The sequence below is a fragment of the Sphingomonas sp. GlSt437 genome (genome assembly GCF_048015635.2).
Classification (GTDB): domain Bacteria; phylum Pseudomonadota; class Alphaproteobacteria; order Sphingomonadales; family Sphingomonadaceae; genus Sphingomonas.
The window spans coordinates 168204-222708 of sequence record NZ_JBPGYA010000001.1 but is presented as its reverse complement, the minus strand read 5'-3'; the positions used below and the strand labels follow the sequence as shown (position 1 = coordinate 222708).

At 66.4% G+C, this 54505-nt stretch carries 62 protein-coding genes (1 of these 62 running past the window's edge); 52 read left to right on the top strand and 10 right to left on the bottom strand.

What is annotated here, in order from left to right; translation table 11 throughout:
- Positions 1-676: the 3' portion of a metal-dependent hydrolase family protein gene (locus ACLB0R_RS01155; protein WP_416641409.1), read on the top strand. Its footprint begins 605 nt before the window's first position; 676 of the gene's 1281 nt are visible here — the last part of the coding sequence; its start codon lies beyond the left edge, outside the window; it ends in the stop codon at positions 674-676.
- Positions 677-717: 41 nt separating this feature from the next.
- Here the strand turns inward: ACLB0R_RS01155 and ACLB0R_RS01150 are convergent, their stop codons facing one another.
- The gene (locus tag ACLB0R_RS01150; RefSeq protein WP_416641408.1) at positions 718-1206 is read right to left on the bottom strand and encodes a bactofilin family protein; all 489 of its coding nucleotides are present in this window, start codon (positions 1204-1206) and stop codon (positions 718-720) included.
- Between the two features lie 119 nt (positions 1207-1325).
- Positions 1326-2480, bottom strand: a complete 1155-nt coding sequence (locus ACLB0R_RS01145) for a hypothetical protein (RefSeq protein ID WP_416641406.1) — start codon at positions 2478-2480, stop codon at positions 1326-1328.
- A gap of 293 nt (positions 2481-2773) precedes the next feature.
- Between ACLB0R_RS01145 and rpsL the strand changes: the two genes are divergently transcribed.
- From rpsL to ACLB0R_RS00990, 31 genes are all read left to right on the top strand, one after another.
- Positions 2774-3145: a 30S ribosomal protein S12 gene (gene rpsL, locus ACLB0R_RS01140; RefSeq protein WP_022687071.1), complete on the top strand. Its 372-nt coding sequence runs from the start codon at positions 2774-2776 to the stop codon at positions 3143-3145.
- A 53-nt stretch (positions 3146-3198) separates the two neighbouring features.
- Positions 3199-3669, top strand: a complete 471-nt coding sequence (rpsG, locus tag ACLB0R_RS01135; protein WP_416641404.1) for a 30S ribosomal protein S7 — start codon at positions 3199-3201, stop codon at positions 3667-3669.
- Between the two features lie 60 nt (positions 3670-3729).
- A complete protein-coding gene (locus ACLB0R_RS01130) occupies positions 3730-3963 on the top strand; it encodes a hypothetical protein (protein WP_416641403.1) in 234 nt (77 codons plus the stop codon).
- A gap of 38 nt (positions 3964-4001) precedes the next feature.
- Positions 4002-6095, top strand: a complete 2094-nt coding sequence (gene fusA / locus ACLB0R_RS01125; protein ID WP_416641402.1) for an elongation factor G — start codon at positions 4002-4004, stop codon at positions 6093-6095.
- Positions 6096-6340: 245 nt separating this feature from the next.
- The gene (gene tuf / locus ACLB0R_RS01120) at positions 6341-7531 is read left to right on the top strand and encodes an elongation factor Tu (RefSeq protein ID WP_416641400.1); all 1191 of its coding nucleotides are present in this window, start codon (positions 6341-6343) and stop codon (positions 7529-7531) included.
- Positions 7532-7667: 136 nt separating this feature from the next.
- Complete coding sequence (gene rpsJ, locus ACLB0R_RS01115; protein WP_007406109.1) at positions 7668-7976, top strand: 30S ribosomal protein S10; 309 nt, start codon at positions 7668-7670, stop codon at positions 7974-7976.
- A 244-nt stretch (positions 7977-8220) separates the two neighbouring features.
- Positions 8221-8979, top strand: coding sequence for a 50S ribosomal protein L3 (gene rplC / locus ACLB0R_RS01110; RefSeq protein WP_416641396.1), 759 nt, complete (start codon positions 8221-8223; stop codon positions 8977-8979).
- Between the two features lie 3 nt (positions 8980-8982).
- Positions 8983-9609 carry a 50S ribosomal protein L4 gene (gene rplD, locus ACLB0R_RS01105; RefSeq protein ID WP_416641395.1) on the top strand — a complete coding sequence of 209 codons (627 nt, stop codon included), beginning with the start codon at positions 8983-8985 and terminating at the stop codon, positions 9607-9609.
- The gene (locus ACLB0R_RS01100) at positions 9602-9922 is read left to right on the top strand and encodes a 50S ribosomal protein L23 (protein ID WP_416641393.1); all 321 of its coding nucleotides are present in this window, start codon (positions 9602-9604) and stop codon (positions 9920-9922) included. Before rplD ends, ACLB0R_RS01100 begins: the two co-directional genes overlap by 8 nt.
- The gene (rplB, locus tag ACLB0R_RS01095; protein ID WP_416641391.1) at positions 9922-10758 is read left to right on the top strand and encodes a 50S ribosomal protein L2; all 837 of its coding nucleotides are present in this window, start codon (positions 9922-9924) and stop codon (positions 10756-10758) included. The genes ACLB0R_RS01100 and rplB overlap by 1 nt, the downstream gene beginning before the upstream one ends.
- A 3-nt stretch (positions 10759-10761) precedes the next feature.
- Positions 10762-11037, top strand: coding sequence for a 30S ribosomal protein S19 (rpsS, locus tag ACLB0R_RS01090; protein WP_416641389.1), 276 nt, complete (start codon positions 10762-10764; stop codon positions 11035-11037).
- Positions 11037-11417 carry a 50S ribosomal protein L22 gene (gene rplV, locus ACLB0R_RS01085; protein WP_416641387.1) on the top strand — a complete coding sequence of 127 codons (381 nt, stop codon included), beginning with the start codon at positions 11037-11039 and terminating at the stop codon, positions 11415-11417. Before rpsS ends, rplV begins: the two co-directional genes overlap by 1 nt.
- A gap of 3 nt (positions 11418-11420) precedes the next feature.
- Positions 11421-12131 carry a 30S ribosomal protein S3 gene (rpsC, locus tag ACLB0R_RS01080; RefSeq protein ID WP_416641386.1) on the top strand — a complete coding sequence of 237 codons (711 nt, stop codon included), beginning with the start codon at positions 11421-11423 and terminating at the stop codon, positions 12129-12131.
- A gap of 5 nt (positions 12132-12136) precedes the next feature.
- Positions 12137-12568 (top strand): 50S ribosomal protein L16, encoded by a 432-nt coding sequence (rplP, locus tag ACLB0R_RS01075; RefSeq protein ID WP_416641384.1) that lies wholly within the window; start codon positions 12137-12139, stop codon positions 12566-12568.
- Positions 12569-12573: 5 nt separating this feature from the next.
- A complete protein-coding gene (rpmC, locus tag ACLB0R_RS01070) occupies positions 12574-12777 on the top strand; it encodes a 50S ribosomal protein L29 (RefSeq protein WP_416641382.1) in 204 nt (67 codons plus the stop codon).
- 10 nt (positions 12778-12787) lie between these two features.
- A complete protein-coding gene (rpsQ, locus tag ACLB0R_RS01065) occupies positions 12788-13060 on the top strand; it encodes a 30S ribosomal protein S17 (RefSeq protein WP_416641381.1) in 273 nt (90 codons plus the stop codon).
- Positions 13061-13204: 144 nt separating this feature from the next.
- On the top strand, positions 13205-13573 hold the full coding sequence (gene rplN, locus ACLB0R_RS01060; RefSeq protein WP_416641380.1) for a 50S ribosomal protein L14: 369 nt from the start codon (positions 13205-13207) through the stop codon (positions 13571-13573).
- Positions 13573-13893 (top strand): 50S ribosomal protein L24, encoded by a 321-nt coding sequence (rplX, locus tag ACLB0R_RS01055; protein ID WP_416641378.1) that lies wholly within the window; start codon positions 13573-13575, stop codon positions 13891-13893. Before rplN ends, rplX begins: the two co-directional genes overlap by 1 nt.
- Positions 13886-14464, top strand: coding sequence for a 50S ribosomal protein L5 (gene rplE / locus ACLB0R_RS01050; RefSeq protein ID WP_416641377.1), 579 nt, complete (start codon positions 13886-13888; stop codon positions 14462-14464). The genes rplX and rplE overlap by 8 nt, the downstream gene beginning before the upstream one ends.
- A 99-nt stretch (positions 14465-14563) precedes the next feature.
- Positions 14564-14869: a 30S ribosomal protein S14 gene (gene rpsN, locus ACLB0R_RS01045; protein ID WP_416641375.1), complete on the top strand. Its 306-nt coding sequence runs from the start codon at positions 14564-14566 to the stop codon at positions 14867-14869.
- Between the two features lie 10 nt (positions 14870-14879).
- On the top strand, positions 14880-15275 hold the full coding sequence (gene rpsH / locus ACLB0R_RS01040) for a 30S ribosomal protein S8 (protein ID WP_416641373.1): 396 nt from the start codon (positions 14880-14882) through the stop codon (positions 15273-15275).
- Positions 15275-15808: a 50S ribosomal protein L6 gene (rplF, locus tag ACLB0R_RS01035; protein ID WP_416641371.1), complete on the top strand. Its 534-nt coding sequence runs from the start codon at positions 15275-15277 to the stop codon at positions 15806-15808. Before rpsH ends, rplF begins: the two co-directional genes overlap by 1 nt.
- Complete coding sequence (gene rplR / locus ACLB0R_RS01030) at positions 15808-16164, top strand: 50S ribosomal protein L18 (RefSeq protein WP_416641369.1); 357 nt, start codon at positions 15808-15810, stop codon at positions 16162-16164. Before rplF ends, rplR begins: the two co-directional genes overlap by 1 nt.
- A gap of 3 nt (positions 16165-16167) precedes the next feature.
- On the top strand, positions 16168-16872 hold the full coding sequence (gene rpsE, locus ACLB0R_RS01025) for a 30S ribosomal protein S5 (RefSeq protein WP_416641367.1): 705 nt from the start codon (positions 16168-16170) through the stop codon (positions 16870-16872).
- A gap of 5 nt (positions 16873-16877) precedes the next feature.
- Complete coding sequence (gene rpmD, locus ACLB0R_RS01020; protein ID WP_416641365.1) at positions 16878-17054, top strand: 50S ribosomal protein L30; 177 nt, start codon at positions 16878-16880, stop codon at positions 17052-17054.
- A 171-nt stretch (positions 17055-17225) separates the two neighbouring features.
- On the top strand, positions 17226-18167 hold the full coding sequence (locus ACLB0R_RS01015) for a glycosyltransferase family 2 protein (RefSeq protein WP_416641364.1): 942 nt from the start codon (positions 17226-17228) through the stop codon (positions 18165-18167).
- Positions 18164-18736, top strand: a complete 573-nt coding sequence (locus ACLB0R_RS01010) for a putative colanic acid biosynthesis acetyltransferase (RefSeq protein WP_416641362.1) — start codon at positions 18164-18166, stop codon at positions 18734-18736. Before ACLB0R_RS01015 ends, ACLB0R_RS01010 begins: the two co-directional genes overlap by 4 nt.
- 99 nt (positions 18737-18835) lie before the next feature.
- The gene (gene rplO, locus ACLB0R_RS01005; RefSeq protein WP_416641361.1) at positions 18836-19369 is read left to right on the top strand and encodes a 50S ribosomal protein L15; all 534 of its coding nucleotides are present in this window, start codon (positions 18836-18838) and stop codon (positions 19367-19369) included.
- A gap of 162 nt (positions 19370-19531) precedes the next feature.
- On the top strand, positions 19532-20896 hold the full coding sequence (secY, locus tag ACLB0R_RS01000; protein ID WP_416641359.1) for a preprotein translocase subunit SecY: 1365 nt from the start codon (positions 19532-19534) through the stop codon (positions 20894-20896).
- Positions 20897-20934: 38 nt separating this feature from the next.
- Positions 20935-21585: an adenylate kinase gene (locus ACLB0R_RS00995; protein ID WP_416641357.1), complete on the top strand. Its 651-nt coding sequence runs from the start codon at positions 20935-20937 to the stop codon at positions 21583-21585.
- A gap of 77 nt (positions 21586-21662) precedes the next feature.
- Positions 21663-22229 carry an SRPBCC family protein gene (locus ACLB0R_RS00990; protein ID WP_416641356.1) on the top strand — a complete coding sequence of 189 codons (567 nt, stop codon included), beginning with the start codon at positions 21663-21665 and terminating at the stop codon, positions 22227-22229.
- Positions 22230-22387: 158 nt separating this feature from the next.
- On the opposite strand, the gene ACLB0R_RS00985 is transcribed toward ACLB0R_RS00990, so the two are convergent.
- The 3 genes from ACLB0R_RS00985 to ACLB0R_RS00975 all read right to left on the bottom strand — a co-directional run bounded on the left by ACLB0R_RS00985 (position 22388) and on the right by ACLB0R_RS00975 (position 25198).
- The gene (locus ACLB0R_RS00985; protein WP_416641354.1) at positions 22388-23689 is read right to left on the bottom strand and encodes a UDP-glucose dehydrogenase family protein; all 1302 of its coding nucleotides are present in this window, start codon (positions 23687-23689) and stop codon (positions 22388-22390) included.
- 65 nt (positions 23690-23754) lie between these two features.
- Positions 23755-24627, bottom strand: coding sequence for a UTP--glucose-1-phosphate uridylyltransferase GalU (gene galU, locus ACLB0R_RS00980; protein WP_416641352.1), 873 nt, complete (start codon positions 24625-24627; stop codon positions 23755-23757).
- Between the two features lie 103 nt (positions 24628-24730).
- A complete protein-coding gene (locus ACLB0R_RS00975) occupies positions 24731-25198 on the bottom strand; it encodes a nuclear transport factor 2 family protein (RefSeq protein ID WP_416641351.1) in 468 nt (155 codons plus the stop codon).
- Between the two features lie 200 nt (positions 25199-25398).
- Here ACLB0R_RS00975 and modA point away from each other — a divergent pair, with 200 nt between their 5' ends.
- Genes modA through ACLB0R_RS00960 form a run of 3 tightly spaced genes read left to right on the top strand, consistent with a single transcriptional unit; the run spans position 25399 to position 27479 of the window.
- Positions 25399-26181: a molybdate ABC transporter substrate-binding protein gene (gene modA / locus ACLB0R_RS00970; RefSeq protein WP_416641349.1), complete on the top strand. Its 783-nt coding sequence runs from the start codon at positions 25399-25401 to the stop codon at positions 26179-26181.
- Positions 26168-26866: a molybdate ABC transporter permease subunit gene (gene modB, locus ACLB0R_RS00965; protein ID WP_434953674.1), complete on the top strand. Its 699-nt coding sequence runs from the start codon at positions 26168-26170 to the stop codon at positions 26864-26866. The genes modA and modB overlap by 14 nt, the downstream gene beginning before the upstream one ends.
- Positions 26856-27479 carry an ATP-binding cassette domain-containing protein gene (locus ACLB0R_RS00960; RefSeq protein WP_416641347.1) on the top strand — a complete coding sequence of 208 codons (624 nt, stop codon included), beginning with the start codon at positions 26856-26858 and terminating at the stop codon, positions 27477-27479. The genes modB and ACLB0R_RS00960 overlap by 11 nt, the downstream gene beginning before the upstream one ends.
- 190 nt (positions 27480-27669) lie before the next feature.
- On the opposite strand, the gene ACLB0R_RS00955 is transcribed toward ACLB0R_RS00960, so the two are convergent.
- Positions 27670-28935, bottom strand: a complete 1266-nt coding sequence (locus tag ACLB0R_RS00955) for an MFS transporter (RefSeq protein ID WP_416641345.1) — start codon at positions 28933-28935, stop codon at positions 27670-27672.
- 129 nt (positions 28936-29064) lie between these two features.
- Between ACLB0R_RS00955 and ACLB0R_RS00950 the strand changes: the two genes are divergently transcribed.
- Both ACLB0R_RS00950 and ACLB0R_RS00945 read left to right on the top strand, forming a co-directional pair.
- On the top strand, positions 29065-29583 hold the full coding sequence (locus ACLB0R_RS00950) for a hypothetical protein (protein ID WP_416641344.1): 519 nt from the start codon (positions 29065-29067) through the stop codon (positions 29581-29583).
- A 680-nt stretch (positions 29584-30263) separates the two neighbouring features.
- Positions 30264-31811 carry an amidase gene (locus ACLB0R_RS00945; protein ID WP_434953673.1) on the top strand — a complete coding sequence of 516 codons (1548 nt, stop codon included), beginning with the start codon at positions 30264-30266 and terminating at the stop codon, positions 31809-31811.
- Between the two features lie 43 nt (positions 31812-31854).
- Here the strand turns inward: ACLB0R_RS00945 and ACLB0R_RS00940 are convergent, their stop codons facing one another.
- Positions 31855-32316, bottom strand: coding sequence for a DUF2721 domain-containing protein (locus ACLB0R_RS00940; RefSeq protein ID WP_416641341.1), 462 nt, complete (start codon positions 32314-32316; stop codon positions 31855-31857).
- 72 nt (positions 32317-32388) lie between these two features.
- Positions 32389-33333, bottom strand: a complete 945-nt coding sequence (locus tag ACLB0R_RS00935) for a LysR family transcriptional regulator (RefSeq protein ID WP_416641339.1) — start codon at positions 33331-33333, stop codon at positions 32389-32391.
- Positions 33334-33459: 126 nt separating this feature from the next.
- Here ACLB0R_RS00935 and ACLB0R_RS00930 point away from each other — a divergent pair, with 126 nt between their 5' ends.
- From ACLB0R_RS00930 to ACLB0R_RS00910, 5 genes are all read left to right on the top strand, one after another.
- Positions 33460-34023 carry a carboxymuconolactone decarboxylase family protein gene (locus ACLB0R_RS00930; protein WP_416641337.1) on the top strand — a complete coding sequence of 188 codons (564 nt, stop codon included), beginning with the start codon at positions 33460-33462 and terminating at the stop codon, positions 34021-34023.
- 127 nt (positions 34024-34150) lie between these two features.
- The gene (locus tag ACLB0R_RS00925; protein ID WP_416641336.1) at positions 34151-34612 is read left to right on the top strand and encodes a DUF4437 domain-containing protein; all 462 of its coding nucleotides are present in this window, start codon (positions 34151-34153) and stop codon (positions 34610-34612) included.
- A gap of 104 nt (positions 34613-34716) precedes the next feature.
- A complete protein-coding gene (locus ACLB0R_RS00920) occupies positions 34717-35352 on the top strand; it encodes an FMN-dependent NADH-azoreductase (protein WP_416641334.1) in 636 nt (211 codons plus the stop codon).
- 97 nt (positions 35353-35449) lie between these two features.
- Entirely contained in the window at positions 35450-36058 is a 609-nt protein-coding gene (locus tag ACLB0R_RS00915; RefSeq protein ID WP_416641332.1) for a pyridoxamine 5'-phosphate oxidase family protein, read from the top strand.
- Positions 36055-36519, top strand: a complete 465-nt coding sequence (locus ACLB0R_RS00910; RefSeq protein WP_416641330.1) for a DUF1348 family protein — start codon at positions 36055-36057, stop codon at positions 36517-36519. Before ACLB0R_RS00915 ends, ACLB0R_RS00910 begins: the two co-directional genes overlap by 4 nt.
- Before the next feature lie 6 nt (positions 36520-36525).
- Here ACLB0R_RS00910 and ACLB0R_RS00905 read toward each other — a convergent pair whose 3' ends face one another.
- Positions 36526-36849 (bottom strand): hypothetical protein, encoded by a 324-nt coding sequence (locus ACLB0R_RS00905; RefSeq protein WP_416641329.1) that lies wholly within the window; start codon positions 36847-36849, stop codon positions 36526-36528.
- A 24-nt stretch (positions 36850-36873) separates the two neighbouring features.
- Between ACLB0R_RS00905 and ACLB0R_RS00900 the strand changes: the two genes are divergently transcribed.
- From ACLB0R_RS00900 to ACLB0R_RS00860, 9 genes are all read left to right on the top strand, one after another.
- Positions 36874-37953 (top strand): serine hydrolase domain-containing protein, encoded by a 1080-nt coding sequence (locus ACLB0R_RS00900; RefSeq protein WP_416641327.1) that lies wholly within the window; start codon positions 36874-36876, stop codon positions 37951-37953.
- 123 nt (positions 37954-38076) lie between these two features.
- Positions 38077-39093 carry a YncE family protein gene (locus ACLB0R_RS00895; RefSeq protein WP_416641325.1) on the top strand — a complete coding sequence of 339 codons (1017 nt, stop codon included), beginning with the start codon at positions 38077-38079 and terminating at the stop codon, positions 39091-39093.
- A gap of 13 nt (positions 39094-39106) precedes the next feature.
- Positions 39107-40507: a TolC family protein gene (locus tag ACLB0R_RS00890; RefSeq protein ID WP_416641324.1), complete on the top strand. Its 1401-nt coding sequence runs from the start codon at positions 39107-39109 to the stop codon at positions 40505-40507.
- Entirely contained in the window at positions 40504-41481 is a 978-nt protein-coding gene (locus ACLB0R_RS00885) for a hypothetical protein (protein ID WP_416641323.1), read from the top strand. The genes ACLB0R_RS00890 and ACLB0R_RS00885 overlap by 4 nt, the downstream gene beginning before the upstream one ends.
- Positions 41482-41487: 6 nt before the next feature.
- The gene (locus ACLB0R_RS00880; RefSeq protein ID WP_416641322.1) at positions 41488-44571 is read left to right on the top strand and encodes an efflux RND transporter permease subunit; all 3084 of its coding nucleotides are present in this window, start codon (positions 41488-41490) and stop codon (positions 44569-44571) included.
- A 48-nt stretch (positions 44572-44619) separates the two neighbouring features.
- Positions 44620-46395, top strand: a complete 1776-nt coding sequence (locus ACLB0R_RS00875) for a non-ribosomal peptide synthetase (protein ID WP_416641320.1) — start codon at positions 44620-44622, stop codon at positions 46393-46395.
- Entirely contained in the window at positions 46395-47621 is a 1227-nt protein-coding gene (locus tag ACLB0R_RS00870) for a cytochrome P450 (RefSeq protein ID WP_416641319.1), read from the top strand. The genes ACLB0R_RS00875 and ACLB0R_RS00870 overlap by 1 nt, the downstream gene beginning before the upstream one ends.
- Complete coding sequence (locus ACLB0R_RS00865) at positions 47618-51577, top strand: non-ribosomal peptide synthetase (RefSeq protein ID WP_416641317.1); 3960 nt, start codon at positions 47618-47620, stop codon at positions 51575-51577. The genes ACLB0R_RS00870 and ACLB0R_RS00865 overlap by 4 nt, the downstream gene beginning before the upstream one ends.
- A 5-nt stretch (positions 51578-51582) precedes the next feature.
- Entirely contained in the window at positions 51583-52260 is a 678-nt protein-coding gene (locus tag ACLB0R_RS00860; RefSeq protein WP_416641315.1) for a 4'-phosphopantetheinyl transferase family protein, read from the top strand.
- Here ACLB0R_RS00860 and ACLB0R_RS00855 read toward each other — a convergent pair whose 3' ends face one another.
- Complete coding sequence (locus ACLB0R_RS00855; protein WP_434953672.1) at positions 52261-53757, bottom strand: lipopolysaccharide biosynthesis protein; 1497 nt, start codon at positions 53755-53757, stop codon at positions 52261-52263.
- Positions 53758-53866: 109 nt separating this feature from the next.
- On the opposite strand from ACLB0R_RS00855, the gene ACLB0R_RS00850 reads away from it, so the two are divergent.
- Positions 53867-54496, top strand: coding sequence for a response regulator transcription factor (locus ACLB0R_RS00850; RefSeq protein ID WP_416641311.1), 630 nt, complete (start codon positions 53867-53869; stop codon positions 54494-54496).
- The last annotated feature ends 9 nt before the right edge of the window (positions 54497-54505 follow it).

Genomic DNA, 54505 nt, shown 5'->3' with positions numbered 1-54505 from the left:
ATATGGCGCCGAAGTGATCAAGATCTGCGCGACGGGCGGCGTGCTCTCCAAGAGCGACGTCGCCGGCGCGCAGCAGATGAGCTTTGACGAGATCAAGGCAGTGACCGACGAAGCGCATATGCTGGGCTTGCGCGTCGCCGCACACGCGCACGGCACCAACGGCATCAACGATGCGATCCGCGCCGGCGTCGACACGATCGAGCATGCCAGCCTCGCCGACACCGAGAGCTTCGCGCTTGCCAAGCAAAAAGGCGCGTGGTTCTCGATGGATATCTATGACGACGATTACATCCTGAGCGAAGGCGCCAAGAACGGCCTGTTCGAGGAAAGCCTGGCCAAGGAACGCGCGATCGGCCGCAAGCAGCGCGAAACCTTCCGCGATGCCTATAAGGCTGGCGTCAAGATGATCTTCGGCACCGATAATGGCGGCGTCTTCCCCGCCGGCCAGAACGCCAAGCAATTCGCGACGATGGTGCAATGGGGGATGACGCCGCTGGACGCGATCCGCGCGGCAACGCGCAATGCGGCGGAAGCGCTCAACCGCACGCGCGATGTCGGCACGATCGAGGTCGGGCGCTATGGCGATATCGTCGCGGTGGCGGGCGACCCGCTCAGCGATGTCCGGCTGCTCGAACATCCGAGCGCCGTCATCAAGGGCGGCGAGCGCGTTCGATAATGGGGAGGGCGGCCCGGCGGGGTAACCGCCGGGCGCCGACGTCAGGCGGCCTGTTCGTCGAAAGGCGATGCCGTGGGCAGCACGCTCACGCTGGGCGCGGGCTGAGTCGGCGTCGCAACCAGCGTCGCCTGGACCTGCGGCGCGCCATGCTTCAGGCGGCCATCGATCGCCGCGCCATTCTCGATCGCGATCGTTTCATACTCGACATCGCCGGTAATCCGCGCCGCGCGCTCAACGACGAGATTGTTGACCGACACCTTGCCTTCGATCGCGCCGGCGAGCCGCGCCGATTGCGCGCGGACATTGCCGGTGATTCGGCTTTCCGAACCCTGCACCAGATTGCCGCAATGCACATCGCCGTCGACACGGCCATCGATGTGGAGATCGGCCGTCGCGCTGACGTTGCCGGTGATCGTAACATCCTGCCCGATCACGGAAAACATGCCGCGCTTGGCGGTCGATTGCGCGGGCGGCGGCGGCAGCGGCGTGCTCGACGTTTCGCGATTGCCGCGCGAACTGGAATTGAACATCCTCGAAACTCCCCGAATCCGAAGCTGAAAAGCCCGACATGTTTAGCATGCCGCGGCGCTGCGGCGCAGCGTAATCCTACGCGGTTCGTCGCGTTCCGTCGTACCAGAAGGGGATGGCTTTAATCGTGCGCGGTGATCAGCGAACGCGTGACCATGGCGGTCGCGACGAGCATGGGCACCGCCGCGAGGGCAGCGAGCAGATCGGCGCCGGTCAGATAGCCGAGCATCGCCAGGCACGAGCCGAGCTGCACCAGCACGACCAGCATCGTCGTGTTCCGCGCCGGCGCTGCCAGGGCTAGCAACAGCGCCAGGATATCAGCGGCGAAGAAATAGCGCTCGTGCATGCGCGGCAGCAGCCCGGCGGTGAGCAGCGGGGCGAGCAGCGCGGCGTTGAGCAGCTGCGTCTGGCTGAAGCGCACGGCGTGCTGCCGCATCCAGACGAGATAAGCGAGGCTCGCCGCACAAGCCGCCGCAATCGCCAGCGTGAAGAAGCCGGAAGCGGAGCCGATCGCCAGCTCGGCGATCGTCCAGATATTGGGCGCGTTCAGGAAAATGCCGTCGAGATCGCGCGCTTGGCGCAGATAGATCGTCGCGAGGTCCGATCCCGGCCAGCCGATTGTCCAGGCGGGTAGCATCGCGGCGATGAAGGCGGCCGGCGCGGGCCACCAGCGCCACAAGGGCTTGCGCCAGGCAAGCAGCATCGCGAGGAAGAAGGGTGCGCACAGGATCGCCTGCAGCTTGATCGACAAGGCGAAGCCGAACCAGGCCAGCATGGCGCCCGGTCGCCGCGTCGCCGCTGCGCCCGCCGCCATCACGATCGGCGCGACGTAAAGCGCATCGCACTGGCCGAGCAGTGCGGCGTTGAGGATCGCGCTCGGCAGGGCGACCACTGCCAGCGCGCCGATCGCGCCGTTGCCCGTGCCGAGCCGCTTCAGCGTCACTCCCATCGCGAGCGCGAGCAGCGCGTTGCCGACCAGCGAGACCGATTTGATCACCGCCGCATCGCTCAGCACCAGCTTCAGCGGGCTCAACAACGCGAGCAGATAGAGATAGGGCGGGGTGTAATTGCCGAACGGCTTGGCGAAGGCGGCAATCGGCCCGGCCGCCCAGATATGGTCGAGCCATGGGCCGTAATAATAGCCGACATCCTTGGTGATGATCGGCAGCACCAGCGCGTAGAACAGCGCGACCAGCACGCCGATTCTGGCAATCTGGGCGCGCGGCACGGAGGCGACGAGCGGGTTGCCGGACAGCGGAGCGGGGGATGCCAACATCGTGGCGCCGGCTTAGCCAGGCTTGGTTAGGGCCGGGTAAAGATTTGCGGCGTGGCGCGCTCGGCCGGGGCTGCACAGACCATTGACCGCACAATCGGCCATCGCTATAGGCGCGCTCGCTCGACCGGACCCAGGTCCGTGCCGGGCATGCTTGAACATTGCTGGACGTAATGAGGGACCGGAGGCGAGAGAGTCTCGTCGCTTGGTCCTTTTGGCGTTTCCCTCGACATGTGATGGCGCCAGCAAAGTAACCGCCGGTCCCGATGGCCCGGCAATGAAAGGTGAAGGGCTTCATGCCGACGATCAACCAGCTGGTCCGCAAGGGCCGCGACCCGCAGAAGGCCAAGAGCAAGGTCCCTGCCATGGAGCAGAACCCGCAGAAGCGCGGCGTCTGCACGCGTGTTTATACGACGACCCCGAAAAAGCCGAACTCGGCGCTGCGCAAGGTGGCCAAGGTCCGCCTGACCAACAGCCGCGAAGTGATCAGCTATATTCCGGGCGAAGGTCACAACCTGCAGGAGCACTCGGTGGTGCTGATCCGCGGCGGCCGCGTGCGCGACTTGCCCGGCGTGCGCTACCATGTGCTGCGCGGCGTGCTCGACACCCAGGGTGTCAAGGACCGCAAGCAGTCCCGCTCCAAATACGGCGCCAAGCGTCCGAAGTAAGCCGGGCCGGTTATCCGCGCCCCCTGATGGCTGAAGTGTAGAAGGAAGAACCAATGTCTCGTCGTCGTCGTCCCGAAAAGCGGGAAATTCTGCCGGACCCCAAGTTCGGTGATGTGGTGCTGTCGAAGTTCATGAACAGCGTGATGCTGGACGGTAAGAAGGCCGTCGCCGAGGGCATCGTCTATGGTGCGCTCGAAACCGTCGAGACCCGCGCCAAGAAGGATCCGCTGGGCGTGTTCCACGAAGCGCTCGCCAATGTGAAGCCGGGCATCGAGGTCCGCAGCCGCCGCGTCGGTGGTGCGACTTATCAGGTGCCGGTCGAGGTTCGCCCGGAGCGCGCGCAGGCGCTGGCGATCCGCTGGCTGATTTCGGCGGCGCGCAACCGCAGCGAGCACACCATGGCCGCGCGCCTGTCGGGCGAGCTGATGGATGCCGCCAACAATCGTGGCAACGCGGTCAAGAAGCGTGAAGACACGCACCGCATGGCCGAAGCCAACCGCGCCTTCTCGCATTATCGCTGGTAACAGCGGTCGCTCTGGCAACACCGTTGGTAAGCGATTATATAGGACGCGAAAGGCACGGTCATGGCGACGGTACAGCGCGACAATTTCGATATCGAAGAACAGCGCGTTCGTATTTTGCGCTCGATCGAGGAAGCCGAAAAGTTCACCGCTGAACAGAAGAAGCTGATGGCCGAACAGGCTAAGCTTCGGAAGGACACCGGTCTCGCGCCTTGGGCGATCGTTGTTCAAAGCCTGATTGCCGGGGCTGCCCTCATGGGTGCGGCGCTGGCTCTCTTGAAATACCTTGCCGGCTGAACCTCAGCCTTTTTTCGATATAGTTGAAGGAATACGTCATGGCCCGCAGCCATCCGCTCGAACGCTACCGCAATATCGGCATCATGGCGCACATCGACGCCGGCAAGACGACGACGACCGAGCGCATCCTCTATTACACCGGCAAGTCCTACAAGATCGGCGAAGTGCATGAAGGCACCGCGACGATGGACTGGATGGAGCAGGAGCAGGAGCGCGGCATCACCATCACGTCCGCCGCAACGACGTGCTTCTGGCGCGGCGATGACGGCCAGGGCGAAGAGCACCGCATCAACATCATCGATACGCCAGGCCACGTCGACTTCACCATTGAAGTCGAGCGTTCGCTGCGCGTGCTCGACGGCGCAGTGGCGTGCTTTGACGGCGTCGCTGGCGTTGAGCCGCAGTCGGAAACGGTGTGGCGCCAGGCCGAGAAATACAATGTGCCGCGGATGTGCTTCGTCAACAAGCTCGACCGCATGGGCGCGAATTTCGAGCGGTGCGTGGAGATGATCAAGGATCGTCTCGGCGCGCGCCCGCTCGTCCTGTATCTGCCGATCGGCATCGAGGGCGGCTTCAAGGGCCTGGTCGATCTGGTCAACAACCGCGCGATCATCTGGCTCGAAGAATCGCTGGGCGCGAAGTTCGAATATCAGGATATCCCCGCCGAGCTGAAGGACGCGGCGGAAGCCGCACGCCACGAGCTCATCGAAGCTGCCGTCGAGCAGGATGATGAGGCGATGGAGAAGTTCTTCGAAGGCGAGGAGCCCGATGCCGCGACGCTGAAGCGCCTGATCCGCAAGGGCACGCTCAACTTCTCGTTCGTGCCGGTGCTGTGCGGCTCGGCGTTCAAGAACAAGGGCGTTCAGCCGCTGCTCGACGCGGTGATCGACTATCTGCCGAGCCCGCTCGACATTCCCGACGTGCAGGGCGTGAAGCTCGACGGCACGACCGAGGATTCGCGTCCGGCCGACGACAAGGCGCCGTTCTCGGCGCTGGCGTTCAAGATCATGAACGACCCGTTCGTGGGTACGCTCACCTTCGCGCGCATCTATTCGGGCACGCTTGCCAAGGGCACGTATCTGAACTCGGTGAAGGACAAGAAGGAAAAAATCGGCCGCATGCTGCTGATGCATGCGAACAGCCGTGAGGACATCGATGAGGCACATGCCGGCGACATCGTCGCGCTGGCGGGGCTGAAGGAAACCACCACCGGGGACACGCTGTGCGACGCCGCGCTGCCGATCATCCTCGAGCGGATGGAATTCCCCGATCCCGTCATCGAACTGTCGGTCGAACCCAAGACCAAGGCCGACCAGGAAAAGATGGGCATCGCGCTCAACCGCCTGGCCGCTGAGGACCCCTCGTTCCGTGTCTCGACCGATCATGAATCGGGCCAGACGATCATCAAGGGCATGGGCGAGCTTCACCTCGAAATCCTGGTCGACCGCATGAAGCGCGAGTTCAAGGTCGAGGCGAATGTCGGCGCGCCGCAAGTCGCGTATCGCGAATATCTCGCGAAGCCGGTCGAGCTTGTCTACACGCACAAGAAGCAGTCGGGTGGTTCGGGCCAGTTCGGCGAAGTCAAGGTGCAGGTGAAGCCGGGCGAGCGTGGCACGGGCTTCCAGTTCTTCGACGAGATCAAGGGCGGCAATATTCCGCGCGAATATATCCCCTCGGTCGAGAAGGGCATGCGCGAAACGGCGGAAACCGGATCGCTGATCGGCTTCCCGATCGTCGATTTCGAAGTCCACCTGATCGACGGCAAGTATCACGATGTCGACTCGTCGGCGCTGGCGTTCGAAATCACCGGTCGCGGCGCGATGCGGGAAGCGGCGCAGAAGGCCGGCATCAAGATTCTCGAGCCGATCATGACCGTCGAGGTCGTGACGCCCGAGGATTATCTGGGCGACGTCATCGGCGACTTGAACAGCCGCCGCGGCCAGATCCAGGGCACCGACACGCGCGGCAACGCGCAGGCGGTGAAGGCGCTGGTGCCGCTCGCCAACATGTTCGGCTATGTGAACCAGCTGCGCTCGTTCACCCAGGGCCGCGCCCAGTACACGATGCAGTTCTCGCATTATGACGAAGTGCCGGCGAACGTGGCGGAGGACGTGAAGGCGAAGCTCGCCTGAGACGCACGGCGCTGAGGCATCTCGGCGCCGAGACGACGAAAGGCCGGCCGGCCTCGGGCCCAGCCCGAGGTCCGACGACGGCGGATTTGTCCGCCGTCGGCCTGCTCGAAAGCGGGACCCCGGATCAAGTCCGGGGTGACGCAGAAGGGAAGGGGCTGGCGTAACCCGAAACCAGTCGCTATGGGGCCGCTTTCGCGCGAGTCCCGCAGCGGATTTCAAGTGATTTGACCAGAAGGTAGGAAAAAATGGCGAAGGCAAAATTCGAGCGGACTAAGCCGCACCTGAACATCGGCACGATCGGTCACGTCGACCACGGCAAGACGTCGCTGACGGCCGCGATCACGAAGGTCCTGGCCGAGACGGGCGGCGCGACGTTCGTCGACTACGCCAACATCGACAAGGCGCCGGAAGAGCGCGAGCGCGGCATCACCATCTCGACCGCGCACGTCGAGTATGAGACCGAAGCGCGCCACTATGCGCACGTCGATTGCCCCGGCCACGCCGACTATGTGAAGAACATGATCACCGGTGCCGCCCAGATGGACGGCGCGATCCTGGTCGTGTCGGCGACCGACGGCCCGATGCCGCAGACCCGCGAGCACATCCTGCTCGCCCGCCAGGTCGGCGTGCCGGCGATGGTCGTGTTCATGAACAAGGTCGACCTGGTCGATGACGAGGAAATCCTCGAGCTCGTCGAGCTCGAAGTCCGCGAGCTGCTGAGCAGCTACGACTTCCCGGGCGACGATATTCCGATCATCAAGGGTTCGGCGGTCAAGGCGCTTGACGGCAGCGATCCCAAGATCGGCCACGACGCCGTGCTCGAACTGATGCGCGCGGTCGACGATTACATTCCGCAGCCCGAGCGTCCGCTCGACAAACCGTTCATGATGCCGATCGAAGACGTGTTCTCGATCTCGGGTCGCGGCACCGTCGTAACCGGCCGTGTCGAAACCGGCATCATCAAGGTCGGCGAGGAAGTCGAGATCGTCGGCATCACCGATACCCGCAAGACCACGGTCACGGGCGTCGAGATGTTCCGCAAGCTGCTCGATCAGGGCCAGGCGGGCGACAATGTCGGCGCGCTGCTGCGCGGCGTCGGTCGTGAGGAAGTCGAGCGCGGCCAGGTTCTGGCCAAGCCCGGCTCGATTACGCCGCACACCGAGTTCAAGTCGGAAGTCTATGTGCTGTCGAAGGATGAAGGCGGCCGCCACACGCCGTTCTTCGCCAACTATCGTCCGCAGTTCTACTTCCGCACGACCGACGTGACCGGCACCGTCGAGCTGCCTGAGGGCACCGAGATGGTCATGCCCGGCGACAACGTCGCGCTCGGCGTCAAGCTGATCGCGCCGATCGCTATGGACGTCGGCCAGCGCTTCACCATTCGCGAAGGTGGTCGTACCGTCGGCGCGGGGGTTGTCAGCTCGATCTCGAAGTAATATAGGCGCGCTTCCGCCCGATTCCCCGGGGCATTGAACCGGGGGCTCGGGCGGTTGCTATTTTGCGCAAGCAACTAGTTACGTGAACAACCAAGAGTTGCCGTAAGGTAACCCGCTCTTTCGCATCGGTAGGGACATGGACAGCAATATCCGCATTCGCCTGAAGGCGTTCGATCATCGCGTGCTCGATCAGGCAACCGGCGACATCGCCGACACCGCTCGCCGCACCGGCGCGCTTATCCGCGGTCCCATTCCCTTGCCGACGCGCATCGAGAAGTTCACGGTCAACCGTGGGCCGCACATCGACAAGAAGTCGCGCGAGCAGTTCGAAGTGCGTACCTACAAGCGCATGCTCGACATCGTGCAGCCGACGCCGCAGACGGTCGACGCGCTGATGAAGCTCGATCTTGCGGCAGGCGTTGACGTGGAGATCAAGCTGGCGTAACGCGCCGCTTCTCCAACGAGATTCGGTCCCATCCGGGGCCACACGATAAGGGATACCGCCGGATTTATCCGGGCCCGCGTCCCCCGACACGCCGCGCTGCTTCAAGCACGGCACCAGCCCGGGTCGGGGCACGCACATCATTTGGGGCTGATACGCGGGATGCGGACGGGCTTTGGCTCGCCCTCGTCCCTCAAGCCCGTTCGGCAATCGTGCCGGCGGGCCTCTGAAACAAGGAGCATGGATCATGCGCACTGGCGTGATCGCGAAGAAAATGGGGATGACCCGCTTGTTCCAGGACGATGGGCGCCATGTGCCCGTCACCGTTCTGGCGCTCGACAATCTGCAGGTGGTCGCCCGCCGCGAGACCGACCGTGACGGCTATGTCGCGGTTCAGCTCGGCGCCGGCGCGGCCAAGGCCAAGAATGTCGCCAAGCCGCAGCGGGGCCATTTCGCGAAAGCAGAAGTCGAGCCCAAGGCAATCGTTCGGGAATTCCGCGTGTCGGAAGACGCGCTGCTTGACGTCGGCGCCGAGATTTCGGCCGACCATTTCGTCGCCGGCCAGCTGGTCGACGTGCAGGGCTACACGCAGGGCAAGGGCTTTGCCGGCGCGATGAAGCGCTGGAACTTCGGCGGTCTGCGCGCGACGCACGGCGTCTCGGTCTCGCACCGCTCGCACGGCTCGACCGGCAACCGTCAGGATCCCGGCAAGGTCTTCAAGAACAAGAAGATGGCCGGTCACATGGGCGACCGCCAGCGCACTCAGCAGAATCTCGAAATCGTCTCGACCGACGCCGAGCGCGGCCTGATCTTCGTCAAGGGCTCGGTGCCCGGCTCGAAGGGCGGCTGGCTGCTCGTGCATGATGCGGTCAAGGTGCCGCTGCCCAAGGACGCGCCGTACCCGGCCGGCCTGAAGCAGGTCGCCAACGAGAACACCACCCCTGTCGCCGACACGCCTGCTGACGAAGCACCCGCGGTCGAGGCGACCGAAGGCCAGGAGGGCTAAACCATGAAGGTCAAGGTTCAGACCCTGGACGCCGGCAAGGCTGCTGGCGAAATCGACCTCAGCGATGACGTGTTCGGCCTCGAGCCGCGCGCCGACATCCTGCACCGCGTCGTCACCTGGCAGCTCGAAAAGCGTCGCGGCACCGCCCGTGGCACCCGCGAGCGCGCCGACGTGGCCCGCACCGGCAAGAAGTTCGGTCGCCAGAAGGGCGGCGGCACGGCACGTCACGGCGATCGTCGCGCGCCGGTGTTCATCGGCGGTGGTAAGGCGCACGGCGCCCGCGTCCGCGACTTCAACCCGTCGCTCAATAAGAAGGTGCGTGCGCTCGGCCTGAAGATGGCACTGTCGGCCAAGGCGAAGGACGGCAAGCTTGTCGTCGTCGACACGCTGGCAGTGGACAATGGCAAGACCGCGGTGCTCGCGAAGAACTTCGCGTCGCTCGGCGCCAAGACCGCGCTGGTGATCGACGGGGACATGGTCGAGGCGAGCTTCGCGCTGGCCGCCGGCAATATCCGCGAGATCAACGTGCTGCCGGCTGCCGGTGCCAATGTCTATGACATCTTGAAGCATGACACGCTGGTGCTGAGCCGCGCCGCGGTCGAAAAGCTGGAGGCGCGGTTCCATGGCTAAGAAGCAGAATGCCGCGGTGGATGTGCGTCATTACGACGTGATCCTGGCGCCGCACATCACCGAGAAGGCTACCTTGGTGAGCGACCAGAATGCGGTCGTGTTCAAGGTCGCTAACCGCGCCACCAAGCCTGAGATCAAGGCGGCGGTGGAAGCGCTGTTCAACGTGACCGTGACCGGCGTCAACACCATCACGCAAAAGGGCAAGACCAAGCGCTGGAAGGGTGTTCCCTATCAGCGGTCTGACTTCAAGAAAGCGATCGTGACGCTCAAGGACGGGCAGTCGATCGACGTGACCGAAGGGGTGAGCGCGTAATGGCACTCAAGCATTACAACCCGACCAGCCCGGCGCGACGTGGATTGATCCTCGTCGACAAGTCGGGGCTGCACAAGGGCAAGCCGGTCAAGGCGCTGACCGAAGGCAAGCGCAAGACCGGCGGACGCAACAACAAGGGCCATGTCACGTCGCGCGGCATCGCCGGCGGCCACAAGCAGCGCTATCGCATCGTCGATTTCAAGCGCCGCAAGTGGGACGTGCCGGCAACCGTCGAGCGGCTGGAATATGATCCCAATCGCTCGGCGTTCATCGCGCTGGTCAAGTATCAAGACGGGGAGCTCGCTTATGTGCTGGCGCCGCAGCGCCTGGCCGTGGGTGACAGCGTGATTGCCGGCAAGAAGACCGACGTGAAGCCCGGCAACGCGATGGAACTCGGCCAGATGCCGGTCGGCACGATCGCGCACAATGTCGAGATGAAGCCCGGCAAGGGCGGTCAGCTGGCGCGCGCGGCGGGCACCTATGTGCAGGTCGTCGGCCGCGACAAGGGCATGGTGATGATCCGCCTCAACTCGGGCGAGCAGCGCTATATCCGCAGCGATTGCATGGCGACGGTGGGCGCGGTGTCGAACCCCGACAATGCCAACCAGAACCTCGCCAAGGCCGGTCGCAACCGCTGGCTCGGCAAGCGCCCGCTGACGCGCGGCGTCGCCAAGAACCCGGTCGACCACCCGCATGGCGGTGGTGAAGGCCGCACCTCGGGCGGCCGTCACCCGGTCACGCCCTGGGGCAAGCCGACCAAGGGTGCGCGCACCCGTCACAACAAGGCGACCGACAAGTTCATCATCCGGTCGCGTCACGCGAAGAAGAAGGGCTGATCGATGGCTCGCTCCGTTTGGAAGGGTCCGTTTGTGGACCTCAATCTGTTGAAGAAGGCGCAGACCGCGCAGGAAGGTGGCGCGCGGGCGCCCATCAAGACCTGGTCGCGCCGCTCGACGATCCTGCCCGACTTTGTCGGCCTGACCTTCAATGTCTATAACGGCAAGAAGTTCGTGCCCGTCTCGGTCAGCGAGGAAATGGTCGGCATGAAGCTGGGTGAATTCGCGCCGACGCGCTTCTTCCCCGGCCATGCTGCTGACAAGAAGGGCAAGCGCTAATGGGCAAGGCTGCTGCACCCCGTCGCGTGGGCGACAAGGAAGCGCTGTCGGTCGGCACGCAGATCCGTGGTTCAGCGCAGAAGCTGAACCTGGTCGCGGGCCTGATCCGCGGCAAGAAGGCCGGCGATGCGATGAACATCCTCGCTTTTTCCAAGCGGGCGATGGCGGAAGATGCGCGCAAGGTGCTCGCGTCCGCGATCGCTAACGCGGAGAACAACCATAATCTCGACGTCGACGCGCTCGTCGTCGCCGAGGCGTCGGTCGGCAAGTCGATCACGATGAAGCGTTTCGCGACGCGCGGTCGCGGCAAGTCGACGCGCATCCTGAAGCCGTTCTCGCGGCTTCGCATCGTCGTGCGCGAGCAGGAAGAAGAGGCTTAAGTCATGGGTCAGAAATCAAATCCGATCGGGCTGCGCCTCCAGATCAACCGCACGTGGGACAGCCGCTGGTTCGCCGAGGGTGGCGATTACGGCCGGCTGCTGCTGGAGGATCTCAAGATCCGCCAGTTCATCCTGAAGACGCTGCCGCAAGCCGCGATCAGCAAGGTGGTGATCGAGCGTCCGGCGAAGCTGTGCCGCATCTCCATCTATGCCGCGCGCCCCGGTGTCATCATCGGCAAGAAGGGCGCCGACATCGAGAAGCTGCGCAAGACGCTGGGCAAGATGACCGCGTCGGACGTGAGCCTTAACATCGTCGAAATCCGCAAGCCCGAAATCGACGCCAAGCTCGTCGCGCAGGGCGTTGCCGATCAGCTCGAGCGCCGCATCGCGTTCCGTCGCGCCATGAAGCGCGCGGTGCAGTCGGCGCTGCGGCTGGGTGCCGAAGGCATCCGGATCAATTGCGGCGGCCGTCTGGGTGGCGCGGAAATCGCGCGGACCGAATGGTATCGTGAGGGCCGCGTGCCGCTCCACACGCTGCGCGCCAATGTCGATTATGCCGAAGCGCAGGCGCACACCGCTTATGGCGTGTGCGGCGTGAAGGTGTGGATCTTCAAGGGCGAAATCCTCGGCCATGACCCGATGGCGCAGGACCGGCTGATGATGGACGCGCAGACCTCTGGCGTGCGCCCGGCGCGCGAAGATCGCAGGAACTAAGAGCCATGTTGCAACCGAAACGCACCAAGTTCCGCAAGGCCTTCAAGGGCCGCATCCATGGCGATGCCAAGGGCGGCGCGACGCTCAACTTTGGGTCTTATGGCCTGAAGGCGATGGAGCCCGACCGGCTGACCGCGCGCCAGATCGAGGCTGCCCGCCGCGCGATCACGCGTCACATCAAGCGCCAGGGCCGTTTGTGGATCCGCATTTTCCCGGACGTGCCGGTCTCGTCCAAGCCCGCCGAAGTCCGCATGGGCTCGGGCAAGGGCTCGCCTGAATTCTGGGCAGCGCGCGTCAAGCCCGGCCGCATCCTGTTCGAGCTCGACGGCGTGCCCGGCCCGCTCGCGGCGGAAGCGTTCGAGCGCGCAGCGATGAAGCTGCCGATCAAGACCAAGGTGGTGGCCCGCCTCGGCGACACCTCGCACCTGGGAGCGTGATAGCGATGACCAAGACTGCGGATTTCAAGGCGAAGACCGACGACCAGCTGGTCGAGCAGCTCGGCGAGCTGAAGCGCGAGGCGTTCAACCTCCGCTTCCAGGCAGCGACGAGCCAGCTCGAAAAGCCGTCGCGGGTTCGCGAAGTGCGGCGCGACATCGCGCGCATCAAGACCATTCAGTCCGAGCGTACGCGCTCGGCGGCGAAGTAAGGATTTAGCCATGCCGAAGCGCGTGCTGACGGGACAGATCGTCTCGGACAAGAACGACAAGACGGTGGTCGTGCTGGTGGAGCGCAAGGTCAAGCACCCGCTCTACGGCAAGATCATCCGCCGCTCGAAGAAGTATCACGCCCATGATGAGGCGAACGAGTTCAAGTCGGGCGAGACGGTGCGGATCGAAGAGACCGCGCCGATTTCGAAGAACAAGACCTGGCGCGTCATCGAGCGCGTGGCTGCGGCGGTGACGCCAGAGCGGGTCGAAGTCGACGCGTAATCCGTCATCCCAGCGAAAGCTGGGATCGCGGGCGGCAGAGACAAATGCCAACGACCCCAGCTTTCGCTGGGGTGACGGTCGAGAAGAAATTAAAGGCGGCGTCCGGTCGGTATCGGGCGCCATAGCGAAGAAGGAACCGGATCGATGATCCAGATGCAATCCAATCTCGAGGTCGCTGACAACAGCGGCGCGAAGCGGGTGCAGTGCATCAAGGTGCTGGGCGGATCGAAGCGTCGCACCGCGGGTGTCGGCGACATCATCGTCGTCAGCATCAAGGAAGCCGTGCCCAGGGGCAAGGTGAAGAAGGGCGACGTGCACCGCGCGGTCATCGTGCGCACGGCGAAGGATATTCGCCGTCCCGACGGCTCGGTGATCCGTTTCGATACCAATGCCGCCGTGCTGGTCAACAAGAACGAGGAGCCGATCGGCACCCGTATCTTCGGGCCGGTGGTGCGCGAGCTGCGTGCCAAGAAGCACATGAAGATCATCAGCCTTGCGCCGGAGGTGCTGTGATGGCTGCTGCGAAGATCAAGAAGGGCGACCGCGTCGTCGTCCTGTCGGGCAAGGACAAGGGCAAGACGGGTGAAGTCACCCGCGCGCTGCCGAAGGACGGCAAGGTCGTCGTGTCGGGCGTGAACGTGCATGTCCGCCACAAGAAGCCGAGCCAGCTCAACCCGCAGGGCGGGCTGGAGCGCATCGAGGCGCCGCTGCCGGTGTCGAAGGTCGCGATCGCCGATCCCAAGACCGGCAAGCCGACCCGCGTCCGCTTCGAGACCAAGGACGGCAAGAAGGTCCGCGTGGCCGTGAAGTCCGGGGAGACGATCAATGGCTGATACTTACACGCCGCGGATGAAGAAGCTGTACGACGAGACCATCGTCAAGGCGATGACCGAGAAGTTCGGCTATAAGAACGCGCTGGAAGTGCCGAAGATCGAGAAGATCGTGCTCAACATGGGTGTGGGCGAGGCGGTCAACGACCGCAAGCACGTCACCAATGCGGCGGGTGAGCTCGAGCTGATCGCGGGCCAGAAGCCGGTGATCACCAAGGCCAAGAAGTCGATCGCGCAGTTCAAGCTGCGCGAAGGCATGCCGATCGGCGTCAAGGTGACGCTGCGTCGCGAGCGCATGTACGAGTTTCTGGATCGCTTTATCACCATCGCGTTGCCGCGCGTGCGTGACTTTCGCGGCCTGAACCCGAAGAGCTTCGATGGGCGCGGCAATTACGCTTGCGGCCTGAAGGAGCAGCTGGTGTTCCCCGAGATCAACTATGACCGCATCGACAAGGTGCGCGGCATGGATGTGATCGTGACGACCACCGCCAAGACCGACGACGAGGCGCGCGAACTGCTCCGGCTGTTCGGCTTCCCGTTCCCGCAGGAAGAAGCCGAGAAGAAAGCGGCGTGATCCAATCAGCCGTCACCCCAGCGAAAGCTGGGGTCGCAGGCGGCAAACGGTCCCAGCGTTCGCTGGGACGACGAGAGAGAAAGTAGAGAGCTTAAGTCCATGGCGAAACTGAGTTCGATCAACAAGAACGAGCGTCGCAAGCAGCTCGTGAAGAAATATGCCGGGCGCTATGCCAAGCTGAAGGCGATCGCGAACGACAAGGCGCTCGACGAGACCGAGCGGCTGATCGCGCGCCTGAAGCTCGCGGAGATCCCGCGCAACGGCAACCCGACCCGCATCCGCAACCGGTGCGAGCTGACCGGCCGTCCGCGCGCTTATTATCGCAAGTTCCGCCTCTGCCGCGTGCAGCTCCGCGAATTGGCCAATAAGGGCCTGATTCCGGGCGTCACCAAGTCGAGCTGGTAAGGATCAGATTATGGCATTGACCGATCCCATTGGTGACATGCTCACCCGCATCCGCAATGGCCAGCGCGCCCGCAAGGACAGCGTGCTGACGCCGGCGTCGAAGCTGCGCGTCCGCGTGCTCGATGTGCTGCAGCGCGAAGGCTATATCCGCGGGTACGCCGAGGAAACGATGGGCCCCGCCAAGGGTCTGCGCATCGAGCTTAAATATTTCGAGGGCCAGCCCGCGATCAAGCATGTCGCGCGCGTCTCGAAGCCCGGCCGTCGCGTGTACAGCGGTTCGCAGGAACTGCCGCGCGTGATGAACGGCCTGGGCATCACCATCGTCTCGACGCCCAAGGGCGTTCTGTCCGACGCGGAAGCGCGCGAGCAGAATGTCGGCGGCGAAGTGCTGGCGGAGGTATTCTGATGAGCCGCACCGGTAAAAAGCCGATCGCCATTCCCGCCAACGTCACCGCGACGCTGGACGGCGGCCTGATCTCGGTCAAGGGCCCCAAGGGCACGCTGACCATGCCGATGGCCGACGATGTCGTCTATGCGCTGGAAAACGGCACGCTGACGGTCAAGCCCGCCAACGACACCAAGCGCGCTCGCGCGTTCTGGGGCATGCAGCGCACATTGGTTGCCAATCTGGTGACGGGGGTGACCGAGGGTTTCCAGAAGGTGCTGGAAATCACCGGCGTCGGCTATCGCGCCGCCGCGCAGGGCCGCACGCTCAACCTGCAGCTGGGCTATAGCCACCACGTCAACTTCGCGATTCCGGACGGGATCGAGATCAAGACGCCCGATCAGACCACGGTCGAGATCAGCGGCATCGACAAGCAGAAGGTTGGCCAGGTGGCCGCGGAAATCCGCCGCTGGCGCAAGCCCGAGCCGTATAAGGGCAAGGGCATCAAGTATCGCGGCGAGTATATCTTCCGCAAGGAAGGGAAGAAGAAGTGATGAGCAAGGGTCTTTCCCTCTTCGAAAAGCGGCGTCGCCGCAACCGCACGGCGCTCCGCGCGCGCGCCGGCAATCGTCCGCGCCTGTCGGTGCATCGCTCGGGCAAGCACATTTATGCGCAGGTGATCGACGACGCCGAAGGGCGCACCGTCGCGGCTGCCTCGACGCTCGACAAGGGCGCCAAGGGCACCAGCGGCGCGAACATCGAAGCTGCGACCAATGTCGGCAAGCGCGTGGCGGAAGCCGCGAAGGCCGCCGGCGTGACGCAGGTCGTGTTCGATCGCGGCGGCTTCCTGTACCACGGACGCGTCAAGGCGCTGGCGGATGCCGCGCGCGAAGCCGGATTGGAGTTCTAAGGCATGGCGGACGAAATCATTCAGGGCGCGGAAGCAGCGCCGGAAGCGACCGATGCCGGCGCACCGCGTCGCGGCCGGGGTGGCCGTGGCGGTGAGCGCGGCGGTGGTCGCGGTGGCGATCGTGGCGGCCGGGGCCGTCGCGATGATCGCGGCGCGCGTGGCGGCACCGATGAGGGCGGCGAAGAGCTGATCGAAAAGCTCGTGCATATCAACCGCGTTTCCAAGACGGTGAAGGGCGGCAAGCGCTTCGGCTTTGCGGCACTCGTCGTTGTCGGCGATGGCAAGGGCCGGGTCGGCTTCGGCCATGGCAAGGCGCGCGAAGTGCCCGAAGCGATCAGCAAGGCAACCGCCGCCGCCAAGAAGGCGATGGTCCGCGTGCCGCTGAAGGAAGGCCGCACGCTGCACCATGACGGCAACGGCCATTTCGGCGCGGGCCGGGTCACGCTGCGCTCGGCGCCGCAGGGCACCGGCATCATCGCCGGCGGCCCGATGCGCGCGGTGTTCGAATCGCTCGGTGTTGCCGATGTGGTGACCAAGTCGGTCGGCACATCCAATCCCTACAACATGATCCGCGCGACGTTCGACGCGCTGACGACGCAGGTCAGCCCCAAATCGGTGGCGCAGCGTCGCGGCAAGAAGATCGCCGACCTGCTCGGCCGTAGCGGATCGCAGAGCGCCGAGGCGGATGCCGCGGCGATCGTGGAGTAAGCCCCATGGCAACCATCAAGATTACCCAGACGGGCTCGCCCATCCGCCGCACCAAGGACCAGCGCGCGACGCTGATCGGCCTTGGCCTCGGCAAGATGCACAAGACCTCGGAACTGACCGACACCCCTGAGGTGCGCGGCATGATCCGCAAGGTCGCGCATATGGTGCAGGTCGAAGGCTGAGCCTTCCACCTTGCTGGAAACGCGGACGCCCGGCGAGCAATCGCCGGGCGTTTGCTTTTGGAGCGGTCGCGCAAGGCCGGGACACTCTGCGCCAACAAAGCGGTTGTGACGGGCGCGGCATTCGCGATAGCACGCGGCGGGTCAAGCGATGTCGGGGGGCGAACGCAGGCAATGGCTAGCGCGGACATCACCGTTATCATCCTGACGCATAACGAGGCGCTGCATATCGAACGCGCCATCGCCTCGGTACGGTCCATCGCGGCGCGGGTGTTGGTGGTGGACTCCGGTTCGACCGACGACACGATCGAGCGGGCGCGCCGCGCTGGGGGCGACATCCTGCATAATGACTGGGTCAATCATGCGACGCAGTTCAACTGGGCGCTCGATCATGGCGACATCCGCACCGGCTGGGTGATGCGCCTCGATGCCGACGAAGTGATCGAGCCCGACCTCGCCGCCCGGATCGCCGCAGAACTGCCGCTTCAGCCTGCCGATGTGGCGGGGATCAGTTTCGCCCGAAAGCACATCTTCATGGGCCGCTGGATCAGGTATGGCGGGCGTTACCCGTTGATGCTGCTGCGATTATGGCGCGCTGGCCAGGGTCGCGTCGAGAATCGCTGGATGGACGAGCATGTCGCGGTTGGTGGTGGCCGGGTGATTACGATGCCGGGCGGTTTTGCCGACCATAATCTCCACGATCTGAGCGCGTTCATTGCCAAGCATAACGGCTATGCGACGCTCGAAGCGATCGACCGGCTCGACGAGCGCTATGCGCTGGGGTTGAGCGACACGCCCGAGGCTGCCGCCATGCCGCAGCAAGCCGGGCTCAAGCGGTGGCTGAAGCAGCGCGTCTATAATCGCTTGCCGCTGGGGGTGGGGCCGCTTGCCTATTTCCTCTATCGCATGATCTTCCGGCTCGGCTTTCTCGATGGCCGGGCGGGGTTGATCTATCATGCGCTGCAGGGCTTCTGGTATCGCTTCCTGGTCGATGCGAAGGTTCTCGAGCTGGAGGGTGAACTGGGCAAGGCAGGGTGCCAGACGGCGGCCGAGCGCCGCGCGCTGCTGAGCGCGCTGACCGGGCACAAGCTGACGGCGCCGGGGGACGAGGCATGAAGCCGCTCGACGCATCCCAATCCCAGCCGCTATCGGGCGGGCCGAGCTTCTCGCTCGCCAATCGGGCATATCGCGCCGGCTGGCAGCTTGCCTGGCTGCTGCTAGCGCGGTGGACCCCGCCAATGCTCAATGGCTGGCGCTGCTGGCTGTTGCGCTTGTTCGGCGCGCGGATCGCGCCCGGCGCGCATGTCCGCAGCAGCGCGGTGATCTGGGCGCCGGCGAACCTGATCGTCGAGGCGGGCGGATCGATCGGGCCCGGCGCGATCATCTACAATATGGCGCCGATCACGATTGGCGCGCGGGCGATCGTCTCGCAGCGCGCGCATCTCTGTGCGGGGTCGCACGATATCGAGGATCCGCATTTCCAGCTCGTCGCGCGGCCGATCGTGATCGGCGCGGATGCCTGGGTGGCGGCGGAAGCGTTCGTCGGGCCGGGCGTGGTGGTGGGCGAGGGGGCCGTCCTTGGCGCGCGGGGCTGCGCGTTCAGCGATCTCGATGCCTGGGGCGTCTATGGCGGCAATCCCGCCAAGCTGATCCGCCGTCGCGCGAAGGCGCCAGGCGCGGCATAACCGTGCGCTACCGCTTTTAGGGGGTGACAGCGCGCGCCTGACCGACTATGCGGCCCAGCTTCCATCCAGCGCGACCATAGCGAAAGCGAGTGCACGACCATGAAACTGAATGAAATCGCCGACAACCAGGGTGCCCGTCACCGCAAGATCCGCGTCGGACGCGGCATCGGTTCGGGCAAGGGCAAGACCGGCGGGCGTGGCCAGAAGGGCCAGAAGAGCCGCGAAGGCGTGTCGATCAACGGCTTTGAAGGCGGCCAGATGCCGCTCCACATGCGGTTGCCGAAGCGCGGCTTCAACAACATCTTCGCGCGCGATTATGCCGAGGTGAATCTGGGCGCGATCCAGAAGGCGCTCGATGCCGGCACGCTGAAGGCCGAGGTCACGATCGACCATGCCGCGCTGAAGGCGGCGGGTCTCGCGCGCGGCGGCAAGGACGGCGTTCGGCTGCTCGGCAAGGGCGACTTCTCCGCCAAGCTGACCTTCCTCGTCGCCGGCGTGTCGAAGGGCGCGCGCGAGGCGGTCGAAAAGGCAGGCGGCTCGGTTGAGGTGATCACCGTGGTGCCGGCTGCCGAAAAGGCCGCTGCCAAGAAGGGCACCGTGCGCGCCGCGAAAATCGCCGCCAAGAAGGGCTGAGGTTGATGGTGCCGCTCCGGCTTCGGTTGGAGCGGCCATCGCCCGGCGACGGGAATTTGCCCCTTCCCATTAGACAAGCGCGGCCTAGCGCCTATATGAGCGGCGGGGCGCGTGATCGCGGATCCCGCCGTTTTGCTTTCCGCCGTTAGGACGTAAGTACGCATGGCCTCTGCCGCCGAACAAATGGCTTCCAGCCTGAGCTTCGCCAATTTCACGCAAGCGACCGATCTCAAGAAGCGCCTGTGGTTCACGATCGGCGCACTGATCATCTTCCGGCTGCTGTCTTATGTGCCGCTGCCGGGCGTCGACCCGACCGCGCTCGGGCTGCTCAGCCAGCAGACCAATGGCGGCGTGCTCGACCTGTTCAACAATTTCTCGGGCGGCTCGCTCAAGCGGATGAGCCTCATCGCGCTCGGCGTGATGCCCTACATCACCGCCTCGATCGTGGTGCAGCTCGCGACCTCGCTGTCGCCGACGCTCAACTCGATCAAGAAGGAAGGCGAGAGCGGCCGCAAGCGGCTCAACCAATATACCCGCTACGGCACCGTGCTGCTGACCATGATCCAGGGCTATTTCATCGCGCTGGGGCTGGAATCGTTCGGCGCCTCGCAGGGCGTTGCGGCCGTGATCGAGCCGGGCCTGATGTTCCGTATCGGCGCGGTGATCAGCCTCGTCGGCGGCACGATGTTCCTGATGTGGCTGGGCGAGCAGATCACCAGTCGCGGCATCGGCAACGGCACCAGCCTGATCATCATGGCGGGCATCGTCGCCAATCTGCCGACGACGCTCTACAATCTGTTCGAGGGCAGCCGATCGGGAAGCCTCGACTCGGTGCGCGTGATCGGCATCATCGTCGCGGTCGCTGCGCTGGTGCTCTTCATCTGCTTCATGGAGCGCGCGCAGCGCCGCATCCTGATCCAATATCCCAAGCGCCAGACGCAGCGCGGCATGCAGGCCGACCGCAGCCACTTGCCGCTCAAGATCAACACCGCCGGCGTTATCCCGCCGATCTTCGCGTCGTCGCTGCTGCTGATGCCGCTGACGATCACGCAGTTCGCCGGCAAATACACCCAGGGGCAGAGCTGGATCGGCGACACGATCATCACGCTCAACCAGTATCTCCAGCACGGTTCGCCGCTTTATCTGACGCTTTATGGCGCCGGCATTATCTTCTTCTCGTTCTTCTACACCGCCGTGGTGTTCAACCCGGAAGAGACGGCCGAGAATCTCAAGCGCTATGGCGGCTTTATCCCCGGCATTCGTCCGGGCAAGAACACCGAGCAGTATTTCGATTATGTGCTGACGCGCATTACCGTGATCGGTGCGGCGTATTTGACGATCATCTGTCTGGTGCCCGAATATCTCGTCTCGGCGCTGTCGATCCCCTTCTATCTCGGCGGGACTAGCCTGCTGATCGTCGTCAACGTAACGATGGACACGGTGACACAGATCCAATCGCACTTGCTCGCGCACCAATATGGCGACCTGATCAAGAAGGCGAAGCTGAAGGGCGGCAGGCTGCGCTGAGACAAGCAGCCACCGCATAGGTAGGGGGACGCAAGGCGTTGAATATCATCCTGTTGGGGCCGCCGGGCGCGGGCAAAGGCACGCAGGCGGCGCGCCTGCAGGCGACGCGCGGCATGGTGCAGCTGTCGACCGGCGACATGCTGCGCGCGGCGGTGAAAGCGGGAACGCCGGTGGGCTTGCGCGCCAAGGCGGTGATGGAGGCGGGTGAGCTGGTGTCGGACGAGATCGTCTCGGGCATCATCGGCGACCGGCTTGACGAGCCCGATACCGCGCATGGCGTGATTTTCGACGGCTATCCGCGCACCGAAGCGCAGGCGCGCTCCTTGGACGAACTGCTCGGCGAGCGGCATCGCAAGCTCGATTATGTCATTGAGCTCGAGGTCGACGAGGATGCGCTGGTCGAGCGGATCGTCGGGCGCTTTTCCTGCGTCAAATGCGGCGCGAATTACCACGACAAATTCCATCTGCCGAAGGTTGAGGGCACGTGCGACGTCTGCGGTGCCCATGAATTCAAGCGCCGTGCCGACGATAACGAAGTCACGGTGCGCACCCGAATGGCCGAATATCGCGCCAAGACCGCGCCGATCCTGCCGATCTACGAAAGCCGCGGGCTGGTCCGCCGCGTCGACGGCATGGCCGATATCGACCATGTCAGCGCCGCGATCGAGGCGATCCTGGCGGGCCGGTAATTGAGCGGCGCCCCGCGCGGCGCTGGACTCGGCTGGCATCGCTCCGCTAGCCTGCGCCCAGGCATGGGGAGGGCGCGATGCGCGGATTGATCGCAGCGTTGATCTTGGGTGGCGTGGCGGTAGCAGCGCCCGCCCGATCGGAAGTCGAGCAAGCGACGCCGGTCATGTTCGATATCGAGCAGAGCCTCACCATCGACGCGCCGGTGCAGCAGGTATGGGATACGCTGCGCAGCCCGCAAAAATGGTGGTCGCACGACCATACCTATACCGACAACAGCGCCAATCTTTATCTCGACAGCCAGGCGACCGGCTGCTTCTGCGAGAAGATCCCCGGCAAGGGCAGCGTCGAGCATGGCCGGATCGTCTTTATCCAGGCGCCACGCGCGTTGCGGCTGAGCGCGGCGCTGGGGCCGCTCCAGGCCGAGGCGGTGACGGGCACGCTGACCATCGTGCTCGCGCCGGAAGGCGATAAGGCAACCAAGGTGTCCCTCGCTTATATCGTCAGCGGCTATGCCAAGGGCGGGCTCGATGCGATTGCGCCCAAGGTTGACGATGTGCTGGCGGTACAGATGAAGGGGCTGAAGACCGCCGCCGAAGCGCCGCCGGCGCCGGCGCCAGCCGATGAGGGCGAGGCGAAGAAATAAAGACGGCGACGCGGCGTCGGGACTTTCGTCTCTGCGCTTATCCGTCATCCCCGCGCAGGCGGGGATCCATTTTCGCTGAAGCTCGTAAAGCCGATTAGCGCTGGCACGAATGGATTCCCGCCTGCGCGGGAATGACGGACAGATCTACCAGAAAGGCTCTACCGCCCCACCGCCGTGTAGCGCAGGCCGATCGCTTCCACATCGGCCCGCGCATAGATGTTGCGCAAGTCCACCAGCACATCGCCCTTGAGTAGCGCCTTGATCCGCTTGAGGTCGAGTGCGCGGAACTGGTTCCACTCGGTGACGATCGCGACCGCGTCGGCGCCATCGACCGCCTGATACGCGCCCTCGCAATAGGTCACGTCGTCGAGCACTTTCTTCGCCTGCTCGATGCCTTCGGGATCATAAGCGCGGACGCTGGCGCCGGCGTCCTGCAACGTCTGGATGATCGAAATGGCGGGGGAATCGCGCATATCGTCGGTGTTGGGCTTGAAGGTCAGGCCCAGGATGGCGATGGTCTTGTCGCGCACGTCGCCGCCCATCGCGGTGATGATCTTGCGGCCCATCGCGCGCTTGCGCTGATCATTGACCGCGACCACGGCTTCGACGATCCGCTGCGGCGCTTCGCAATCCTGCGCGGTCTTGAGCAGCGCCAGCGTGTCCTTGGGGAAGCACGAGCCGCCATAGCCGGGCCCGGCATGGAGGAACTTGGCGCCGATGCGGTTGTCGAGGCCGATGCCGCGCGCGACATCCTGCACGTCCGCGCCGACTTTCTCGCACAGATCGGCGATCTCGTTGATGAAGGTGATCTTGGTCGCGAGGAAAGCGTTGCCGGCATATTTGGTGAGTTCGGCGGCGCGGCGGCTCATCTCGATGATCGGCGAGCGGCCGATGGCAAGCGGGCGGTAGATCGCGCGCATCACCTCGAGCGCGCGCGGATCGTCGCTGCCAATCACGACGCGGTCGGGGCGCTTGAAATCGTCGATCGCGGCGCCCTCGCGCAGGAATTCGGGGTTGGAGACGACCGCGAACTCGGCTGCCGGGTTGGCGTCACGGATGATGCGCTCGACTTCATCGCCGGTGCCGACCGGCACGGTCGATTTGTCGACGATCACGGTGAAGCCGTCGATCGCGCCGGCAATCTCCTCGGCAGCGGCGTGGACATAGCTCAGATCGGCGTGCCCGTCGCCGCGGCGCGAGGGCGTGCCGACCGCGATGAACACGGCGTCAGCGCCGCGGACGCTGGCGGCGAGATCGGTCGAGAAAGCGAGGCGGCCCGCCGCGACATTGCTGGCGACGAGGGCATCGAGGCCCGGCTCGTAGATCGGCATGCGCCCGGCGAGCAAGGCGTCGATCTTCGCCGCATCCTTGTCGACGCAGATCACATCGTGCCCGAAATCGGCGAAACACGCGCCCGACACCAGTCCGACATAGCCCGATCCGACCATTGTGATGCGCATGATATAGCCTGTTTAGTGAGCGGATGACGACTGGCGACAAGGCCAGCGGGTGGGGATCGCGTTAGCTAGGGCTGGCCCAGCAAATCAAGCGCGAAGGCGCGCACGGTGTCGCGCATGTCGGGGCGTTGTAGCGCAATCGCGAGATTGGCCTGGATATAGCCCGCCTTGTCGCCGCAATCATAACGCCGGCCATCGAAGGTGACGCCGTGGAAGGGCTGGGTGCCAATCATCCGCGCCATCGCGTCGGTCAGCTGGATTTCGCCGCCCGCGCCTTTCTCCTGATGTTCGAGCACGCGCATCACTTCGGGCTGGAGGATGTAGCGACCGATCACGGCGAGGTTGCTCGGCGCAGTGCCGCGCGGCGGCTTTTCGACCAGGCCCTGCACTTCGGTCAGGCTGCCGTTGCGCGCGCCGGGGGTGATGACGCCGTACATATGCGTCGCGTCATCGGCGACTTGCTGCGCGCAAATCAGGTTGCCGCCGACGCGGTTATAGGCGTCGACCATCTGCTTCAGGCACCCGGGCTCGCCGACCATGAAATCGTCGGCGAGCAGCACCGCGAAGGGCTCGTCGCCGACGATGTCGCGCGCGCACCACACCGCATGGCCCAGCCCCATCGGCTCCTGCTGGCGAACATAAGCGACCGCGCCGGGCTTCAACCGCGTCTGGTGGAGCAGATCGAGCGACTTGCCGCGCGCGACCATCGTCGTTTCGAGCTCATAAGCAATGTCGAAATGGTCCTCGATCGCCGATTTGCCGCGCCCGGTGACGAAGATCATCTGCTCGATGCCGGCGTCGAGCGCCTCGTCGACGGCATATTGGATCAGCGGGCGATCGACGACCGGCAGCATTTCCTTAGGGAGCGCCTTGGTCGCGGGCAGGAAGCGCGTGCCGAGCCCGCCGACCGGGAACACTGCCTTGCGCAGGGGCTTGATCATTCGCTGTATCGTCCAAAGCCAGTTTGGGCGCGGGCTATCGCACCGCGCCCAGTCGGATGCAACCCGGCCGGATGCAACAGCAGCGGAACGAGCGCCGGCGTCGCTATTGCAGCGATTGCCCGGCGCTGGCGAACGCGGCGACGCCAACGGTCGGTGCCGAGGCATTGCCGACGCGCGTCGCGAGCACATGCGCGATCCGCCAGCGCGCGGCGAAGCGCAGCGTGAACTCGTAATCGAAGAACGCCGCGACCGTGCCGCCCTGGTCCATGTCGAGCACCGGGCCATAAGCGCGCACGGTCAAGCCATGCCGCTTGTCGCCACGCTCGATAACGATCGCGGTGATGATGTGGCGCCACGCGCCATTGCCCTTGGCGTGGACCAGACCGGGCACCGTCGCCAGCTCGGCAGGCCCGGCGAGCCGCTTGCCATCGGCGCATTCGAAGACGCCGTCGGTGGTGAACAGCTCCGCCCAGCACGGCCCGCGATCATGATCGAGGAAGTGCGAATATTGCGCCAGCAGCTCGTTGACGTCGAGCCGAGTCTGGAAATCCAGGGTCGAGATACAGGTCATCGGTCGCGCTCCAGTTTTCCGGTTGCGACCCCTTTGCGGGGCATCCTCTTATCGTTGCGATGCTGACTCGATGGACGCGGTTTGTCGAGGGGGAAACGCGTCCCATTTGGCAAACGCCGCTGCAGCGCTTCGCCGAAAAGCCGATGGCCTAGAGGAGGGCGGCGCGATATACGGGCGGGAATAGTGAAGGTGGTGGATCGATGATCGGTAAAACGCGGCGATGGATAGTGGGGGCGCTGGCCGCTCTCGGGCTGGCAAGCGCACCGGCGCTCGCTGCCGCGCCCGCGCCTGTTGCGCCGCTCGTGCTTGCCGCCGCCAGCCTGCAGGAGTCTTTGACCGAAGCCGCCGACGCCTGGGCCAAGCGTGGCCATCCGCGCCCGGTGATTTCGTTTGCAGCATCGTCGGCGCTGGCGCGGCAAGTCGCGGCGGGGGCGCCGGCGGACCTGTTCCTGTCGGCGGATGAGGACTGGATGGACGATCTCGCCAAGCGCGGGCTGATCGTGCCGGCAACGCGCGCTGATTTCGTCGGCAATGCGCTGGTGGTGGTCGCGCCGGCAGGCACGGCGACGCGGATCGACTTCCGGTCACCGCGCGCGCTGTCGGCGGCGCTGGGGCAGGGGCCGCTTGCCATGGCCGATCCGGACAGCGTGCCCGCCGGGCGCTATGGCAAGGCGGCTTTGGTCAAGCTCGGCGCGTGGGACGCGGTGGCGGCCAAAGTGGTGCGCGCCGAGAATGTCCGCGCGGCGCTGGCGCTGGTCGAGCGCGGCGCGGCGCCGTTCGGCATCGTTTATGCGACCGATGCGCAAGCCTCGGCCAAGGTGCGCGTGGTGGGCGTCTTTCCGCCTGCGAGCCATCCGCCGATCCGCTATCCATTGGCGCGGCTGAAAGCATCGACCAACCCGGAAGCCGAGGGCTTCCGCCGCTTCCTGCTGTCGCCCGCCGCACGCGCCATTTTCGCGCGCCACGGCTTTGGCCGGGCTTGACCCGCTGAGCGACGCCGCGATCATTCTGCTGACGCTCAAGGTCGGGCTGGTGGCGATGGCCGGGGCACTGCCGGTGGCGTTTGCCCTGGCGTGGCTGCTCGCGCGGGTCCGCTTTCCGGGCAAGGTGATCGTTGATGCGATCGTCCACTTGCCACTGGTCCTGCCGCCGGTGGTGACGGGCTGGGCGCTGCTGCTGCTGTTCGCGCCCTCGGGGCCGCTTGGGCACTGGCTGCTCGCCTGGTTCGGCGCGAGCGTGTTGTTCAAATGGACGGGGGCGGCGATCGCGAGTGCGGTGATGGCGCTGCCGCTGATGGTACGCGCGATCCGCCTGTCGATCGAGGCGGTCGATCGCCGGTTGGAAAGCGCGGCGCGGACTTTGGGGGCGGGGCCGTGGCGGGCGTTCCGCGATGTGACGCTGCCGCTCAGCTTGCCTGGCGTGCTGGCCGCGCTGGTGCTCGGCTTTGCGCGCTCGGTCGGCGAATTCGGCGCAACGATCACCTTCGTGTCCAACGTGCCGGGCGAGACGCAGACGCTGCCGCTCGCCATCTACGCCGCGATGCAGACGCCCGATGGCGACGCGACGGTGCTGCGGCTGGCGGGGATCGCGGTGGCGCTGTCGCTGGGCGCGCTGATCGCGTCCGAAGCACTGGCGCGGCGCGCGGGGCGGGGGCTCCATGTCTTTTGATGTCGACGTCTCGGTGCGGCTGGACGGGGCCGAGATCAGCGTGCGGTTCACGGCGAGCGAGGGGTTGACCGTGCTGTTCGGCCCTTCCGGCGTGGGTAAGACGAGCGTGCTCAACATGATCGCCGGACTGATCCGGCCGGCGCGTGGCCATGTGCGCGTTGCGGGTGAAACGCTGTTCGACGCGGGGATGGGCATCGATCTGCCCCCCGAGCGCCGCCGCGTGGGCTATGTGTTCCAGGAGCCGCGCCTGTTCCCGCATCTGCGCGTGCGCGCCAATCTGCTGTACGGGCACGGCCTGGCGCGCCCCGAGGATCGCTGGTTGGGGCTGGAAGAGGCGGCGCACTTCCTCGACATCACGCCTCTGCTCGATCGCTGGCCGCGTAGCCTTTCGGGCGGGGAAGCGCGGCGCGTCGCGATTGGCCGGGCGCTGCTCAGCGCGCCGAAATTCCTGCTGCTCGACGAGCCGTTATCCTCGCTCGACCGGGCGCGGCGCGAGGAAATCATGCGCGGGATCGAGCATATCCGCGACACGATGCGGCTACCGATTCTGATGGTGACGCACGACGCCGCCGAAGCCGAACGGCTGGCGACGCACGTGGTTGAGATGGGGTGAGGCGCATTATGTGGAGATAGGTAAAGAGTTAAATTACGCGATCTCCGCTGAGCCAACCATCACCTAGCTTCGCTAAGCGCTGAAGTGCGCAGCTTCGCTATCAGCACGAGGTCGGCCATGCCCCGGCATGACCTAGACAGTTCGGGGCATTGTTTACGTCGAACTCCTCTAACGGAATGGGCACGGGGTTTTAATCCTCCGCGATCAGGCTCGTTCGCTTGGTCTCGGGCAGCAGCATGAAGCCGATCGTCGCGACGCCGATGATCGCGGTCACGTACCAGTAGAAGCCGCTCTCGGCGCCGGCGTTCTTGAACCACAAGGCGACATATTCGGTGGTGCCGCCGAGCAGGGTATTGCCCACCGCATAAGGCAATGCGACGCCGAGCGTGCGCACTTCGGGCGGGAAGAGCTCGGCTTTCACCAGCCCCGAAATCGAGGTGTAGGCACTCAGTAGCAGCAGCGGCACCAGCGCGATGGCGAGCGCGGCGCTGGCGCTGTGTGTGGCGGCGAGCGCGGTGAAGACGGGCACCGACACGAGCATCCCGCCAATGCCGAATAAGAGCAGCATCGGCTTCCTGCCCACCCGGTCCGATATCGCACCGAACAGCGGCTGGACGAGCATGAATACGACCAGCGCAGCGGTCGCGATTTCGGTTGCGACCTGCTTGTCGAAGCCGCTGGTGTTGACGAGGAATTTCTGGAGATAGGTGGTGTAGGCATAGAAGGCGCACGACCCGCCGCCGCTGATTGCCGCCACGATCAGAAATTCGCGGGGGTACGCGCGCCACAGGCCGAGCGCGCTCGATCCGGCGCGTTGCCCAAGCTTGCGGAATGCTTCGGTCTCGGCGAGCCCGCGCCGCAGCACATAGACGCCGAGCGCCAGCGCCGCGCCGATCGCAAAGGCGATGCGCCAGCCCCAGGCGGTCATCTGCGCCTCGCTGAGCCAGCCCTGCAGCGCCAGCGTGACCGCGAGCGCGGCGAGCTGGCCGCCGATCAGCGTGACATATTGCAGGCTCGCCCAGAAGCCGCGATTGGTTCGCGTCGCCATTTCGGAAAGATAGGTCGCACTCGCGCCATATTCGCCGCCGACCGACAGCCCCTGCAGCAGCCGCGCGACGACGAGCAAGGCGGGTGAGAGCCAGCCGGCCGCCTTATAAGTCGGCGCCACCACGATCAGCAGCGAGCCCGCGCACATCAGCGCGACCGACAGCGCGAGGCCCGCCTTGCGGCCGTGGCGATCACCATAAACGCCCATGATCCACGCGCCGACCGGGCGCATGAGAAAGCCGAACGCGAAAATCGCGGCGGTGTTGAGCAATTGCACCGTCTGATCGCTTTTCGGAAAAAAGCTGCCGGCGAAATAGATGCCGAGCGCCGAATAGGCATAGAAGTCGTACCATTCGACCAGATTGCCCGCCGATCCGCCGAGGATCGACACCAACCGCCTGCGCTGCATCCCGTCTTCCCCCGTTATTTTCTCGGCCCGTCTCGTCGCGCAATCGGCTGGCGTTGGAAAGCCCTGATATTGCGCGTGTCCGCCCCGCGCGGGGTTGAGCGGTCGCGCGGCATTGCCCATAAGCGCGCGATGCCTGCCGCTCTCCGCCGCCGATTTGCCATGCTGATCGCTGCCAGCCTGATGGCAGCATTGGCACCAGCGCGCGCGCAGGCGGCGCTGGGGAACGCGGCGGCAGCGGCACCGCTGGGCGGCGACTGGCGCGATTGGCCGGTGACGCCGGGCACCTGGGTTTATCGGCAGGATGCGCGCGGCAGCATCGCGCTGTTCGGGGTGCCGGGGAATGATGCCGAGGTCACGCTGCGCTGCGATCGCGCGGCGCGGGCGCTGTACCTGTCGCGGCGCGGCATGGCGGCGGGCAATCCGCCGATGACGGTGCGCACCAGCTCGACGACGCGCGCGCTGCCGATGCAGCCGACGGGCGGCACGCCGGCCTATATGGCAGTCGGGCTTTCCCCCGGCGATCCGCTGCTCGACGCGATCATCTACAGCCGCGGCCGCTTCGTGCTGGAGGAGGCGGGATTGCCGACGTTGGTTGTGCCGGCCTGGGCTGAGTTTGCGCGGGTGACCGAGGATTGTCGGCGGCTTTGAGGGCCGAACCCCATCCTCCCCCAGCGGGGGAGGTGGCATGCGCAGCATGACGGAGGGGGAGGGCTCCTCGACTAGCGGTGGCGTCCACCCCCTCCGTCAGCGCTGCGCGCTGCCACCTCCCCCTGATGGGGGAGGATTTAGGGGTGTGCGCCGGAAGCGCGCCCGCCAAAGCCACTCGCGCCACTCAACCACAACATCTAGGGGGTGCGCCGTTTCAAAAGCGCAGACCTGTTGATTCGCACCAAATAAAAATAATTTCAAGACTTGTATCTGCGACTCGCCTGATTCACATTCGCGTCGTGCCCAGGCCGGGCACAGTGTTTCAACTGGCGAAAGGAGGTGATCCGATGTCTCATGGTTCAGCAATGGGGTCGGTTCAGTTCGTTCGGGGGACGCGCCGCTAATTGCCGCCGAACCTTGGCGGGGAAAATCCATTCCCAGTCAACGCCGGGGTTCACAGGCTTAGCGGTCTGCATGGTCTCCCGGGCTGGAGCTTCCGGCCGCTGACCATGTTAGGAGGTTGCCGGGGTGGTGGGATACCCCCCGGCAGCCTCTTTTCATTTTTGCCGCATACCGTCCATCGCCGGGGCTTTCGTTCTGGCCCGAGCGCGCTAGACGTTGGGCGACGTCACTTTTGGGGGTATTCGATGCGCCGCCTTGCTGCTCTAGTCCTGCTCGCTATGTCGACGCCGCTCGCCGCTCAATCCGCGCCCAAGGTCGAGGAAGCCTCGATCGCCGATCTCCATGCGATGATGGCCAAGGGCGAGGCGTCGAGCGAGGCGATCACCCAGGCCTATCTCGCGCGCATCGCGGCGATGGATCGGCAGGGGCCGGTGCTGCGGTCAGTGATCGCGACCAACCCCGATGCGCTCGCCCAGGCGCGCGCGGCGGATGCGCGGCGCAAGGCGGGCAAGCCGCTCGGGCCGCTCGACGGCGTGCCGGTGCTGGTCAAGGACAATATCGAAACGCGCGATCCGATCGCGACGACGGCGGGCAGCCTGGCGCTGAAGGACAACATCACCGGCCGCGATGCGCCGGTGGTAGCGGAGCTGCGCAAGGCCGGCGCCGTCATCCTCGGCAAGACCAATTTGAGCGAATGGGCCAATATCCGTTCGAGCAATTCGATCAGCGGGTGGAGCGCGGTCGGCGGGCAAGTGAAGAACCCCTATGCGCTCGATCGCACGCCGTGTGGCTCGTCCAGCGGCACCGGCGCGGCGATCGCGGCGAGCTTCGCGGCGGTGGGGCTGGGGACGGAGACCGACGGTTCGGTCGTGTGCCCCTCCTCGATCAACGGTCTGGTCGGGCTGAAGCCGACCATCGGTCTCGTCAGCCGGACGCACGTTGTGCCGATCAGCCATTCGCAGGATACGCCGGGGCCGATGGCGCGCAACGTGCGCGATGCCGCCATCCTGTTCTCGGCGATGGTCGCTGCCGATCCCGCTGACCCGGCGACCAAGGATGCCGCGCGCCACCGCCGCGATTATGCGGCAAGCCTGGATGGCGCGTCGCTGAAGGGGGTGCGGATCGCGGTGCTGCACCCGGAAATGCGGCCTGACCAGGCAGCGCTTTACGATGCCGCGCTTGCCGTACTGAAGGCGCAAGGCGCGGTGCTGGTCGATGTCGAGCGGCCCAAGCTCGACGGGCTGGGCGAGGCCGAATTCCACGTGCTGCTGACCGAGCTCAAGGCCGATCTCAACACCTATCTCGCCACCACGCCGCCGGCGGTGAAGGTGCGGACGCTGGCCGATGCGATCGCGTTCAACGAAGCGAACAAGGCCGCTGAAATGCCCTTCTTCGGCCAGGAAACTTTCATCGCGGCGGAAAAGACCAACGGCCTCGACGATGCCGAATATCTCGGCGCGCGGGCCAAGTCGAAGCGGCTGGCGGGCAAGGAAGGCATCGACGCGATGCTTGCCAAGGCCAATGCGGCGATCCTTGTCGAGCCGACCACCGGCCCGGCTTGGCTGACCGAGCCGGTCTATGGCGATCAGGGCGGCGGCCCGTCGTCGAGCGAGCTGCCGGCAGTCGCGGGCTATCCCAACCTCACCGTGCCGATGGGGCTGGTGAAGGGGCTGCCGATGGGCTTGTCGTTCATCGGCACCGCTTATGCCGAGCAGGCGCTGCTCGAGGCGGGCTATGTCTATGAGCAAGCCAGCAAGGCGCGCGTGGCCCCGCGCTATCTGCCGCAGGCGGATGTCGGCCCGGGGCAGGAGGGGGCTGTGAAGTAGGGCGCCCCTTATCCTCCCCCGATGGGGGAGGATTTTAGGGCCCTCAAGCCCGCTCTTTCTCGAGCAGTTCTACCCGCACATGCGTCGCGCGCAGCGACAAGCGCACTTCGATCAGGAAGGCGATCAACCCGGCCACCAGCATCGCCATCGCCAGCACGAAAATCACCGCGACGACGTTGCCGATGCGCAGATGCACGAGCTCGGCGATGAACAGCAGCGCGACGACGCAGCAGGTCGCGACCGCGCTCGTCACGCACAGCACCAAGGCGGCATTGATGACGGACATGCGCTGATCGAGCAGGCGCAGTTCCCAGACATGGCGGTCATGCTCGGGCCCGGTCGAGCGCGGGTGGAGCGCCTCCAGCGCGCGGGCGCGATCGACGACGCGGGCCAGCCGCTGTGAAATCACGTTCAGCACCGCGCCGATACCCGCCAGCATGAACACCGGGCTCAGCGAGAGCTGGATCGTCTGGGCGATGGTGGTGACGGCGGGAGAAAAGGCCATGGGCCTTCTCCTGCCGCCTCGATCCGGCAGTGACAAGCATCAATCGGGCGGGTCGGCGCGATCGGGACAGGCTCAGCGATCGACCGGCGAGGCGCTTGGCGCCACCGCGACGGCTCGCTCGATCGCGGTCAGCGCGAGGCTCAATCGAGGCAGTACGAAGTCGAGGAACGCCCGGCGCTTCAGCGGCTCGGCGCGCTGCGACTGGTGGACAAGGCTGACCGGGATCGGCGCGCCTTCCCAGGGCGTCAGGATCGGGCGGACATCGCCGCGCTCGATCGCGGCGGCGGCTTGGTAGGACAAGACGCGCGCGACGCCCAAGCCGGCCACGGCGGCGGCGATCACGGCATCGGCGGTGTTGACCGACAGGCGCGGCTGGATGGGCACAGTGCGCGCGGCGGCGCCGCTGCCGATGCTCCAGCTGCGATGCGTCTGCAGGCCTTCGAACGCGATGCAGTCATGGTCGCCGAGCGCTTCGGGGGTGGCGGGTTCGCCGCGCCGCGCCAGATAATCGGGACTGGCGCACAGGATCCAGCGGATATGGCCAGCGGCGCGCGCGATCAGGTCGCTGTCGGGCAAGCGGCCGACGCGCACCGCGACATCGACATGCGCCTCGACCATGTCGATCACCGCGTCCGACAGCACCAGCCGCACCGTGACTTGCGGGTACGCAGCGAGGAACGCATGCACGATCGGCGCGACATGGAGCCGGCCGAACAGAATGGGTGCGGTGACGAGCAGCTCGCCGCGCGGTTCGCGATATTCGCCCGATGCGGCGCGCTCGGCTTCGCCCAATTCGTCGATGATCCGCCGCGCGCTCGCCACAAAGGCTTCGCCCGCTTCGGTGAGGATCAGCTTGCGGCTGGTGCGGACGAGCAATTGCGCGCCCAGATGCGCTTCGAGATCGGACACGCGCCGGCTGACCGTGGGGAGCGGCGTGTTGAGCGCGCGCGAAGCAGCAGACAGGCTGCCGCCGTCCACCGCTGCCAGCAACGTGCGTATCGCTTCGAACCGGTCCATCCATCCTTCCGATTAATGGAAGTAAGCTTCCCGATCTTAGCGGCTACTCGCGGAAAACGAAATCGACCATTTCTGTCTTCGCCGGACCAACCCCAACCCCCGGGTCCGGCCGAAGGAACCCGCACCATGTCCCGTCTCGCCATCCCCGCCACCATCGCCGACGCGCCCGAAGCGTCGCGCCCGCTGCTCGATGCCGTTGCCAAGCAGCTCGGCTCGGTCCCCAATCTGTTCCGCGCCGTCTCGGTCAGCCCGCAAGCGCTCGAAGGCCATCTCGGCATGTTCGGCGCGCTCGGCAAAGGCAGCCTGCCCGCCGCGACCCGCGAGCGCATCGCGCTCGCCGTCGCCGAAGTGAATGGCTGCGATTACTGCTTGTCGGCGCACACCTATATCGGTCGCAACCTTGCCAAGCTCGACGATGCCGAGATCACGGCGAACCGCAGCGGCGCGTCGAACGACCCCAAGGCCGATGTCGCCGTCCGCTTCGCTGCCAAAGTGGCGCGCGAGCGCGGCCGCGTGACCGATGCCGATGTCGCCGCTGTGAAAGCGGCCGGCTATACCGATGCGCAGGCGATCGAGATCGTCCAGCACGTCGCGCTGAATGTCTGGACCAACTTCTTCAACACCGTGTTCCAGACGCCGATCGACTTCCCCGTCGTTGAAGCTCGTTCGGAAACCCGTCGCGCTGCCTGACCGCCCCCGTCAGGCCCGACGACACCGGCGGGCGCCGGCTTCCCTACCCCCTCACCGGCGCCCGCCTTTCATCCCAACCCAACCCAACCCAACCCAACCCAACCCAACCCAACCAAGGAGAATTGACATGAACCGTAAGACCATCATCGCCGCTGCCCTCGCTCTCGCGATCGGCGGATCGAGCCTCGCTTTCGCGCAAGACAGCGCGCATCCCGCCCATGAAGGCCCGTCGGTCAGCATCCCGGCCGACCAGATCAAGTTCTTCGCCACGGGCGTGAAGGCTGAAAAGGGCGAGCTTCAGGCCGGCCCCGCTTATGGCGACTTGCAGCATGGCCGCCACGGCACCTTCATCCACATGCCGGCGGGCTTTGTGAGCGCCGTCCACACCCATACCGAGGATTATTTCGGGGTGGTGATCAAGGGCGTCGGCGCCAATCAGCTGCCCGGCGGCAAGATCATCCCGCTCAAGCCCGGCTCCTACTGGTTCCAGAAGGGCGAAGAGGCGCACGTCACGCAGTGCCTGTCGAAGGAAGACTGTCTGTTCTTCATCGTCCAGCCCGGCAAGTTCGACTACGTGCCGGTTAAGTAAGCCGATTGTTTCCCCGCGACGGACGTACTTGCGGTCCGTCGAGCTCCCCGGTCGCCTTGTCCCCAAGTCATCCGGGGAGCTCCCCCATCATCAGGAGACTTCCAATGTCCAAGCTTCTGTTTGTCAAATCCTCACCGCGCGGCGAGGCATCGAAAACCAACCAGATTGCGCGCGAGTTTGTCACGGCGTGGCAGGGTGCCCATCCGACCGGTACGGTGGAGGAGTTGGACGTCTTCAACGCCGGGCTGCCCGAATATGCTGCTGAAGGCGCGATCGCCAAGATGGCGCATTTCGGCGAGGGCGAGCTTGCTGGCGATGTCGCCGCCGCCTGGGAGCGAATCAAGGAAATCTTCAATCACTTTAACAGCTTCGATGAGTATCTGTTCGCCATCCCGATGTGGAATTTCGGCGTGCCGTACAAGCTGAAGCAATATGCCGACATCTTATCGCAGCCGGGTCTGATGTTCGGCTTCGATCCCGCTCAAGGCTATATCCCGCTGCTCAAGGGCAAGCGCGCGACCGCGATCTACTCGGCGGGCATCTGGCATGAAGGCGCGAGCAAAGCGTTCGGCGTCGACTATGCCTCCACACACTGGACCGATTTCCTCAACTTCGCCGGGATCGAAGACGTAACGACGATCTGGTATGAAAAGTACAAGATGCTGAGCGAGATTGATGCCGCCGCTGCGCTTGATGCCTGCAAGGCTGAAGCGCGCGCTGCGGCGGTGCGCCCGCGCTGATCCTCCAAGGGCTGTGATCGACCCTATGCCGGTCGCAGCCCCTTGCATTTGAACCCTTGGGGGCTGCTGCCTCCAGCCGTAGGAAAGAGATCGACCCATGCTTGCCCTAAGCAGCGACATCGCTTTCACGCCGACCGTCAAGGCGATTCAGACCGCGCGCGGATCGCGCGACATTTATGCCCGGATGGAAGCATCCGGTGGTTTCCGCACCGCGATCGACGAGCGGCTGATCGCCATGCTGGCCGAGGCCAACTCGGCCTATCTCGGCACCGCGACCGCCGATGGCCAGCCCTATATCCAGCATCGCGGCGGCCCGCGCGGCTTCATCCGCCCGGTCGGCGAGCATACGCTCGGCTTTGCGGATTACACCGGCAATCGCCAATATGTCTCGACCGGCAACCTGATCGATAACCCCAAGGCGTTCCTTTTCCTGATGGATTATGCTCGGCGCGCACGGATCAAGATCTGGGGCACGGCGCGCTTCACTGACGATCCCGCGCTGATCGACGCGCTGATGCCCGGCGATTATCGCGCCAAGCCCGAAGCGGCCCTGCTGTTCGACATCGAGGCGTGGGACATCAATTGCCCGCAGCATATCCCGCAGAAATTCGACGCCGATCAGGTTGCGGGCGCGCTCGCCGAGCGCGATGCCGAAATCGACCGGCTGAACGCCGAGATCGCGCGCCTGAAAGGAACCGACGCATGAGCCGCCCGCCGCTGCCGCCCTTCACCGACGCGACCGCGGCCGAAAAGGCGCGGCTGGCCGAGGATGCGTGGAACAGCCGCGATCCGGCGCGCGTCGCGCCTGCCTACACGACTGACAGCCAATGGCGGAATCGCGCGGAGTTCATCACCGGCCGGGACCAGATCGAGGCGTTCCTGACCCGCAAATGGGCGCGCGAGCTCGATTATCGGCTGATCAAGGAGGTGTGGACGCATGCCGGCAACCGCATCGCGGTGCGCTTCGCTTATGAATATCGCGATGACAGCGGCACCTGGTTCCGCGCTTATGGCAATGAGAATTGGCAGTTCGATGCCGATGGCCTGATGGAGCGCCGCATCGCCAGCATCAATGAGCACCCCATTGCCGAGGCCGATCGCAAATTCCACTGGCCGCTCGGGCGGCGGCCCGATGATCATCCGGGGCTCAGCGACCTCGGGCTGTGAGGCGGCTTACTGCTTGAGCGGATCGGGCTGGCAGCCGAGCACCGGGTCGAGCTTGGCGGTGCGGCTGGCGATCAGCGGCACATAAGCGGTCACCGATTTCTCGCCGACATTCTCGCTCAGCCGGATCGGCTCCATGCCCGGCTCGAAATCATGATAGCAGCTGGCCAGCGGGCGATTGCCGATGAAGCGGCAGCCGCAGCCGACGCGTGCGGCATAGCCGACGCCGAGCGTGAGCTTGGGCGTCAGCGCGCGGACATAAGCGAAGCCGGCGATCCCGGCCGCGATGATGATGACGAGCGCCCCCAGCGCCCAACGGCGACTTGCATTCATGGGGCGGGAGGATAGGCTGGGCAAATGGGGAAGGGAAGACTTCTGTTCGCCGCCGCCGGCTTGATGCTGAGCGCTGCCGCCACCGCCGATACGCCGGCGCTGCGCGACCCGCTGACCGATCCGTTTTTCGCGGCCGATCAGGGTGATACGCGCGGCGTGTTGATCCTCGACGACGGCCAGGTTGTCGCCAAGCGCTATCAGCCCGGCTATTCGGACGGCAATCGCTTCATCAGCTGGTCGATGGCGAAGACGGTGACGGGCTTTCTGGTCGGTGCGTTGGTCGCCGATGGCAAGCTGAAGCTCGATGACCCGGCGCCGATCGCCGAATGGCACGCCAGGCCGGGTGATCCACGCGCCGCGATCACGCTCAGGCAAATGATGAACATGAGTTCGGGCCTGCAGCATGTCGAAGTCGGCGAGCCGATCGAGAATTCCGACACCAACCAGATCCTGTTCGTCGGCGGCACCAACGACATGGCGGCGCGCGAGATCGCCAAGCCGCTCGAGGTGAAGCCGGGGAGCTTGTGGAAATACAGCTCGCTCACCTCGCTGCTGCTCGCCGAGATCGTGACGCGGCAGCTGACGACAAGCCATGACCCGCGCGTGCGGGCGCAAGCCTATCGGGCCTTCGCCGAAGAGCGGCTGTTCCGCCCCGCCGGCATCACCAGCGCGGTGCTCGATTTTGATGGCGCGGGCACGCAGATCGGCGGATCGATCATCTATATGTCGCTGCCCGATTGGGGTCGGTTCGGCATGGTGCTGCTCGACGGCAAGAGCCCGGACGGCAAGACGCAGATCGTTTCGCCCGACTGGCTGGCCTTCATGAAGACGCCGGCGCCGACTTATGCCGGCTACGGTGGGCAGTTGTGGGTGAACAATCCGGTGCCGGGCGAGGGGCAGAGATACCCGGGCGCTTCGACCAGCGTGGCGAGCGCGGAAGGGCATCTCGGCCAGCATGTCGTCACCAGCCATGACAATGGCCATGGCCGCGGCGTCGTCGTGGTGCGTTTGGGGAATACGCGCGAGGATATCTCGGCGAAGGTCAATGGCCGGGTGATCGCCGACGCGCTCAACCACTTCCCGCGCGACGCGGCGGCGCATTAGCCCGCCGTCCGCTTGGTTGCGCGCCCGGAACCAGGAATTTTCATCAGCGTTGTTTTGCGGGCTCGCGTCGCGGCGGGTGATGAGGCAAGGCCGACGCGCCATTTTCGCCCGGAGAAGACCGATATGAGTCGCGCCATCCGCCTTGCCGTTGCTCTTGCCGCCACCGCCGCCGTCGCGCCCGCCATCGCGGGTGGCGCGCCCGGTTATCACGTCACGCGCACGATCAAGGTGCCCGATGGCGGCTGGGATTATGCCCGCGTCGATGGCGCAACGCGCAAGCTCTACATCGCGCGCGGCACCGACGTGACCGAGGTCGATCTGGCGCATGGCGATGCGGTGCGCGCGATCGGCGCGATCATGCGCGGCCATGCGGTGGTGCCGATCGACGGGCAGAAATTGCTGCTCGTGACCAGTGGCCGCGATGACAGCGTGCGTTTGCTCGATACCGATAGCGGCGCGGAAGTCGCCAAGATCGCGGTGGGCGGCAATCCTGACGCAGCGCTCTACGATGCCGCCTCGGGTCTCGCCGCGACGATGAATGCCAGGGCGGGCACCGTCTCGGTGATCGATGTCGCGCATCGTCAGGTCGCGCGCACGATCACGCTGGCGCCGGGGCTCGAATATGCCGCGCTCGTCGGCAAGAGCACGCTTTACGTGAACAACGAGGACAAGAACGAGATCGAGACCGCCGATCTCGCGACCGGCACGGTCGGCGCCACGATCGCGCTGACCGGCTGCACCGGGCCGAGCGGGCTGGCTTATGATGCCAAGACGTCGGTCGTGATCAGCGCCTGCGGCAATAGCAAGGCGGCGTTGGTCGATGCCAAGGCAGGCAAGCTCATCCGCCTGCTCGATATCGGCCAGGGGCCTGATGCGGTGATCCTCGATGCGGCGCGGCGCAAGGCGTTCATTCCGTGCGGACGCGACGGCACGCTGGTGGTGATCGATCTCGATGCGCGCGGCGGCGCCAAGGTGATCGACACCGTCGCCACCGCCAAGGGCGCGCGCACCGGCGCGCTCGACCCGACCGATGGCACCGTCTATCTGCCGACCGCCGATTTCGGCCCCGCGCCGGCCGCTGGCGGTCGTCCGCAGCCGGTGGCGGGCAGCTTCCGCGTGCTCGCGGTCAGCGCGCCGTGAGCGAGCGTAACGCTTGAGGGGACGACCAATCCGCAAGCTCCTGATCGGGGCGGGTATTGCCGGACTGCTGACGAGCTGCGTCGCTTATCATCCGGTGGCGCGGCCGCCGGGCACGTTGCTCGCCGGGCATGATGACCAGACGGTCGATCTGGCGGCGGTGCGCGCGGCGGCGGCGGCGATCGCGCCGCGCCCGGCAAAGGGCTGGGATCGGCTCGATTATTTCGTCGCGATGGAGCGGTACAATCCTGACGTGATCGCTGCGCGCGCTGCGGTGGCGACCGCCATCGCCAATGGCCGCGCCGCGCGCACCGGCAATTCGCCGACGCTGACGCTGACCGCCGAATATGCGCATGACGTGACGGCGAGCTCGCCGTGGCTGATCGGCGGCGCGATCGATATCCCGCTCGATACCGGCGGCCGGCGCGCGGCGCGGCTGGCGACAGCCGATCTCGCGGTGCTGAGCGCGCGCTACGATCTCGCCGAAGCGATTTGGCAGACCCGCAGCGCGATCCGCAAGGCGCTGGCGCAACGGTTGATCGCCGATCGGCAGCGGGTGTTGCTCGACAGGCTTGCCGAGTATCGCGACCGCCAGCTCGCGGCGGCCGAGCGCCGCCTGGCTGCCGGCGAAATCGCGCGCGGCGATGTCGAGCGCGTGCGGGCGGACGGGGCGAATGTCCGCCGCCGCCAGCAGGATGCCGCCGCCAGCATCCGCGCCGCCGATGCCGCGCTGGCTGCGGCGGTCGGCGTGCCGGCGTCGGCGCTGAAGGGCATCGATCCGGTGTGGGATGATTTCGACCTGCCGGCGGAGACCGCGCCGCTGGTCGATGCCGAAACGCGCCGCGCCGCGATCCTGTCGCGCGCCGACGTGCTGAAGGCGGTGGTCGATTACCAGACCGCCGAGGCCGATCTGCGCGGCGAAATTGCCAAGCAATATCCCGCCTTCACCATCTCGCCGGGCTATACCTGGGAGCGCGGGCTGGTGAAGGTGCCGTTCGCGCTCGGGCTCGTGTTGCCGCCATTTGACCTCAACCGGCGCAATATCCGCGCGGCAGAAGCCAAACGCGCCGAAGCGGGGACGAAGCTGGAAGCGGTCGTTGCGGGTGCCGCGAGCGCGGTCGAGGCGGCTTTGGTCGAGGCGCGCGCGTCGCGCGCGGCGCTCGCCGATGTCCGCGCGCGCGAAGTGCCGGTCGCGCGGCGGCTGGCGGCGCAGGCGGATCGCGCGATTGGCGCCGGCGCGATCGATCGCGTCGACTGGTCGGCCGCGCAGGCCGGCGCCATCGAGGCCGAGCTCGCCGCGCTCGATGCGCTGACGAGGGTCCACGCTGCCGATGCCGCGCTCGAAGATGCCGCGCGGCGGCCGTTGACGGGGCCGGAAACCGCGATCAAGGCGCGAGGAGAAGGGGACAAGCCATGAGCGCGCGCGACGCGATCGGTTGGGGAGCGCTGGGCGCGGGGCTGACGGCGGCGTTGGTGTTCGCTGCCCATGGCGTCGGCAAGAGCGCGGACGCCGAGGACAAGCCTGCCGAAGCGGCCGCACCCGCCGACAAATCCAGCGACCCCGGCAAGCTGGCGGTGGACGGCGCGCTGGCCAAGCGCATTGGTCTCCGCACCGCGCCGCTGGGTGGCACGACGATGGCGACGATCACCCACGGCTTCGCCCGTGGCATCGACACCAGCCCGCTCGCCTCGATCGAAGCCGATATCGCGACCGCGCGCGCCGCCGCGCAGGCCTCGGCAGCGGAAGCCAAGCGGCTCGGCGTGCTTGCGGCGGCCGATCAGAGCGCGTCGCGCCAGGCGCTGGAGGCAGCGCGCGCGCAGGCGGTGGCGGATGCCGCGAAGGCGCGCTTTGCCGAACAGCGTGTCGCGCTCGAATTCGGCCCCGGCCTCGGCGCGATGGGCGATGGCGCGCGCCGGGCATTGCTCGCGGAGATTGCGCGTGGCGCGGCGGTCCTGGTCCGGGTGGATATCGCGGCGGAAGGCGTCGGCGGCGTGCGGCTGGCGAGCGGCGGGGCGATCCGGCTGCTTGGCCGCGCCGCCCAGGCCGATCCCAAGCTGCAGAGCGCCGGCATGCTCGGGCTAGTGCGCGGGGCCGAGGCGCGCCAGCTCAACACCGGCCGCACCGTCGATGTCATCGCGCAGACGGGCACGACCCAAGCGGCGGTCTTCGTGCCGACCGAAGCGGTGGTGCGCTGGCATGGCGGCCAATGGGTCTATCGCGCGACCAGCGACGGCAAGTTTGAGCGCGTGTCGATCGATGACGGCCAGCCGGCAAGCGGCGGCTGGCTGGTGTCGAGCGGCCTCGCGCCGGGCGATCGCGTCGTCGTGGCTGGCGCGGGCGCGCTGCTCGCGCTCGACCGCGCCGGCGAGCTCAGCCAGGGCGGCGGCTAACGCGCGGTGTTGAGCTGGATCGTCCGCACCAGCCTGGCGCATCCGCGCCTGGTGCTGCTTTCGGCGCTGCTGCTGCTGGCCTATGGCATCGCGACGCTGGGCGCAGCGAAATATGACGTGTTTCCCGATTTCGTGCCGGCGCAAGCGACGCTGCAGACCGAGGCGCCGGGCATGTCGCCCGATCAGGTCGAGGCGCTGGTCACCCGACCGCTCGAGAATGTGATCAACGGCGCCAATGGCGTCGCCAGCGTGCGGTCGGAATCGATCCAGGGCCTGTCGGTCATCGATGTGACCTTCCACGACGGCAGCGATCCGTACCGCGCGCGCCAGATCGTCGCCGAGGCGGTGAGCGAAGTCACGACCCAGCTGCCCAAGGGCGTCCAGCCGCCGCAGCTGAGCCCGCTCACCTCCTCGACGATGGACCTGCTCAAGATCGGCCTCGTCGGCGGCAAGGACCCGATCGCGCTGCGCGATCTGGCGCAATGGACGATCCGCCCGCGCCTGCTCGCGACACCCGGCGTCGCGCGGGCGAGCCTTTATGGCGGCGGCGAGCGGCGCATCGAAATTCAGGTGCGGCCCGGCGCGCTGGTGGCGCGCGGGGTGACCTTTACTGATCTCGAAACTGCGATCCGCGCGGTCACCGATCCGCGCGGCGGCGGCTATGCCGAAACCGCCAATCAGCGGCTGGTGGTCGAGCCATCGGGCGGCAGTCCGACGCCCGAGGTGATTGCCTCGGCGCCGATCCCGCTCGGCAATGGCGTGTCGGCGCGGATCAGCGATGTCGCCGATGTGCGCGCGGTGGCCGCGCCCAAATTTGGCGATGCGATCATCATGGGCCAGCCGGGCGTGCTCATCTCGCTGTCGAGCCAATATGGCGCCAACACGCTCGACACGACGCGCCGGGTGGAAGCCGCGCTCGACCAGCTCAAGCCGGCGATCCAGGCGGCGGGCGTTACGCTTTATCCCAATCTCCACCGGCCCGCGACGTTCATCGAAACGGCGTTGACCGGGATCGAAAAGGATTTGCTGATCGGCGCGGTGCTGATCGCGATCGTGCTGGTGTTATTCCTGCGCGATTGGCGCGTCGCGCTGATCGTGTTCACCTCGATCCCGCTGTCGCTGCTCGCGGCGCTGATCGTGCTCGATCAGTCGGGCCAGACGGTCAACACGATGACGCTGGGCGGCTTGGCGGTGGCGCTCGGCGTGGTGATCGACGACGCGATCGTCGATGTCGAGAATATCGTCCGCCGGCTGCGGCTGGCGCCGGCGGCGGCGGATCGCCGCCTGGTGATCCAGGCCGCCTCAGTCGAGGTGCGCGCGCCGGTCGTTTATGCGACTTATGTGCTGGCGGCGACGGTCGCGCCGATCCTGTTCCTGTCCGGGCTGCAGGGCTCGTTCTTCCGGCCGCTCGCCGCCTCGTTCCTGCTCGCGGTGCTGGCGTCGCTGCTCGTCGCGATGACCGTGGCGCCCGCCTTGTCGCTGCTGCTGCTCGGGCGCGTTTCGGTCGAGCAAGAACCTGGTTTTGTCGAGCGGATGAAAGCCGGCCATGCGCATCTGCTCGATCGGCTGATCGGCCGGCCGCGCGACGTGATCATCGCGACTGCCGCTGCCGCTGCCATTACCGCGCTGACGATGCTGAGCTTCGGCGGCGAGCTGCTGCCGTCGTTCCGCGAAGGCCATTATGTCGTCCAGATCAACGGCCCGGTCGGCGCCTCGCTGCCGTGGATGCGCGACATGGGCGCGCGGCTGTCACGCGACATCTTGGCGCTGCCCGACGTCGCCACTGCCGAGCAGCAGATCGGTCGCGCCGAGGCCGGCGAGGACACCTGGCCGAGCAGCCGCAGCGAAATCCATGTCCGGCTGAAGCCGGTGGGCGCTGCCGAGAACGACCGCGCCGAAAAGGGCATTCGCGACATATTGAGCCGCTATCCGATGGTGCATGGCGAGGTGGTGACGTTCCTCGGCGATCGCATTTCCGAATCGCTGTCGGGCGAAAACGCCAAGGTCGCGGTCAACATCTTCGGGCCCGATCTCGATATGCTCGACACGACTGCCGCGCAGGTCGCCGCGGCCTTGGGCAAAGTGCCCGGCGCCGCCGACATCCAAGTCAAGTCCGAGCCCGGCGCGCCGACGCTGACCGTCGCGCTCGATCCCAACCGGCTGGCGCTGCACGGCGTTACCGGCAGCGACGCGTATGATGCGATCGAAGCGGCATTCCAGGGTCGGCAAGTCACCCAGATCGCCGAGGCGAGCCGAGTGACCGATGTCGCGATCACGCTCGACGACAATGATCGCCGCGAGCCCGAAGCGGTCGGCGCCATATTGGTGCGCGGCGCGGATGGCTCGGCGGTGCCGCTCGCCGAGATCGCCACGATCGCGATCGGTTCGGGGCGTGGATCGATCACGCACGAAGCCGGGCAGCGCCGCCAGGTGGTGACCGCCAATCCGACCGGGAGCGATGTCTCGGGCTTCGTCCGCGCGGCACAAGCGCAACTCGCGCGCGACGTGAAGCTGCCGCCGGGCGTGTCGTTGCAATTCACCGGCGCGGCGGAGGCGCAGCAAGCGGCGACGGCGCAGATCACGCGCAATGTCGCGGTTGCGGCAATCGCCATCGTCGCGCTGCTGGTGCTGGCGTTTGGCGGCGGGCGGGCGGCGATGCTGATCCTGGCGACCGCGCCCTTTGCGGTCGCGGGCGGTGTCGTCGCGGTGGCGCTGACGGGCGGCGTGCTGTCGCTGGGCGCGCTGGTCGGGTTCGTGACATTGTTCGGCATCGCCGCGCGCAACGCCATCCTGCTCGTCGCGCATGTCGATCACCTGGTCGAGGAGGAAGGCGCAGCCCCCGATGCAGCCACGGTGCGCCGAGCCGCGCGCGAGCGGCTGACGCCGATCCTGATGACCGCGCTGGTTGCCGGGCTTGGCCTCGCGCCGCTGGCGTTCGAAGCGGGGCAAGCGGGGCGCGAAATCCAGGGGCCGATGGCGGCGGTCATTCTGGGTGGCCTGATCACCTCGACGCTGACCAGCCTGCTGCTGCTGCCGACGCTGGTGCTCGCCTATCGCTGGCCGCGTGCTGGCCAAACGGCTTTGCATTAAGCATTAAATCACGAAAATCAGGTACTCGGTGGGGCTAACGGAGGCCTCATGTCCAACCCCGCGACCGACTTTTCCCCGCCCGTTCCTGCACGCCTGCTGAGCAATGCCGATCGTTTTGGCGGACAGCCCGCGCTGAGCGAAGGCAGCATGATCCTGACGCATGCCGACCTGCATGATGGCGCGGCGCGGCTGGCATCGGCGCTGAAACCGCATGTGCGCGGCGCCGATCCGGTGGTCGCGGTGTGCCTGCCGCGCTCGGCGGCGCAAGTCATCGCGCTGTATGCGAGCTGGCTGGCGGGGGCGGCTTATCTGCCGCTCGATCCGGCCTGGCCGGCGGCGCGGCTGGAAGCGATGTTGGCGCGCGTCGGCGCGGTGGCGGTGGTGTGCGATCGGGCAATGGCGGCGAGCTTCGTTAACGTGGCACCCGTGGTCGCGCCCGATGCCGGGGTGGGCCTCGAACCCGCCGATCCCGCGCCGGTTTCGGCCGACGATCTTGCTTATGTCATCTTCACCTCGGGCTCGACCGGCGACCCCAAGGCCGTCGAAATCACCCATGGTAATCTCGCCGCGCTTACCGACTGGCATGACGACGCTTTCGATGTCGGCCCCGGCACGCGGATGAGCCATCTCGCCGGGCTTGGCTTCGATGCGGCTGCCTGGGAAGTCTGGCCCGCGCTGGCTGCGGGCGGCATGCTGGTGCTGGCCGATGAGGCGACGCGGCTGGAGGCAGCGGCGCTGCAGGCGTGGCTGGTGCGCGAGCGCATCGACATCGCTTTCGCGCCGACCGCCCTCGCCGAGCCGCTGGTCGACATGGCTTGGCCGGCGACGACGGCGCTGCGCGTGCTGCTGACCGGTGCCGACAAGCTGACGCGCCGCCCGCGTGCCGATCTGCCGTTCCGCTTCGTCAACAATTACGGCCCGACCGAATGCACCGTTGTCGCCACCTCAGGCGTGGTGTCGTCGGAGGGTGAGGGCCTGCCATCGATCGGCCAGCCGATTGCGGGCACACACATCCATCTGCTCGATCCGGCCGGCGAGCCGGTCGCGCCGGGTGCGGCGGGCGAAATCTGGATCGGCGGCGCGCAAGTCGGGCGCGGCTATCGCGACGATGCCCACGCCACCGCGCTGCGCTTCATCGAGCATCCCGAGCATGGCCGGCTCTATCGCACCGGCGATCTAGCGCATTGGACGGCGGCGGGCGAGCTTGCTTTCCTTGGTCGGGTCGATCGCCAGGTCAAGATCCGCGGCCATCGCGTCGAGCCCGCCGAAGTCGCCGCGGCGCTGCATCTGGTCGAGGATGTTGCGCAATCGGTGGTGGTGGCAGGCGAGGGCGAGTTGATCGCTTATGTCGTCCCCGCGCGCCCCGGCGTAACGCCGACTGGTCTCCGTGCCGCACTTGCCGAAATGCTGCCCGATTACATGATCCCCGCGCGCTTTGCTGCGCTCGACGCGTTGCCGCTGACGCCGAATGGCAAGGTCGATGTGAAAGCGCTGCCCGATCCCGCGACCTGCCCGCTTGGCGAGGTCGCCAGGGGGGGCGCCGCGTCGACTCCCACCGAGCAGCGCTTGTTCGATATCGTCGCCGAAGTGATCGGCCGCCGCGATTTCGGCGTGGAGGATGATTTCTTCCTGTTGGGCGGCCACTCGCTGCTCGGCACCCAGGTGATCATTCGCGCCCGCGATGCGTTCGGCGTCGAGCTCAGCCTGTTCGACTTGTTCGAGGGCCGCACCGTGGCGGCGCTCGCGGCGCGGATCGAGGCGCTGGTCATTGCCCGCATCGAGGCGATGTCGGACGAGGATGTCCGGCGGCTGGCGGCGGGCTGATGGCGTCGCTGCCCGCGGTCGATCCGTCGCTCAGCCTGTACCGCCTGCTCGATCCGGCGGTGCTCGCTGACCCCTATCTGCTGTACGGCCGTCTGCGCGAGGAAGCGCCGGTGGTGTGGGATCCGTATCTCCATTGCTGGGTGGTGACGCGCTACGACGATGTGCTGCGCGTGCTGAAGGATTTTTCCGCCGATCGCACGCCGTCGCCGGAGTTCATGCGCGCGCTGGGGCTGGGCGAGATCGAGCCGCTGGCGGCAGTGATGGTCAAGCAGATGCTGTTCCTCGACGCACCAGCGCATACGCATCTGCGCAAATTATGCTCGGCGGCGTTCACCTCGCGCCGGGTCGAGGTGCTGGAGGACGAGATTGCCGCGATTGCTGACGAACTGATCGATCGGGTGCGCCCGGCCGGCGCGATGGACGTCATCCGCGATTTCGCCGAGCCCTTGCCGGCGATCGTGACCGCGCATCTGCTCGGCATGCCGCGCGCCGATCATCAGCAGCTGAAGGCCTGGTCCGCCGATTTCGCGCAGATGCTTGGCAATTTCCAGCACAACCCCGGCGGCGTCGCGCGGGTGGTGAAGAGCCTGGCCGACATGACCGCCTATTTCCGCAGTGCGATTCGGCAGGAAACACGGCCGCTTGCTGATGGGTTGGTGAAGGCGCTGGTCGAAGCCGAAGTCGATGGTGCTCGCCTTTCCGAGGACGAGGTGATCGCCAATATCATCGTCACCATGGTTGGCGGCCAGGAGACGACGACCAATTTGATCGGCAACGGCTTGCTCACGCTGTTGCGCCAGCCCGCGAAGATGGCCGAGCTGAAGGCGCGACCCGAGGTGATGGGTTCGGCAGTCGAGGAATTGCTGCGCTACGAAACGCCGTCGCAGCACACGGGTCGCATCTGCCACACCGATACGGTGATGGGCGGCCATGTCATCCCTAAAGGCGCGGCGGTGATGGCGGTAATGGCGGCGGCTAATCGCGATCCGCGCCGCTTCGCCGATCCCGATGCGCTCGATTTCGATCGCGCCGATAACCGTCATCTGGCGTTCGGCTGGGCAGCGCATTTCTGCTTCGGGGCGCCGTTGGCGCGGATGGAGGGGCGGATTGCGTTCCGCGCGCTGCTCGATCGGCTGCCGGGCCTCGCGCTGGCGAGCGAGAAGCTGGTGTGGCGCGATAATCTAGGCCTGCGCGGCTTGACCGCGCTGCCGGTGAGCTTCGCATGAACCTGCCGGTCAATCTCGATGCCGAGGCCGCCCGGCGCGCGCTGATGGCGCGCTTGCTGAGTGGCGAGGCAGGCAGGGCAGCGACGGTTGCCACGCCCGAGCCGATCGGCCGGCGCGACCCGAAGCGCAAAATCCCGCTCACTGCCGAGCAGAACCAGCTCTGGCTCCATCAGCAGATGGCGCCGGAAATGCCGCTCTACAACGAGTCGATCACCATCCACCGCCACGGCGCGTACGACCACAGCGCGATGGAGCGCGCGCTGAGCGAAGTGGTCCGCCGCCACGCGATCTGGCGCACCGCGTTCGTCGAGATTGACGGCGAGGTGCGGCAAGTGGTCGCCGAGGCGCGCCATGTGCCGCTCGCCATTGTCGATCTGACCGATCTGCCGGTCGAGGCGCGCGACGCCGAAGCCGTGCGGCTGGCGTCCGAGGATGCGCGCACCGCGATTCCGTTCGACCAGGCGCCGCTGTTCCGCGCGCGTGTCATCAAAATGGCGGAAGAGGAGCATCGCCTCTACCTGACGCTGCACCACATTATTTTCGACGGCGTCTCGATCTATCGCACGCTGGTGCCCGAGCTGGCGGCTTTGGTCGCGGCTTATGAGGCGGGGCTTCCGTCGCCGCTGCCCGAGCCGGCGCTCGATTACGCCGACTACGCGGTGTGGCAGCACGACGACAACGCCGCGCGCGATTTCACCCGCCAGCTCGATTTCTGGCGGGAGAAGCTGGCGGGCGAGTTGCCGCGCCTCGAAATCCCCGGCGATCGGCCGAGGCCCGCGCTGCCGACGCATGCCGGCTCGATGGAAGTCTTCACGCTGCCCGAGCCCTTGGTCGAGCGCTTGAAGCACGTCGCCCGCACCCATGGCGCGACCCTCTACATGGTGCTGCTCGCTGCTTATAAGGCGATGCTGTTCCGCTATACTGGCGACACCGACATCATCGTCGGCGGGGTGACCGACACGCGGCGGCGGCCCGAGCTGCAGCCGCTGATGGGCTATTTCCTCAACACCATGGCGATCCGCACTGCGCCGAACGGGCAGGTGCGCTTCGCCGATTATCTTGGGCAAGTGAAGGACAGCGTGATCGGCGCGCTCGGCGCGAGCGACATCCCGTTCGACCGGCTGGTCCGCGAGCTTGGCATCAAGCGCGGCGTCGGCACGCATCCCCTGTTCAACACGCTCTTCTCGATCGAGCCGCCGGTCGATCCTTTCCCACAGGGGTGGGACCTGACGCAGATGGACGTCGTCGTTGGCGCGGCGAAATATGACTTGTATCTGGAGCTGGACGAGCGGCCCGAGGGCATGGCCGGGCGCTTCCTCTATTCGACCGAGCTGTACGATGCGGCGACGATCCGACGGATGATCGGCCATTGGTCGCACGTGCTGGCAGCGGTCGCGGCCGATCCCGCGATCCCGCTCGCCTGGATCCCGATGCTCGACGATGAGGAAGGCGAGACGATCGTCGAGCGCTGGAATGCGACCGACGCGCCGCTGCCGCATGCCAGCATCGTTGACTGGATCGACGCAGCAGTGCGCGACCATGCCGATGCAATCGCGATCGAGCAGGATGACACGCGCTGGACTTATGCCGATCTTGATGCCCATGCCGACGCCATCGCCGCGCGGCTGGTGCAGGAAGGCGTTGGCGAGGGCGCACTGGTAGGCCTGTGCGTCAAGCGCTCGCCCTGGATGGTGGCGGCACTGCTCGGCATCGCACGCGCAGGCGCGGCCTATCTGCCGCTCGACCCAGGTTTCCCGCCGGCGCGGCTGGCGATGATTGCCGAGAGCGCCGAGCCTATGCTGGTGCTGGTCGAGCCCGAAACCGAAGGCGCGCTGCCGATCGGCACCGCGCGCACGCTGCGGCTGGCCCGCGACTGGCCGGCGCGGGCGTATCAGCGCCCGGCGATTGACGGCGAAGCGCTGGCTTATGTGCTCTACACCTCGGGCTCGACCGGGCGGCCCAAGGGCGTCGAGGTGCCGCATGCCGCGCTCGTCAATCTGCTCGCGGCGATGCAGGCGGCACCGGGGTTCAAGGCGGGCGAAAGCCTGCTCGCGATCACGACGCTATCGTTCGATATCGCCGGGCTGGAGCTGTGGCTGCCGCTGGTGAGCGGCGGTCGCATCATCCTCGCGCACCGCGAGCAGGCGGTCGACATGGGCGCGCTGGCCGATCTGATCGACGCCGCCGAGCCCGACGTGCTGCAGGCGACGCCGGCGACGTGGCGCGGGCTGATCGAGATGGGCTGGCAAGGCTCGCCCAAGCTGCGCGCCTTGTGCGGCGGCGAAGCGCTGCCGCGCTCGCTGGTCGAGGAAGTGCTGCCGCGCGTCGGCGAACTCTGGAACATGTACGGGCCGACCGAGACGACGATCTGGTCGACCTACGCGCGTATCACCGACGCCGAGGGCCCGATTTCGATCGGCATGCCGATCGCCAACACGCAAGTCCGCATCCACGACGCCGATGGTAATGATCGCCCGATTGGCCAGGTCGGCGAGTTGCTGATCGGCGGGCGCGGCGTGGCGCGCGGCTATCGCGGCCAGCCGGCGCTGACCGCGGATCGCTTCGTCTCGCACCATGGCGAGCGGCTGTATCGCACCGGCGATCTCGCGCGCTGGCGGGCCGATGGCCGCCTCGAATGCTTCGGCCGCACCGATCATGAGGAAAAGATCCGCGGCTTCCGCGTCGCCATCGAGGAAGTCGAAAGCGCGGTGGCGCGGTTGCCCGGCGTCCGCGCCGCTACCGTGCGCGCGTGGCCCGATGCGAGCGGTGAGCGCGCGCTCGCCGCCTATGTCGTCGGGCAGGGCGATGTCGCCGAGTGGCGCGACATCCTCGCCAAGTCGCTGCCCGATTACATGATCCCGGCGAGCTTCACGGTGCTGAAAGCGCTGCCGCAAACGCCCAACGGCAAGATCGATCGCAACGCGCTGCCCGAGCCCGGCCGCCCGGTCGCGCGCGATGCCGAGCCGCCCGCAACGCCCGACGAAGAGCGGCTGGCGGCGATCTGGCGCGCGGTGCTGAAGGTCGAAACGGTCTATCGCGACGATGATTTCTTCGATCTCGGCGGCCATTCGCTGCTCGTCGCGCGGCTGCTGCGGCGGATCGAGGCGGATTATGGCTTGCGCGTGCCGATGGCGGCGCTGTTCCGCGCGCCCAGGCTCGCCGATATGGCGGCGCTGATCGCCGCTGGCGCGCCGGTCGAGCGGCCGGCGATCGCGCCGATCCAGCCGCGCGGCCGCGCGACGCCGATCCTGTGGCTCGATGGCGGCTCGACCTTCCTGGCGCTGGCCGAGCGGTTGGGCCTCAACCAGCCGTTCCTCGGCTTTTCGGTCGATTATGTGCTCGAACAGGCGGGCGGCTGTCCCAAGAAGCTGGAGGATGCCGCCGCGCTCGTCATCGCCGCGCTGCGCCGCAATGGCCTGAGCGGGCCGTGGCGGCTCGGCGGCTGGTGCACGTCGGGCATTCTCGCGTTCGAGGTTGCGCGGCAATTGCGTGCGGCGGGCGAGGATGTGCCGCTGCTGATGCTCGCTCACCCGTTCCACCCCGAACGGGCGCGCAAGAAGGGGCGCGTCGGCGGCTTCATCGCCAAGGTGCGCTTCCACCTCGCCCAGTCGCTCGCCCAGCCCAAGGGCCAGCGCTGGCGCTATTTCCGCGAGCGGCTACGCGGCTTGTCCGACGCGGCGGGGCTGGCCGGCGGGCGCGAGGCGATCCTCGATCTCGATCTGCGGCTGCAGCTCGACAAGGCCGCGTCGCGCTATTCGCCGCCCGATTATGCGGGCGATGTGCTGGTGTTCGAACCCGCCGAGCATCCCGACGGCTTCGATTTCGCCGAGGATTGGCGCAAGCATGTGACCGGCGATTATCAGGCGTTTACGATCCCCGGCGGCCACCGCACGATGCTCGAGCCGCCCAATGTCGAGGCGATGGCCGCGCACATCCGCGTCGCGCTGAAGAGCTGAGCGGCGTGGCGGCGGTCGATATCTGGGCGGGCCGGCTCGATTGCGCCGCGGCCGAGGTGGAGCGGCTGAAGACGATATTGTCGCTGCCCGAACAAGCGCGGGCCGGGCGTTTCCATTTCGCCCGCGACCGGCGGCGGTTCATCGTGCGCCGTGCGCGGCTGCGCGAGGTCCTGGGGGCAGCCGTGGGCATCGCGCCGCAGCGGTTGACTTTCCGGGTCAATGCGTTCGGCAAGCCGGCGCTCGTCGAAAGCGCGCTCTGCTTCAGCGCGACGCACAGCGGCGAGCATTGGGCGGTTGCGGTGAGCAATGTCGAGGTCGGCCTCGACATCGAGACGCACAAGCCCGGCATCGACCATCGCGATATCGCGCACGGCCTGTTCGCGCCAATGGAAGTGGCGGCCCTCACGGCGCTCCCCGATACGGCGGCCGAGCGCGCCTTCTTCGATATTTGGGCGCGCAAGGAAGCCTTTGTGAAAGCGCTGGGTGAGGGGCTGAGCTATCCGCTTGATGCCTTCACCGTCAGCCATGGCGCCGATGCACGGCTGACGCGTGGCGGCGAGGGGTGGGCGATCACCGCGCTATCGGTCGCGCCCGACGTATCAGCCGCTCTCGTCGCGCGCGATGATGGCGAGGCGCTGACCGTTACCTATCGCAGCTTCGAGCAGCAGCGCGTCGCCGCGTAACTAGGCCACTCGCGGCACCCGCTTGCCGATCAACGCCGCGCCTTCGCGCAGCACATCGCGCGCCAGTGCCAGCGTCAGCGCGCCGTAAAGCGCCACGCCTGTGACCACGAGCGCGATAAGCCGGGGCGCCGGCAATAGCCCCCCGATTGCACGATCAAGCAGCATCACGCCTGCCGCCATGCCGAGCGCGGCGATCAGGCTTGGCCGGCACGCGCGCCACAACGCACTCGCGCTGGTGCCGATGACAGGGATCGCCAGCCACGCCGTGAACAGCACGAGCAGCGGAGAAGTGACGACCCATGCCCAGGCCATGCCGATGCCGCCATCCGCGCGCGCACCGATCCAGAACGCGACCGGCATCAGCACCGCGCCGAGCATCGCCGCCAGCACCTGCACGCGCGGCTGGCCGAGCGCGGTCGCGGCGGGCGGAAACAGGATCTGCAGTGTCACCAGCGGCATCACGCAGGCGAGCAGCCGCACGATCGGCACCATCTCCCCCCATTTGTCGCCCAACACCACCAGCACAAAGGGTTCGGCGGTCACCGCGAGGCCGGCGTAGAAAGGCAGGGCCACCATCATGATCAGCCGCACCGATTTCTCGAACGCGCGCGCGGTGGTGGCCCGGTCATGCTGCATCCGCGCATAGGCCGAGAACGTGACGTCGTTGATCGGCGGCACGAATTTGGCCGTGACGATCTGGGTGAGGAAGAGCGCCTCGGTATAGAGGCCCAGCGCATGCGCGCTCACCAACCGCCCGCCGATCAGCACATCCGCCTGGGTCTGGAACAGCCAGAAGACTGAACTCAACAGCATCGCCCCGCCGAAGCGGATCACGCTGCCGGCGCCGCGAAAATCGAAGCTCGGCAGCACCAGCATCCGTGCCGCGATCGTCAGCCCGATGGCGCGTGTCCAGAACGCGCAAATTGGTGCGGCGACTAACGTCCACACCCCGGCGCCGCCCAGCGCCAGCCCCAGCGACACGCCCGCGCCGATCAGCGCTGAGCCCAGATTGACTGTCGCCTGCGTGCGATAATTGAGCTCGCGGCTGAGCAGCGCGCTCGGCACGGCGATTAGCGGCGTAGAGAGGTAAAGCAGCGCCTGCACGCGCAGCATCGTCGCGACTTGCGGGTGGCCATAATAGGCCGCTGCCAGCGGCGCGATCGCCACTTGCAGCGCCGCCATCGCGCCGTTCATCGCGATCAGCAGGCCGAAGGTCTGGCGGATTTGGTGGCGTGTCACGGTGGGCGCTTGCACCAGCGAGGCGGCGAATTCCTGGCCGTTCAGCAGCGTGAGGAAAGCGAGTACGCTCGATGTCATGGCGTAAAGGCCGTAATCGCGCGGATCGAGGATGCGGATGACGAAGAATGTCCCCATCCACATGATCAGCTGCGCGACGACCTGGCTGCCCGACCGCCACGCGATCGCGCGCATGATGCGGCTGCCCCAGGGAATCTCGGGCGGGTCGTGCGGATCGGCGCTCATCGGTGCCTTATACACCAGCGACCGTAGCCGAATGGTGAAGGCGGTTTGGCCTGGGTGCGCCGTTATTTACAGATCGCGAGCCCCATGGCACTCAATAGCTCCATTCTGGTCCAAGGTACCGCAAATGAGCGAGTTTGCCTACATCGTCGATGATGAGGAAGCGGTGCGCGTCTCGCTCCGGGCGTTGCTCGGCACGCGGGGCGACCGGATCGTGACCGGCTTCGCGTCGGCCGAAGCGTTTCTCGCGGATATCGGCGAGCGCGAAGCGGGCGTCTTGCTGCTCGATCTCCACATGCCCGGCCTGTCGGGGCTCCAGCTGCTCAAGCGGATCGAGGCCGAGCGCGATCGTTTCCCGACCATCGTCGTGACGGGCAGGGGGGATGTGCCGCTCGCGGTGCAGGCAATGCGGCTCGGCGCGGTCGATTTCCTGGAAAAGCCCTATGATCATCAGGCGTTGTTCGCCGCGGTCGACCGCGCCTTTGCAAGCCTGCGTGAGACCGAGGCGACGACGGTTCGCAAGCAGCAGGCGCGCACCCGGATCGGCGGGCTTTCGCCGCGCGAGCGCGAAGTGCTGATGCTGCTCGTCGATGGCGCGTCGAACCGTGACATGGCCGAGCAGATGGGGCTCAGCGTGCGCACGGTGGAGGTGCATCGCGCCAATCTGATGGCGAAGCTCAACGCGCCGTCGCTGCCGGCCGCGATCCACCTGGTCCATGCCGCCGGCCTGATCGATGCGCCGGCGCTTGCCGACTAAAGGTCAGGG

Coding starts and splice junctions, on each gene's coding strand:
- ACLB0R_RS01150 (WP_416641408.1), bottom strand. CDS start 1,206: ATGTTCAATTCCAGTTCGCGCGGCAATCGCGAAACGTCGAGCACGCCG.
- ACLB0R_RS01145 (WP_416641406.1), bottom strand. CDS start 2,480: ATGTTGGCATCCCCCGCTCCGCTGTCCGGCAACCCGCTCGTCGCCTCC.
- rpsL (WP_022687071.1), top strand. CDS start 2,774: ATGCCGACGATCAACCAGCTGGTCCGCAAGGGCCGCGACCCGCAGAAG.
- rpsG (WP_416641404.1), top strand. CDS start 3,199: ATGTCTCGTCGTCGTCGTCCCGAAAAGCGGGAAATTCTGCCGGACCCC.
- ACLB0R_RS01130 (WP_416641403.1), top strand. CDS start 3,730: ATGGCGACGGTACAGCGCGACAATTTCGATATCGAAGAACAGCGCGTT.
- fusA (WP_416641402.1), top strand. CDS start 4,002: ATGGCCCGCAGCCATCCGCTCGAACGCTACCGCAATATCGGCATCATG.
- tuf (WP_416641400.1), top strand. CDS start 6,341: ATGGCGAAGGCAAAATTCGAGCGGACTAAGCCGCACCTGAACATCGGC.
- rpsJ (WP_007406109.1), top strand. CDS start 7,668: ATGGACAGCAATATCCGCATTCGCCTGAAGGCGTTCGATCATCGCGTG.
- rplC (WP_416641396.1), top strand. CDS start 8,221: ATGCGCACTGGCGTGATCGCGAAGAAAATGGGGATGACCCGCTTGTTC.
- rplD (WP_416641395.1), top strand. CDS start 8,983: ATGAAGGTCAAGGTTCAGACCCTGGACGCCGGCAAGGCTGCTGGCGAA.
- ACLB0R_RS01100 (WP_416641393.1), top strand. CDS start 9,602: ATGGCTAAGAAGCAGAATGCCGCGGTGGATGTGCGTCATTACGACGTG.
- rplB (WP_416641391.1), top strand. CDS start 9,922: ATGGCACTCAAGCATTACAACCCGACCAGCCCGGCGCGACGTGGATTG.
- rpsS (WP_416641389.1), top strand. CDS start 10,762: ATGGCTCGCTCCGTTTGGAAGGGTCCGTTTGTGGACCTCAATCTGTTG.
- rplV (WP_416641387.1), top strand. CDS start 11,037: ATGGGCAAGGCTGCTGCACCCCGTCGCGTGGGCGACAAGGAAGCGCTG.
- rpsC (WP_416641386.1), top strand. CDS start 11,421: ATGGGTCAGAAATCAAATCCGATCGGGCTGCGCCTCCAGATCAACCGC.
- rplP (WP_416641384.1), top strand. CDS start 12,137: ATGTTGCAACCGAAACGCACCAAGTTCCGCAAGGCCTTCAAGGGCCGC.
- rpmC (WP_416641382.1), top strand. CDS start 12,574: ATGACCAAGACTGCGGATTTCAAGGCGAAGACCGACGACCAGCTGGTC.
- rpsQ (WP_416641381.1), top strand. CDS start 12,788: ATGCCGAAGCGCGTGCTGACGGGACAGATCGTCTCGGACAAGAACGAC.
- rplN (WP_416641380.1), top strand. CDS start 13,205: ATGATCCAGATGCAATCCAATCTCGAGGTCGCTGACAACAGCGGCGCG.
- rplX (WP_416641378.1), top strand. CDS start 13,573: ATGGCTGCTGCGAAGATCAAGAAGGGCGACCGCGTCGTCGTCCTGTCG.
- rplE (WP_416641377.1), top strand. CDS start 13,886: ATGGCTGATACTTACACGCCGCGGATGAAGAAGCTGTACGACGAGACC.
- rpsN (WP_416641375.1), top strand. CDS start 14,564: ATGGCGAAACTGAGTTCGATCAACAAGAACGAGCGTCGCAAGCAGCTC.
- rpsH (WP_416641373.1), top strand. CDS start 14,880: ATGGCATTGACCGATCCCATTGGTGACATGCTCACCCGCATCCGCAAT.
- rplF (WP_416641371.1), top strand. CDS start 15,275: ATGAGCCGCACCGGTAAAAAGCCGATCGCCATTCCCGCCAACGTCACC.
- rplR (WP_416641369.1), top strand. CDS start 15,808: ATGAGCAAGGGTCTTTCCCTCTTCGAAAAGCGGCGTCGCCGCAACCGC.
- rpsE (WP_416641367.1), top strand. CDS start 16,168: ATGGCGGACGAAATCATTCAGGGCGCGGAAGCAGCGCCGGAAGCGACC.
- rpmD (WP_416641365.1), top strand. CDS start 16,878: ATGGCAACCATCAAGATTACCCAGACGGGCTCGCCCATCCGCCGCACC.
- ACLB0R_RS01015 (WP_416641364.1), top strand. CDS start 17,226: ATGGCTAGCGCGGACATCACCGTTATCATCCTGACGCATAACGAGGCG.
- ACLB0R_RS01010 (WP_416641362.1), top strand. CDS start 18,164: ATGAAGCCGCTCGACGCATCCCAATCCCAGCCGCTATCGGGCGGGCCG.
- rplO (WP_416641361.1), top strand. CDS start 18,836: ATGAAACTGAATGAAATCGCCGACAACCAGGGTGCCCGTCACCGCAAG.
- secY (WP_416641359.1), top strand. CDS start 19,532: ATGGCCTCTGCCGCCGAACAAATGGCTTCCAGCCTGAGCTTCGCCAAT.
- ACLB0R_RS00990 (WP_416641356.1), top strand. CDS start 21,663: ATGCGCGGATTGATCGCAGCGTTGATCTTGGGTGGCGTGGCGGTAGCA.
- ACLB0R_RS00985 (WP_416641354.1), bottom strand. CDS start 23,689: ATGCGCATCACAATGGTCGGATCGGGCTATGTCGGACTGGTGTCGGGC.
- galU (WP_416641352.1), bottom strand. CDS start 24,627: ATGATCAAGCCCCTGCGCAAGGCAGTGTTCCCGGTCGGCGGGCTCGGC.
- ACLB0R_RS00975 (WP_416641351.1), bottom strand. CDS start 25,198: ATGACCTGTATCTCGACCCTGGATTTCCAGACTCGGCTCGACGTCAAC.
- modA (WP_416641349.1), top strand. CDS start 25,399: ATGATCGGTAAAACGCGGCGATGGATAGTGGGGGCGCTGGCCGCTCTC.
- ACLB0R_RS00960 (WP_416641347.1), top strand. CDS start 26,856: ATGTCTTTTGATGTCGACGTCTCGGTGCGGCTGGACGGGGCCGAGATC.
- ACLB0R_RS00955 (WP_416641345.1), bottom strand. CDS start 28,935: ATGCAGCGCAGGCGGTTGGTGTCGATCCTCGGCGGATCGGCGGGCAAT.
- ACLB0R_RS00950 (WP_416641344.1), top strand. CDS start 29,065: ATGCCTGCCGCTCTCCGCCGCCGATTTGCCATGCTGATCGCTGCCAGC.
- ACLB0R_RS00945 (WP_434953673.1), top strand. CDS start 30,264: ATGTCGACGCCGCTCGCCGCTCAATCCGCGCCCAAGGTCGAGGAAGCC.
- ACLB0R_RS00940 (WP_416641341.1), bottom strand. CDS start 32,316: ATGGCCTTTTCTCCCGCCGTCACCACCATCGCCCAGACGATCCAGCTC.
- ACLB0R_RS00935 (WP_416641339.1), bottom strand. CDS start 33,333: ATGGACCGGTTCGAAGCGATACGCACGTTGCTGGCAGCGGTGGACGGC.
- ACLB0R_RS00930 (WP_416641337.1), top strand. CDS start 33,460: ATGTCCCGTCTCGCCATCCCCGCCACCATCGCCGACGCGCCCGAAGCG.
- ACLB0R_RS00925 (WP_416641336.1), top strand. CDS start 34,151: ATGAACCGTAAGACCATCATCGCCGCTGCCCTCGCTCTCGCGATCGGC.
- ACLB0R_RS00920 (WP_416641334.1), top strand. CDS start 34,717: ATGTCCAAGCTTCTGTTTGTCAAATCCTCACCGCGCGGCGAGGCATCG.
- ACLB0R_RS00915 (WP_416641332.1), top strand. CDS start 35,450: ATGCTTGCCCTAAGCAGCGACATCGCTTTCACGCCGACCGTCAAGGCG.
- ACLB0R_RS00910 (WP_416641330.1), top strand. CDS start 36,055: ATGAGCCGCCCGCCGCTGCCGCCCTTCACCGACGCGACCGCGGCCGAA.
- ACLB0R_RS00905 (WP_416641329.1), bottom strand. CDS start 36,849: ATGAATGCAAGTCGCCGTTGGGCGCTGGGGGCGCTCGTCATCATCATC.
- ACLB0R_RS00900 (WP_416641327.1), top strand. CDS start 36,874: ATGGGGAAGGGAAGACTTCTGTTCGCCGCCGCCGGCTTGATGCTGAGC.
- ACLB0R_RS00895 (WP_416641325.1), top strand. CDS start 38,077: ATGAGTCGCGCCATCCGCCTTGCCGTTGCTCTTGCCGCCACCGCCGCC.
- ACLB0R_RS00885 (WP_416641323.1), top strand. CDS start 40,504: ATGAGCGCGCGCGACGCGATCGGTTGGGGAGCGCTGGGCGCGGGGCTG.
- ACLB0R_RS00875 (WP_416641320.1), top strand. CDS start 44,620: ATGTCCAACCCCGCGACCGACTTTTCCCCGCCCGTTCCTGCACGCCTG.
- ACLB0R_RS00870 (WP_416641319.1), top strand. CDS start 46,395: ATGGCGTCGCTGCCCGCGGTCGATCCGTCGCTCAGCCTGTACCGCCTG.
- ACLB0R_RS00865 (WP_416641317.1), top strand. CDS start 47,618: ATGAACCTGCCGGTCAATCTCGATGCCGAGGCCGCCCGGCGCGCGCTG.
- ACLB0R_RS00850 (WP_416641311.1), top strand. CDS start 53,867: ATGAGCGAGTTTGCCTACATCGTCGATGATGAGGAAGCGGTGCGCGTC.